The sequence below is a fragment of the Coprobacter tertius genome (assembly GCF_024330105.1).
In the GTDB taxonomy this organism is placed as follows: domain Bacteria; phylum Bacteroidota; class Bacteroidia; order Bacteroidales; family Coprobacteraceae; genus Coprobacter; species Coprobacter tertius.
In genome coordinates, this window is the sequence record NZ_JANDHW010000005.1 from 173,014 (window position 1) to 230,684 (window position 57,671).

General features: G+C 36.7%; 40 protein-coding genes (1 of these 40 running past the window's edge). 11 read left to right on the forward strand and 29 right to left on the reverse strand.

Annotated elements, in window-relative coordinates; all coding sequences use genetic code 11:
• Positions 1 to 46: 46 nt before the first annotated feature.
• Positions 47 to 835, forward strand: coding sequence for a nucleoside triphosphate pyrophosphohydrolase (gene mazG / locus NMU02_RS06775; RefSeq protein WP_255026812.1), 789 nt, complete (start codon positions 47 to 49; stop codon positions 833 to 835).
• Between the two features lie 76 nt (positions 836 to 911).
• Here the strand turns inward: mazG and glgP are convergent, their stop codons facing one another.
• Together glgP and NMU02_RS06785 are read right to left on the reverse strand one after the other, a co-directional pair.
• Positions 912 to 3,467 carry an alpha-glucan family phosphorylase gene (glgP, locus tag NMU02_RS06780; RefSeq protein ID WP_255026814.1) on the reverse strand — a complete coding sequence of 852 codons (2,556 nt, stop codon included), beginning with the start codon at positions 3,465 to 3,467 and terminating at the stop codon, positions 912 to 914.
• A gap of 41 nt (positions 3,468 to 3,508) precedes the next feature.
• Positions 3,509 to 5,149 carry a glycosyltransferase gene (locus NMU02_RS06785; protein ID WP_255026815.1) on the reverse strand — a complete coding sequence of 547 codons (1,641 nt, stop codon included), beginning with the start codon at positions 5,147 to 5,149 and terminating at the stop codon, positions 3,509 to 3,511.
• Between the two features lie 235 nt (positions 5,150 to 5,384).
• Between NMU02_RS06785 and NMU02_RS06790 the strand changes: the two genes are divergently transcribed.
• The 8 genes from NMU02_RS06790 (at position 5,385) to NMU02_RS06825 (ending at position 12,959) form a co-directional block, all read left to right on the forward strand.
• Positions 5,385 to 5,675: a hypothetical protein gene (locus tag NMU02_RS06790; RefSeq protein ID WP_255026816.1), complete on the forward strand. Its 291-nt coding sequence runs from the start codon at positions 5,385 to 5,387 to the stop codon at positions 5,673 to 5,675.
• A gap of 3 nt (positions 5,676 to 5,678) precedes the next feature.
• Positions 5,679 to 6,221, forward strand: coding sequence for a lysophospholipid acyltransferase family protein (locus tag NMU02_RS06795; protein ID WP_255026817.1), 543 nt, complete (start codon positions 5,679 to 5,681; stop codon positions 6,219 to 6,221).
• 63 nt (positions 6,222 to 6,284) lie between these two features.
• A complete protein-coding gene (locus NMU02_RS06800; RefSeq protein ID WP_255026818.1) occupies positions 6,285 to 7,070 on the forward strand; it encodes an amidohydrolase in 786 nt (261 codons plus the stop codon).
• Positions 7,071 to 7,177: 107 nt separating this feature from the next.
• Positions 7,178 to 7,981 (forward strand): META domain-containing protein, encoded by an 804-nt coding sequence (locus tag NMU02_RS06805; RefSeq protein WP_255026820.1) that lies wholly within the window; start codon positions 7,178 to 7,180, stop codon positions 7,979 to 7,981.
• A gap of 171 nt (positions 7,982 to 8,152) precedes the next feature.
• On the forward strand, positions 8,153 to 9,112 hold the full coding sequence (locus NMU02_RS06810) for a DUF4925 domain-containing protein (RefSeq protein ID WP_255026821.1): 960 nt from the start codon (positions 8,153 to 8,155) through the stop codon (positions 9,110 to 9,112).
• Positions 9,113 to 9,195: 83 nt separating this feature from the next.
• Positions 9,196 to 10,320: a PCMD domain-containing protein gene (locus NMU02_RS06815; protein ID WP_255026823.1), complete on the forward strand. Its 1,125-nt coding sequence runs from the start codon at positions 9,196 to 9,198 to the stop codon at positions 10,318 to 10,320.
• Positions 10,321 to 10,323: 3 nt separating this feature from the next.
• Positions 10,324 to 11,094 (forward strand): porin family protein, encoded by a 771-nt coding sequence (locus tag NMU02_RS06820; protein ID WP_255026824.1) that lies wholly within the window; start codon positions 10,324 to 10,326, stop codon positions 11,092 to 11,094.
• Positions 11,095 to 11,300: 206 nt separating this feature from the next.
• Positions 11,301 to 12,959 (forward strand): CotH kinase family protein, encoded by a 1,659-nt coding sequence (locus NMU02_RS06825; protein ID WP_255026828.1) that lies wholly within the window; start codon positions 11,301 to 11,303, stop codon positions 12,957 to 12,959.
• A gap of 62 nt (positions 12,960 to 13,021) precedes the next feature.
• On the opposite strand, the gene NMU02_RS06830 is transcribed toward NMU02_RS06825, so the two are convergent.
• From NMU02_RS06830 to NMU02_RS06850, 5 genes are all read right to left on the reverse strand, one after another.
• Positions 13,022 to 16,276 (reverse strand): glycosyl hydrolase, encoded by a 3,255-nt coding sequence (locus NMU02_RS06830; protein ID WP_255026829.1) that lies wholly within the window; start codon positions 16,274 to 16,276, stop codon positions 13,022 to 13,024.
• Between the two features lie 117 nt (positions 16,277 to 16,393).
• Positions 16,394 to 17,755 (reverse strand): MATE family efflux transporter, encoded by a 1,362-nt coding sequence (locus NMU02_RS06835; protein WP_255026831.1) that lies wholly within the window; start codon positions 17,753 to 17,755, stop codon positions 16,394 to 16,396.
• A 215-nt stretch (positions 17,756 to 17,970) separates the two neighbouring features.
• On the reverse strand, positions 17,971 to 18,915 hold the full coding sequence (gene miaA, locus NMU02_RS06840) for a tRNA (adenosine(37)-N6)-dimethylallyltransferase MiaA (protein ID WP_255026839.1): 945 nt from the start codon (positions 18,913 to 18,915) through the stop codon (positions 17,971 to 17,973).
• On the reverse strand, positions 18,912 to 20,045 hold the full coding sequence (locus NMU02_RS06845; RefSeq protein WP_255026840.1) for a hypothetical protein: 1,134 nt from the start codon (positions 20,043 to 20,045) through the stop codon (positions 18,912 to 18,914). The genes miaA and NMU02_RS06845 overlap by 4 nt, the downstream gene beginning before the upstream one ends.
• Positions 20,046 to 20,308: 263 nt before the next feature.
• A complete protein-coding gene (locus NMU02_RS06850; RefSeq protein WP_255026842.1) occupies positions 20,309 to 22,489 on the reverse strand; it encodes a S9 family peptidase in 2,181 nt (726 codons plus the stop codon).
• Between the two features lie 160 nt (positions 22,490 to 22,649).
• On the opposite strand from NMU02_RS06850, the gene NMU02_RS06855 reads away from it, so the two are divergent.
• The gene (locus tag NMU02_RS06855; protein ID WP_255026843.1) at positions 22,650 to 24,572 is read left to right on the forward strand and encodes an NAD(+) synthase; all 1,923 of its coding nucleotides are present in this window, start codon (positions 22,650 to 22,652) and stop codon (positions 24,570 to 24,572) included.
• 35 nt (positions 24,573 to 24,607) lie between these two features.
• Here the strand turns inward: NMU02_RS06855 and NMU02_RS06860 are convergent, their stop codons facing one another.
• The 19 genes from NMU02_RS06860 to NMU02_RS06950 all read right to left on the reverse strand — a co-directional run bounded on the left by NMU02_RS06860 (position 24,608) and on the right by NMU02_RS06950 (position 50,696).
• Positions 24,608 to 27,799, reverse strand: coding sequence for an efflux RND transporter permease subunit (locus tag NMU02_RS06860; protein ID WP_255026844.1), 3,192 nt, complete (start codon positions 27,797 to 27,799; stop codon positions 24,608 to 24,610).
• Positions 27,796 to 29,214 carry a TolC family protein gene (locus NMU02_RS06865; RefSeq protein WP_435522020.1) on the reverse strand — a complete coding sequence of 473 codons (1,419 nt, stop codon included), beginning with the start codon at positions 29,212 to 29,214 and terminating at the stop codon, positions 27,796 to 27,798. Before NMU02_RS06865 ends, NMU02_RS06860 begins: the two co-directional genes overlap by 4 nt.
• A 97-nt stretch (positions 29,215 to 29,311) precedes the next feature.
• Complete coding sequence (locus NMU02_RS06870; RefSeq protein WP_255026845.1) at positions 29,312 to 32,389, reverse strand: efflux RND transporter permease subunit; 3,078 nt, start codon at positions 32,387 to 32,389, stop codon at positions 29,312 to 29,314.
• Between the two features lie 18 nt (positions 32,390 to 32,407).
• Positions 32,408 to 33,475, reverse strand: coding sequence for an efflux RND transporter periplasmic adaptor subunit (locus tag NMU02_RS06875; RefSeq protein WP_255026846.1), 1,068 nt, complete (start codon positions 33,473 to 33,475; stop codon positions 32,408 to 32,410).
• Between the two features lie 83 nt (positions 33,476 to 33,558).
• Complete coding sequence (locus NMU02_RS06880) at positions 33,559 to 33,939, reverse strand: GtrA family protein (protein WP_255026848.1); 381 nt, start codon at positions 33,937 to 33,939, stop codon at positions 33,559 to 33,561.
• Positions 33,940 to 33,951: 12 nt separating this feature from the next.
• Positions 33,952 to 34,626: a signal peptidase I gene (gene lepB / locus NMU02_RS06885; RefSeq protein WP_255026849.1), complete on the reverse strand. Its 675-nt coding sequence runs from the start codon at positions 34,624 to 34,626 to the stop codon at positions 33,952 to 33,954.
• Entirely contained in the window at positions 34,616 to 36,121 is a 1,506-nt protein-coding gene (locus NMU02_RS06890) for a glycosyltransferase family protein (RefSeq protein ID WP_255026850.1), read from the reverse strand. The genes lepB and NMU02_RS06890 overlap by 11 nt, the downstream gene beginning before the upstream one ends.
• Positions 36,081 to 37,385, reverse strand: a complete 1,305-nt coding sequence (locus NMU02_RS06895; RefSeq protein WP_255026851.1) for a hypothetical protein — start codon at positions 37,383 to 37,385, stop codon at positions 36,081 to 36,083. The genes NMU02_RS06890 and NMU02_RS06895 overlap by 41 nt, the downstream gene beginning before the upstream one ends.
• 295 nt (positions 37,386 to 37,680) lie before the next feature.
• Positions 37,681 to 38,055, reverse strand: coding sequence for a RidA family protein (locus NMU02_RS06900; protein WP_255026852.1), 375 nt, complete (start codon positions 38,053 to 38,055; stop codon positions 37,681 to 37,683).
• A gap of 918 nt (positions 38,056 to 38,973) precedes the next feature.
• Positions 38,974 to 40,167 carry a threonine ammonia-lyase gene (gene ilvA, locus NMU02_RS06905; RefSeq protein WP_255026856.1) on the reverse strand — a complete coding sequence of 398 codons (1,194 nt, stop codon included), beginning with the start codon at positions 40,165 to 40,167 and terminating at the stop codon, positions 38,974 to 38,976.
• 157 nt (positions 40,168 to 40,324) lie between these two features.
• Positions 40,325 to 41,506, reverse strand: coding sequence for a dicarboxylate/amino acid:cation symporter (locus NMU02_RS06910; RefSeq protein WP_255026857.1), 1,182 nt, complete (start codon positions 41,504 to 41,506; stop codon positions 40,325 to 40,327).
• Positions 41,507 to 41,565: 59 nt separating this feature from the next.
• On the reverse strand, positions 41,566 to 42,378 hold the full coding sequence (locus NMU02_RS06915; protein ID WP_255026858.1) for a phosphate ABC transporter ATP-binding protein: 813 nt from the start codon (positions 42,376 to 42,378) through the stop codon (positions 41,566 to 41,568).
• 22 nt (positions 42,379 to 42,400) lie between these two features.
• Positions 42,401 to 43,252 (reverse strand): PstA family ABC transporter permease, encoded by an 852-nt coding sequence (locus NMU02_RS06920; RefSeq protein ID WP_255026860.1) that lies wholly within the window; start codon positions 43,250 to 43,252, stop codon positions 42,401 to 42,403.
• A gap of 8 nt (positions 43,253 to 43,260) precedes the next feature.
• The gene (gene pstC / locus NMU02_RS06925) at positions 43,261 to 44,175 is read right to left on the reverse strand and encodes a phosphate ABC transporter permease subunit PstC (protein WP_255026862.1); all 915 of its coding nucleotides are present in this window, start codon (positions 44,173 to 44,175) and stop codon (positions 43,261 to 43,263) included.
• A 7-nt stretch (positions 44,176 to 44,182) separates the two neighbouring features.
• A complete protein-coding gene (locus tag NMU02_RS06930; RefSeq protein ID WP_255026863.1) occupies positions 44,183 to 45,133 on the reverse strand; it encodes a PstS family phosphate ABC transporter substrate-binding protein in 951 nt (316 codons plus the stop codon).
• A 376-nt stretch (positions 45,134 to 45,509) separates the two neighbouring features.
• Complete coding sequence (locus NMU02_RS06935) at positions 45,510 to 45,869, reverse strand: carboxypeptidase-like regulatory domain-containing protein (protein WP_255026865.1); 360 nt, start codon at positions 45,867 to 45,869, stop codon at positions 45,510 to 45,512.
• An 83-nt stretch (positions 45,870 to 45,952) separates the two neighbouring features.
• Positions 45,953 to 46,423 (reverse strand): toxin-antitoxin system YwqK family antitoxin, encoded by a 471-nt coding sequence (locus NMU02_RS06940; RefSeq protein ID WP_255026866.1) that lies wholly within the window; start codon positions 46,421 to 46,423, stop codon positions 45,953 to 45,955.
• A 78-nt stretch (positions 46,424 to 46,501) separates the two neighbouring features.
• Positions 46,502 to 47,860 (reverse strand): beta-helix domain-containing protein, encoded by a 1,359-nt coding sequence (locus NMU02_RS06945; RefSeq protein ID WP_435522024.1) that lies wholly within the window; start codon positions 47,858 to 47,860, stop codon positions 46,502 to 46,504.
• A 58-nt stretch (positions 47,861 to 47,918) separates the two neighbouring features.
• Positions 47,919 to 50,696, reverse strand: a complete 2,778-nt coding sequence (locus NMU02_RS06950; protein WP_255026869.1) for a TonB-dependent receptor — start codon at positions 50,694 to 50,696, stop codon at positions 47,919 to 47,921.
• Positions 50,697 to 51,078: 382 nt separating this feature from the next.
• Between NMU02_RS06950 and NMU02_RS06955 the strand changes: the two genes are divergently transcribed.
• Positions 51,079 to 51,738, forward strand: coding sequence for a class I SAM-dependent methyltransferase (locus tag NMU02_RS06955; RefSeq protein ID WP_255026874.1), 660 nt, complete (start codon positions 51,079 to 51,081; stop codon positions 51,736 to 51,738).
• Positions 51,739 to 51,904: 166 nt separating this feature from the next.
• On the opposite strand, the gene glmS is transcribed toward NMU02_RS06955, so the two are convergent.
• The 3 genes from glmS to NMU02_RS06970 form a co-directional block, all read right to left on the reverse strand.
• Positions 51,905 to 53,752: a glutamine--fructose-6-phosphate transaminase (isomerizing) gene (gene glmS / locus NMU02_RS06960; protein ID WP_255026875.1), complete on the reverse strand. Its 1,848-nt coding sequence runs from the start codon at positions 53,750 to 53,752 to the stop codon at positions 51,905 to 51,907.
• A 25-nt stretch (positions 53,753 to 53,777) separates the two neighbouring features.
• Positions 53,778 to 55,667: an amidophosphoribosyltransferase gene (locus NMU02_RS06965; RefSeq protein WP_255026876.1), complete on the reverse strand. Its 1,890-nt coding sequence runs from the start codon at positions 55,665 to 55,667 to the stop codon at positions 53,778 to 53,780.
• A gap of 479 nt (positions 55,668 to 56,146) precedes the next feature.
• Positions 56,147 to 57,671 carry the 3' portion of a glutamine synthetase III family protein gene (locus tag NMU02_RS06970; protein ID WP_255026878.1) on the reverse strand. 665 nt of this gene lie beyond the right edge of the window, so 1,525 of the gene's 2,190 nt are visible here — the last part of the coding sequence; the start codon falls outside the window, past its right edge; it ends in the stop codon at positions 56,147 to 56,149.

Genomic DNA, 57,671 nt, shown 5'->3' on the forward strand with positions numbered 1-57,671 from the left:
GTAGATAAATATCTATCTTTGCATAAACAAATCTTGACTAAAAAAAATGGTACATAGTAAAAAAGAAAAAATGGAGGCATTCGGGCGTTTCCTCGACATCCTCGACGAATTGCGGGAAAAATGTCCGTGGGATAGAAAACAAACTAACGAAAGTTTACGGACCAATACGATTGAAGAAACATTCGAATTATGCGACGCCATCATAAGAAATAACGACAACGATATAAAAAAGGAACTGGGAGACGTATTGTTACATATCGCATTTTATGCTAAAATAGGAGAAGAAAAAGGCTCGTTCGATATAGCTGATGTATGCAATACTCTTTGTGAAAAACTTATTTTCAGACACCCGCATGTATTCGGAAACGACTCGGTTTCGGAGTCGAAACAGGTAGAACAAAATTGGGAAAAGCTGAAGTTACAGGAAAAAGGAGGTAACAAGACTGTACTCGAAGGCGTACCCGCTGCTTTACCGGCACTCGTAAAAGCACATCGTATACAGGATAAAGCCCGGAATGTAGGATTTGACTGGGAAAAACGCGAACAAGTATGGGATAAGGTATATGAAGAATTCGGAGAACTAAAGGCCGAGATCAACAAGCTGGATCAGGATAAAATGGAAAGCGAATTCGGAGATTTAATGTTCAGTCTCATCAATGCAGCCCGACTTTACAAAATAAACCCTGAAAATGCGCTCGAACGAACTAATCAAAAATTTATCAGACGATTCAACTACTTAGAAGAACACACTCTCAAAGCCGGAAAAGATCTTAAAAACATGTCTTTAGCCGAAATGGACAAAATATGGGATGAAGCAAAAGAAAAAGGATTATAAATATATATGTTCATCATAACAACGGGGCGGTCTTATAATAAGACCGCCCCGTTGTTATGATATAATAAGCATTTTATTAGAACCAACGTACATAAGCGAAATCCTGACGATGAGGCAGATCGGGATTTTTCGGGAACATTCTGAAAGAATATTTATAAACCCCGGAATTCTTCAACGAATAATCGAGATGGAATACGGTTTTAGAACCCTCCGTCTTCACAACTTGCAACTCCTGTACGATATAAGGCTTCATCTGCCCGTCTACAACAGGGGTAACGACCAATTCCACACCGATACAATTTCCGAGATCTTTACGGTCGATCGTCACTTCTACCGGATATACTTCCCCTACATGAGGATTATACAAGAGGTTTTCGGGTAGAGCTACCGAAGTAATCTCAATCTTATCCCATTTAGAAGCCACCTCTTGTTTCCAAGCGGCGATTTCCTTTGCCTTTGCATAGTTATCAGCAACCAGCAGTTTCGACCGTTTGGCTTCTTTGTTATAAAAACGATCGATATAATCATCGAGCATACGCTTCATTGTAAAGTCGGGAGCTATTTGAGCAATCGAGTTCTTAATATACTGTATCCATTCAGGAGAATATCCCTTGCTGTTTTTTGCAAAATACAAAGGAACGATTTTATTTTCGAGCATCGAATAAATAGTCGCCGCATCTAACTGGTCCTGGTGGCTCTGATCCTGGAAAGTACGTTTATCGGTAAGCGCCCAGCCGGCCCCTTCTTTGTATCCCTCGTACCACCATCCGTCGAGTACCGAGAAATTCAAGACACCATTCATCTCGGCCTTTTCACCGGAAGTACCCGAAGCTTCGAGAGGCCTTGTAGGCGTATTCAACCAGATATCTACTCCCGAAATCAGTCGTTTTGCAACCTTCATATCGTAATTTTCGAGGAAAATGATTTTTCCGAGAAATTCGGGACGTCTTGAAATCTCTACGATTTGCTTAATCAACCCCTGCCCGGCTCCGTCGGCAGGATGCGCTTTTCCGGAGAAAAGAAACTGTACGGGATAAAGTTGGTTATTCACAATCTTAGAAAGCCGGTCGAGATCGGTAAATAAAAGATGAGCCCGTTTATAGGTGGCAAAACGACGCGCAAATCCGATCAGAAGAGCATTCGGGTTGATACGTTCCAAAACCGAAACGATACGAGAAGGATCTCCTTGATTTTTTAACCAGTTTTCGCGGAATTCATCTTTTACGAAATTCACCAGTTTATTTTTCATGGTCTGACGCAGATTCCAGATTTCCTCATCATCGACATCATAAATTTTCTCCCATATTTTTTTGTCAGCCTGGTTTTGCATGACTTCCTTACCGAACTTCTTAATATAGAAATCTTTCCATTCGGTAGCAGCCCAGGTAGGCATATGTACCCCATTCGTTACGTAACTCACATGCAATTCATCTGCCGAATATCCTTTCCAGATCGGTTGGAACATTTGCTGTGAAACTTTGCCGTGCAGCCAACTAACCCCATTTACTTCCTGACAAGTATTGCAAGCGAAAACGCTCATCGAGAATTTTTCGTTCGTTCCGGGGTTTTCACGCCCCAAATCCATAAGATCCTGCCATGAAATACCCAATTTTTGCGGGAATTCTCCCATATATTTGCCAAACAAAGATTCGTCGAAACTGTCGTGTCCTGCAGGTACAGGAGTATGTACCGTATAAAGAGAAGAAGCACGAACGACTTCGAGAGCCTGTTCGAAAGTCAATTTTTCGTTCTGGACATAATCAACAAGACGCTGTACATTAATCAATGCGGCATGTCCTTCGTTACAATGATAAATATCTTTCTTAATTCCCAAACGATTCAGCATCATAATACCACCGATTCCCAGCATATATTCCTGTTTCATGCGATTTTCCCAATCGCCGCCATACAATTGATACGTGATAGGGCGGTCGAATTCGCTGTTCTGATCGAGATCGGTATCGAGTAAATACAAAAATATACGTCCTACATTTACTTTCCAGATATTGGCATAAATAATGCGACCGGGATAAGGAACTTCAAGAACCATAGGATGACCATTTTCATCCATAACCTGCTCTACCGGAAGCTGATTGAAGTTTTGAGGCTCATAATTCGCAAGTTGCTGCCCGTCCATCGATAAGGTTTGAGTAAAATAACCATAACGGTAAAGAAAACCCACACCGGTCATATCTACATTACAATCGCTGGCCTCTTTAAGATAATCTCCAGCCAATACACCCAACCCTCCTGAGTAAATCTTCAGTACATTCGCCAAGCCGTACTCCATACTGAAATATGCCACAGAAGGCACATCGGTACGCTTAGGAACATTCATATATTGTTTAAAATCATCATACACATCTTCGATCTTACGCATCATGGCTTTATCGGCTGCAATCTCTTCAAGACGTTCATAATTTACCAATTGAAGTACTGCAACAGGATTACCATTGGTAGATTTCCACAATTCAGGAGAAATGGAACGGAACAAATCGATCGCCTCGCTATGCCAAACCCAACTGATATTGCGGGCCATTATCTCGAGGCTCTTTAATTGTGCCGGAACCTGTGATTTTACTGTAATATCGCGCCAACAAGGAACGTTAGTATTACTTACCTGTACTTTCATATTATTTACTTTTAATGATAGTTCTTAATTTTATTTTTTATTCAAATTTTATTCAAAGCCATATCATAGGCTTCCAGATAATATTTTATAAAATGCGCCCAATGAGCTTTACGTGCCATTGCTAAAGCAGATTTAGCGATTTTTTGTTTCTCTTTTTCTGAAACTTCCGATAAGGATTTAACCGTAGATGCGAGGTTATCGGCTACTTCACCGAAATTAGAGTCGGTACGACGCAAAACAACGACTCCCGTATTTTCAATTCCTTTTTTCCCAGCAGAACAGGCCCATTGTCCAAAACCCGAAAGATCGGTCGTAATAGTAGGAATACCGAAGGCAATGCTTTCGAGCGGAGTATATCCCCAAGGTTCGTAATAAGACGGAAAAGCCGTCGCGTCGAAACCGATCAGGGTTTCATAATACGGTTTATTCACGACACCGTCATCACCCGTCAAATAAGACGGGATGAAAATAACCTTCACTTTATCACCGGGATTATTTTTAAAACCGGCGGCATGTAACTGATTCATAACACGATCTTCGTAATAGTTGTTCAATACATGCGTTATAAGCGGATTAGGTAAAGAAGTATTATAATTCTTTTTACTATTCAACCTTTCCGCAACATCCTGGCGGGGCTCTTTTACCCACGCAGGAACTAATATGAAAGCGATAAGTTCTTTTGTACTATCTCCACTATCCTTTAACCGGCGTAATGAGTCGATAAATAAATCGATACCTTTATTCTTATATTCATACCGTCCCGATGTCGCGATAAGAAATGCATCGTCGGAAGGTTTATAACCGATCAGAACTGAGGCAATTTTCAATAATCTCTCACGTGCCTCTCTACGCCCGTCTTGATAAGCTACGCCTTTAGGGACGAAATTATCTTCAAAACCGTTAGGCGTAACAATATCGGGATTCTTTGAAAGTAACTGTGCACATTCCCGAGCGGTAATGTCGCTAACCGTCGTAAAACAATCGGCATGACGTGCCGCCTGTTTCTCGAGAGAATGCTTTGCAACCATATTTAGTTCCCGTGCCATCTGATCTCCATTATAACCGGCCAAATAATCATATAAAGGTTTGTTATTGCCGGCAATAGATCTTCCGATAGAGGTAGCATGAGTTGTAAAAAGGGTTGCAATCTGAGGTAAGCGGTGTTTCACATATAACAATCCCATCCCCGTCGTCCATTCATCGAAATGAGCTACGATATTCAATTTTTCTCCGCCGAGATACTTATATAAACTTTCGATAACCAACGCAGCAGCATAGGAAAAAATACAAGATTCATCATAATCTCCATATGCATATAACGAATCTACATCATACCAATTCCACATTTTGGTAAATAATTCGTTGCGTACAGCATACATTTCATTAAAATCGACTAATACGACGATAGGCTTACCGGGAATATTCCAGCGTCCTACCCTGACTTTGAGATTTTCGGCTGTGGCTCGAGATCTCCATTCTTTAAGTAAAGTTCCCGATTCGGTAAAAAAAGGCGATTCGGTATCTTTCCAGATATCGGGACCAATAAATATATTGCGGTCTTTATTTAGTTTCTGTAATGTTTTCGCTTTTGTAGATAATACGGTATATATACCCCCCACCAGATTACAAACTTCCCAACTGGTTTCAAATATATAGTCCGGAATTTGCTGTTTATTTTCCATATATAACAATATCGCGATTAAATTAATCGGCAAATTTATAATATTTTTTCGATGTTGACACTACATAATCAACATTTTAAAAAATATTGGAGAATGATTCCCTACTTGTAATTTTATCATTCGTAAATCACAAAAAAACATAAGAAACTCATTATTTTCTAATTTATTTACCAAACATGACTATATCATAAAAAAACAGTATATTTGTAGAAATAACCATTAAATAATCGAACTCATGGCTAATAAAAGAAGTTTAAAAAAAGAAATCAATTTCATAACGGAAGAACTTATTTCCGAATGCCTCTATAACCAAATATTCACCAAAGGAGCCAATACAGAGGAAAACAATAAAATCCTGGAAGAAATTATCGATATACAGGAAGATTTTCTGCGACGCATTAATATTACCGACGGAAAATATAACCCTAAGATCGTAAAAAAATATTACCGTGCCCTTATTGCCGATTTCGATAAAAAAATAGATGCAATAATCGATAAACTGGCTATAACCGGGAAACAATCCTAAAATATGAAAAAAAAATTTGCACGTTTCCTTCTGAATCTCTTCGGATGGAAAACGGTTGTAAATGTACCGGATCTGGATAAATGTGTGATCTGCGTAGCTCCTCATACAAGTAACTGGGATTTTATTCTGGGTAAACTCGCATATATTTCTATTGGCAGACAAGCCGGTTTTATGATAAAAAAAGAGTGGTTCTTTTTCCCCCTCAACCTAATTTTCAGATCGATGGGAGGAATCCCTGTTTATAGAAAGAAAAAAACAGATCTTACAGATCAGGTCGTAGATCAATTCAATAAACGGGATAAATTTTGCATCGCCATTACACCCGAAGCGACCCGCAAGAGAAATGACAACTGGAAAAAAGGGTTTTATTATATCGCGCTAAAGGCAAACGTCCCTATTATACTGGCCTATATAGACTATAAGAGAAAAGAAATAGGACTGAAAAAAGTTTTTTACCCGACCGGGAACATCGAGCCGGATATGAAAATCATTAAAAATGCTTATGATGGAGTAACAGCATTACATCCTGAAAATTTTGCAAAATAAATTCCCCTGGATAGGTTCTGTACTCAGGATTTTTACCTTTGTATAATATAGATACTACCTCATATGAAAGATATTTTACGAGTTTCTTTGGTACAATGCGATATTGCATGGGAAAATATCGACAAAAATCTTCTCGAAAAAGAAAAGGTTATAAAAGAATTAGCCGGTAAAACCGATTTTGTCATATTCCCCGAAATGTTTACTACCGGATTTACAATGAACAGCCATTCTTTATACGAGAACAACGACGGAAAAACAATTACTCGCATAAAAAAATGGGCTAATGAATATCAGGTAGCCTTATCGGGGAGTTTTATAGCCGAAGAAAATAACCGGTACTATAATCGGGCCTTTTTTGCTAAACCCGACGGAGAAGTCTTTTTTTATGATAAACGTCATCTTTTCAGGATGGGAAATGAAAATAAATTTTTCACTTCGGGCGAAACTCCCGCCACCATCCATTACAACGGGTGGAATATTTCACTGGCAATTTGTTATGATTTACGATTCCCCGTTTGGTTGCGTAACCAAAATAATAATTATGATTTATTGGTCGTTGTTGCAAACTGGCCCGACTCGAGAATATCGGCATGGAAAACCCTGCTTTCAGCTCGCGCCATTGAAAACGGAGCGTACGTATGTGGCGTAAATCGGATAGGTGACGATGCGACCACCCTACATTATCCGGGAGAATCGATGATTTGTAATATGAAAGGAGAATCGTTAGCTTTTGGAGAGTGCGATCGGGAATGTATCGTAAGTGCAGAACTTTCTTTACAAAAACTTCAAAATTTCAGAAACAAATTTCCGATGTGGAAAGACAGCGACTCATTTAAAATCTTATCTTAAAAATTCAAATATAACAAGGGTATTAATGAACAAATTCGGTTAAATCAGCCTATTTAATAATTTATTTTATTATTTTTGTCCGTTCATTTAAATGATAAAAAAGGAAAATGAAAAAAACAATTTATTTTATTAGTGCTATTTGTGTAGGAAGCATTCTGCTTTCAGCATGTCATACACAAAAAAAAGCGGCATCAGCCACCGAAGATTTTTCTACCGAAATACTTAACGGTGAATGGGAAATTAAAAGTGTAGATAATAAACCAGTAACTGGCGGAGAACCTGCTGTACTTTCATTAAATTTAAATGAGAAAAAAATCAGCGGAAATAACAGTTGCAATATTATTAACGGAAGCATTATTCTAAACGAATCGAAACCAAATGAAATAAGTTTCGGGCGCATGATGTCTACAATGCGATTTTGTGCTGATGCTCAATCGGAAACAGCCATAATGAAAGCTTTGAATGAAACAAAATCATTTACGGTTTTAAATCAGGAAGAAAAAAATACTCAGATCGCATTTTGTAATGCAAAAAATAAAAAAATGATGGTATTACAAAAGAAAGACATGCCCATACTTAATGGAGAATGGAGTGTTGTCTCCTTAAATGGCGCTGCAGTCACCGGAGAACATACGCCTATAATGTCGATCGATCTCAACAATTTGAAATTAACCGGCTATGCAGGATGCAACCGTATGAACGGCGAAATTGTCATAAATACCGGAACAGCTAACTCTATTTCGTTTACAAGGCCTGCCACTACCCGCATGGCTTGCCCCGACAGTAACATCGAAAATATATTTCTTTCTACACTGATGGAAATAACCCAATACAAAGTATTGTCTTCTGGCAACGTAGCTTTATGTGATAAAGATGGCAATCAATTGATTATTATGAGTAAAAACAAATAAAAATCAAATAGGGACTTAAATCCATTCATTATTTTCTTACAATAATTATACAGATAGAATATGCAGATATTAAAAGATCATAAATATTGGAAAATCTCCGATCTTTATATCCTTTAATGCCGTTAATACCTTTTAAAACAAATAAGCATGTACAACAAAAACTCTATTTTTATGAAAAGGCTATTTTTTTATACTTTGATTTTATTTTCTTTTTTCCTGCTACCCTCTTGTAGCGACGATAAAAAAGATAATCCCACTCCAGATGAAACTACATTTAAAAATAATGATTTAGCCCTTACAGTAAGTAATTTTTCTCTTACTGGCAGAGAAGCTACATTAAAAGATAATGTGCTGACTTTTACGGAAGCCATGCCGGGTGAAACTCAAACAATATTTAATATTACTAAAAACGGAAATACGATAACGGGAGAAAATGCAAATTCGAACCGTACTTTGACTTTAACCGGAACGATCGAAGGATCGAAGTTAACAGCAAATATCGCTGTCGAAATGAAAACCTCTTTGGCTGGTAAATGGAAATTCGTTAATAACGGAACCACTTACCCTGTAAGCACAACTTTAGTAACCCCAAAAGATAAAATTATTTTCGGAGATGGAGAAATTACTCCGGCCGAATTTGAAGCTTTCATGGATCAAACTCTTGGTGCAACAATCTTACCGCAATATCTTGACGGTTTGACATTCGAGACAAACGGAAACCTCATCGCATCCTATACTGCGACTCCTGGAAGTGATTTTACAGACTCTCCTACCGGATCGGTATTATACAATGTAGTAAACAATCAGGTATTTTTAGCTGCAAATATTGCTGCAATGCTCCCAAAATCGGGAAGCAAAGCCGATAACAGCGGCGGTGGATTACTCGATATTTTACAAATGGTGGAAAAAGGATTACCTTTATATTTGAAATCCAATACAGACGGAACGGTTCAGATATATGTAGATCGTACTATGATGTTGCCATTCGCAAGTTTACTTACCGATTTAGCTCCCATGATTCCCGATGATGGTATAGGTGCAATGGTAAAACCATTACTTCCGCAAATAAGTACGATAATAGAAGAAAGTACCGAATTTACACTTGGTTTTAATTTACAACCGGCTGAATAAACTTAAACGTTAAATAAAATATTTACGGCTCCGTCTACCCAAAATAAATCGTGGATCGGAGCCGTAATACAATTTTAAACAAAATGAAACACTACATTAAGAATACAGCGATAGGGCTTTGTGCCGTCCTTTTTTCGGGATGTATAAGTGATGATCCGATGAATCCTGAAGCGGATATACTTTCATTCGATGTAAAAGAAGACGTAGGACAAATCATTCCTGATCTATCAGCTGTTCCAACTCAAATACTCGTGTACTATTCAAAAGGAGATATCACACATCTTACTCCGATAATGACTTTTACTAAAGGGGCAAGCGTATATCCCGATCCTACAGAACCGCAAGATTTCAGTCGTTCGGTAATATACACCGTCACCTCTCATAACGGTAAAAATACGAGAGTTCATAAAATTACTTTTACCAAAGTATCGTTGAGCGGATACGGATTTGATAATTGGGTGAGCGATTCCCGCAAGCATTTCGTAACTCCCATCGAATATGACGGAGAAAATGAAATTCCATTTTGGGATACGAGCAACCGTGGCGCCGCTATTTATGCGACTCATCAAAACTCTGACGAATATCCCGTACATTACACGACCCAACCCGGTGAAGTGATTAAAGGTGGAAAAGCGGCTGTTTTGGAAACTCAACAAGGCCCGGGTAATATTCTCGGTCAGCAATTTATACCGATTGTCGCAGGTTCTCTTTTTTCAGGAACTTTCGATCCTAAAGACGCGATGAAAGACCCTTTATTATGCACAAAATTCGGACAACCTTATACCGAAATTCCTCAACGCATGGTCGGTTATTATAAATATAAAGCCGGTGAAAACGGTTATACCGAACCTAACGGGAACATAAATCTCAACCGTAAAGATAAATGCGCCATATATGCGGTATTTTACAAAACCGATGAGAATCTTATGACACTCGACGGAACCAACATTCTAAATCATCAGAATATCGTATCTATCGCGATGATGCCTGATGATATGTTATACCAGTCGAAAGGAGACGGTATGGTATCTTTCGATATTCCGTTTGAATATCAAAACGGATATACTTCTGAAAAAATAGATTTCGAAACAAATAAATATAAACTGGCAGTGGTATTTTCATCGAGTTTCTATGGCGACCACTACGAAGGTTCTGTCGGCAGCCGCCTTGTTGTAGATGAAGTAAATATAATTAATGAAAACCGATAAAGTATGAACAATATATCAAAAAAAGTATTCATATCCATTTTGCTTATTACGTTAGGATATCAGATCACATACAGTCAGTCATTACTAAAAAAAGAACTTAAACACTGGGATTCTTATTTATATGTCGGTTATACGATAGGGGGAACCTCTCCTATTCCTCTGCCCCAAGAAATAAGAAAAATAAACTCTTATCGTCCCGGAACCAATCTTGTCGCCGGAATAGATTTTACCCGTTGGCTAAACATAAACTGGGGGATCACAACCGGACTATCGATAGGATCAAAAGGTATGACGATCAATGCCGATGTAAAGTATATGAATACCTATTTAATCGTGGGAGAAGGAGATAATACAGGAACTTTCAGCGGAACTTTCAGCGGAAAAAATAAAACTAAAGTAAATAACGGATACTTGAGAATTCCTCTTCTGGCTACTTGGCAGCCGATAGAGAAATGGATTTTTTATGGAGGCCCCTATGTCTCTTTCTTACTCGATCCGGAATTTAAAGGAAGCGCTTCAAACGGATACATCCGCAACGGCGGACCTACCGGCGAAAAAATTAATGTAGAACACGCAACTTTTGATTTCTCGGATAATCTACGAGCAATCGATTCGGGTGTAACTATAGGTGCAAGATGGAATTATAACCGTCATATTTCTGCCGTAGGTTATTTCGATTGGGGACTGGTTCCAGTATTTCCTTCTAACTTTAATGGAATCCCCTATAAAATGTATAATTTATATTTTACCCTCGGAATCGCCTATAAATTATAATTCGATTTCGGATATTATTTAATATTTATCCTATATAAAAAAATATTCTATATAATTTTATATATTTGTATCTATTATTAAAGTGCTCTATATACCGATTTATTCTGATTTTAGCAGTTATCCGATCTAATATTTTAATTCTGAAAGGTTCCTCCTAATATCATAATTTAAGTTCATCACATATCAAAAATTATAAAATACCACTCATGAAACACTTATTACTCACACTTTCTTTGTGTATCCCTTTACTGGTAAATGCACAAGAATCGGGGAACTATAAACCCGACAAAGACAAGAACGTAAAACTAACTCAAACCAACCTTCCTATTGTATTTATTAATACTCAAAAAGACGGTAACACTCAGATGATCATGAAAGAAGACCGTATTAATGTACGTATGAAGATTATTTATAACGGAGAAGGTAAACTCAACTATGGAGATACAATAGCTCATCCCGATCAAAAAGTCGATTACGACGGATATATAGGAATAAAATACCGGGGAAATTCTTCATTCAATATGGCTGCGAAAAAACCTTATGCCATACGCCCCCAAGATGCTAACGGGAAAAAGCAAAAAGTATCTATTCTGGGTATGGGAAAAGATAACGACTGGGCTCTCCTTGCCATGTATGCCGATAAAACATTAATCCGTGATATGTTAGCATTTACATTGGCTCGCCCTTATTTCGATTACGTTCCCAACGGTAAATTTTGCGAACTCATTCTCGACGGAATCTATTACGGTGTATTTACATTCTCAGAAAGAGTTAGAGAAGGGGAAAAACGAATAAATATCGGAGATCCCGGCGATTCAGGAGATGCTTTAACCGGGGGATATCACCTCGAGATAGACCGTCCTGACGAAGCTGTTTACCAGTCGAAATATCATCCGAAAGCAAATGGTAAAGAAATTACGAACAAATACATTTCATTCCAGTATAAATCTCCGGAAATCGATGATTTGACCGAAGCTCAAAAAAATTATATTCATGGACACATCGATGCATTCGAGAAAGCTTTGGCTTCGGACAATTTTAAAGACCCGGAAACGGGATACCGTAAATATATCGATGTCACTTCATTTATCGATTACATGCTTTCGACAGAGTTCTCTCATAATAACGACGGATATCGCCTAAGTACGAATTTGTATAAAAAACGCGACAGCGTAGATCCTCTCTTCAAAATGTCTCTTTGGGATATGAATCTCGGTTTCGGAAATGCAAACTATTATGGTGCCGAACGTTATGATACATGGATGTACGAATTTAATGAAACCAATAGCAATAACGACGATCAATTAGTACCCTTCTGGTGGGAAAAACTTATGAGAGACCCCGCCTATGTGAAAGAATTGAAAACCCGTTGGACGAAATACCGAAACGAAGTATATTCTGACGAGGGCATTGCCCATACCATCGATTCTCTTACTAATGTACTGAATCAAGAAGGTGCTGCCGACCGTAATTTCCAAGCATGGAATCTTTTAGGAAATCAGGTATGGCCCAACTATTTCGTAGGACAAACCTATGAAGAAGAAATAAACTACCTGAATGAATGGATCGACAATCGCGTGCAATTTATGGATAATGCCTGGTATGACGAGTCGCTCACTTCTATAGAGACTGAAAAGATCGATAATACGAAATATCCTGTGACAACAGAAAGCGGAGCAATTGTTGTTGGGAATTTGCCTAAAGGATCATCGATAAATCTTTATACAACATTGGGTTGTTTGGTTAGTATTACATCCGATTGTTCCGATCTTGTACGTATTCCCATAGAAAATAATGGAACATATATTCTAAAAATCTCTACCCCGCAGACTTCATATTCTACAAAAGTTCTGTATAAGAAATAAAATATATTTTCATAAAAAAAGCACCATTTTCTATGGTGCTTTTTTTATGAAAACGATCGAATTTACTTAATTCTGATATAGTCGAAATTCTCAATGACTACGGGACCTATTAAACCCGATTTTTGCAATTTCGAATCCGGTTTCCATGTATTAACCGGACAATATGTCTCCCTTTCATTTTCCGGTAAACCGCTATCACCTATTAAACGATTCACCCAGGTATTCACAACCTCTATTTTTACCTGATTTTCACCTTTATGCAAATATTCGGAAATATCGATACGATAAGGTGTTGTCCATACTCCACCGACATAACGGTCGTTTATCCATATTTTCGCCATTACAGCAACGTCCCCTAGATCGATATAAGTACGGCCATTTCGGGGAACGGCATCGATATTAAAAGCTGAAGTATAGGTTACTGTTCCCGAAAAATAACGAATGCTATCATTGGCAGAAAGAGATAAATCTTCCAAAGCGCGATATTCGATTATATCCGAAGGAGCTCGACGACCTTTTTCAAATGAAAGTTTCCAAGGTGAATTCATTTCAGCAATTATCTTTGGTTTCGGAAAATTTGCATTACCATCAGATAAAGAATTTTTTTTATGCTGTCTCTTATTAAATACGATAAAAGTACTCTCATAAGGTGCAAGTTTTAAAGGAACCAACGTTGTTCTTTCGGATCGGTTGAAAGATGGAAGTATCCGCATAGTTCCGCTAACAGCATCCCACAATTCGGGCTGCTTACCGACATTTCTGAAAGAAGCATCAAACTCGACGGCATTATTACTTTGGTTTGTCAAGAAATATATATCGGTATTTCCCAGTGTACGGTGACAATAATTCACAGGAATACCCGACGTAATTTTACAATCAGGAACACACCCGATCACCTCAAGAGCTTCAGTCATTTCCATTCCACACATTACCATTCCTTTCCCCACTTTTTTATACCGTTTTTCTTCCGAAATTCCATTCCATAACTCCTCGCCTATTTGTTGAATTTTCATATCTGCTTCGGGATAATTCTGAAGACTCGGAGAACGCTTTGGCTGAGGACCCAATATCACAGCTCCGTCATAAACCAACTGCCTTAACTTTTCTAACAATTCGGGACGCATGGTTTCTTGTTTAGGAAGTACCAATATGCGATAACTCACTCCGTGTGGAAGAGTAAGTAAACCGTCTTTTACTGTTAAACGATTTAATATAACTTCACTATTTATATAGTCGAACTGATATCCCTCAGGTAAAACCGGATCAGCAACGCCCGTCATTTTAGGAGCGTCTTCTCCGATAAAATAAGCGACATCGGCAACATTTACTCCCAGCTGCAGCATATAATTGGACCTCTTCAAATAATTTATAAACAAATCGATTTGAGAAAACCAAGTATTATTTCGGTTAAACTCCGTTCCAAACCAAGCATTCAAACCCGGTAAAGCCGTATCATCGGGCTGAGATATATAAACATGTAACAACGTATTATTTATACCTTCAGCAAAGAAACGATCGCCTCTTGGCTTTATTACAGAAGGATATCTCGCAAATGGAGATCCGGCACAAGTAAACGATTCGGCCGAAACCTGAGGCTTACCGTATATATGGGCACAAGACGAAGCTGCTCTGTTTTCGATATCACCTAAAGAGCCTTCACTCCAGAATTCGCCACTCACTTCATCAGACTGTCCTCCATATTGGAGAAATTCACCGGGAAATCCCCAATGCCCGTAATTTTCGAGCCAAAGTTTCAGACCATATTTATGGGCAATTTTTTTCATTGCACCAATATGTTCATAAGCAAGGTTATCGGCAACCATTCGCCTTAAATCCCATAAAAAACGATCGGAAATATCTCTGCTTTCCACCACCATACCTTCGAATACCGGGAAAAAAGGAAGCGGATCATAGCCATAACGTTTTATAAAATCTTCTATAAATGTATCGGTATAATTCTGGCCTCCCTTTTCATAACTATCCGAAACGGAAACTTTTAGCGATTTACGGTCTTCAGCCGGAATTTTTTGCATTATTTTTCCCAAAAAAGAATCGAAATGATGTTGTAAATATGCAGAAGACATTTTATCAACCTCCAATCCGGTCCCTTCTGGTGCTGCAGGACTATTTTCAACTCTTGTCGGTAACATTCCATATCTTACTATCTGCCATTCACCCGAAGGCGCCGTCCATGTCAATTCATTTCCATTAAGACAATCAGTAATATCGAGGATCATTTTAGGATCGATTATTCCCGAAGTCGAGTTCGGTTCACCCTGTCGTTCCCACATATACTCATGCCAGTAAGGTAATGGAGACTGAAACATTTTAGCTAAAGATTTCTCTGCATAGCGTTCGATCAAAGGACATGCCGACAATTCGATCTCGGAAATACCGCTTCCTCCGTCGATTTGTGAAAATATAAAGCGATACTTATCAGAATTCGTCTCAGGCAACGTAACGATAACCGGGGCATAAGGTTCGAACCCAACACACAATTCGGCATTCGTACGATCTACCCAGAACTCTTTTAAAGTTAGATATCTGTTATTTTCCCATGCCTGCAATGTTACTTTAACGCGAGTACGATGACTGGTATAAATACCACAACTTCTCACTGTAATATTTTTAGGAGCCCGAATATCTACGCTAAACGACTTGTCTTTAGGGAAAATAAGTTCGGTTTTGCGATCTTCATCGATCAGAGCTGCAATATTTTCCATCTGGCCCGATGATGAAATTATCTCAGAGTTTTTTATTGAAATAACTGAATCTGAAGATAAAGGATAAGGATAAGCAAGAACTTTCACATCCTGAAAATCTTTGCCAGGTTTTTGTAAATCTATTGTTATTTTTTTACCTCCTGTTACTCTTACTTTCGTAGATGATAAATAACGCATCGATTTATCGGGAGTAATCCACGGTCCTCCTGCCTGACTCCAGCCGGGACAATTAAACATACCGATTTCGATACTCAATTGAGTCGCTTTTTTTAAAGCTGCATGTGTTATCTTCCACCATTCATCACTGAACAGCTTTACTTTTCCCACAGGAGCCTCTGACGGAGTTAATCCTATATTTCCAATATAAGCCCGGTTTATACCGGCCTTTTTCATGGATTCTAAATCTTTAATTACTCCTTCTTCCGAAACATTACCGGATATCCAATACCAATAAACCGAAGTTTTTATCGAATCGGGAGGTATAACAAAACCAGATCGTAGCTTTTTATCAGAAGAATTACCAAAAGATAATGTGCATGAAAACAAAACCGATGCTATAAAAACAAAGGTTTTTAATTTTGATGTTTTTTTCATAGCTTTTAATTCAGACTGCAAGTTTACACTTTAATAATTTTATGTGATGACTTAATGAAAATATCATTTTCAATCATTAAAGTTAATCATTAAATCTGAACTAAAAACAAAAAATTATCAACTATTTCGAACCCCGAAACGATTTCTCCGAACCATAAACCGAAATCTCGTATAAAAAAGAATACCTGCGACAGTTAATCCTATAGGAAATCCCCACCATATACCGACCGGACCTGCTTGTAATATACAACCGAATAAATATCCGCAAGGAAGACAAATAATAAAATAACTTATAAATGCAATTACAGCCATCGGTTTCATATCTTCAATTCCACGTAATGCATTTGCATAAGCTACCTGTAATCCATCACCGAATTGATATACTATTGTCGGGATTACCAATAAAGCAACGATTTTATTCACTTCAACCGAATCGGTAAAAAGATATCCGATATGGTTACGTAATAAAAACATTAATGTGGCAATAGACAATGACATAACTGTAATAATATGAAAACCCGCTTTAGCAATATTATTTATTTCAGATTGCCGGCCGGCTCCATTTGCATTGCTTATCAGTATGGTAATCGCAGATCCGATTCCGTAATACAACATAAAACCGATTGTCGTAAAAGTTCCGACAGCCTGGTGCGCTGCCAGTGCAGCTGTACCAAACCACCCCATCATAATAACACTAAGGTTGAAAGCTCCTGTTTCCATCCCCATTTGTAACGCAATAGGAGTTCCTGATCTGAACAATAAAGACAAACTTCCTCCCGAAGATTTCACCCGATAAAATCCTATTCTAAAACGATTATATCTCGTAGTAAAGAAAAAAATATAAATAAAAAGCAATAAATTAAATATACGCGATATAAATGTAGATATTCCGGCTCCTAATAATCCCAACTCCGGCAATCCGAAATGGCCGTAAATAAGAGCATAATTGCCGATAATATTCAAAACATTTCCCGAAATAAGAATATACATCGAGAGTTTCGTATCCATTATACTATCAGCAAATTGTTTAAAAGAGTTGAATAGCATTACAAAAACAAGACCCGACAACTGTATCAAGAAATACGGTCTTATGAGAGGATACAACGATTCGGGTTGTCCCATTTTCTCAATATTAAAATAAACAGCTATCATAACTGCGATTAAAAAGGCTGATAAAAAGACATTCGCAATCAGACTAAATCTTAACATCTGTCCTGCTTTAAGAATCTGGCCTTTACCAACCAATGATCCAATCACAGGAACAAGCCCCAATGAAAAACCCAAACCGAATAATAGAGGAAGATTAAATAGATTATTTACAAAAGAGGCGGCAGCCAATTCCTCAGCAGTATGATGTCCAACCATAATATTGTCGGCAAATCCTACAACGATAATGCCCAACTGGCCTATCATGATAGGAAATCCCAATTTTAATAATGAGATATAATTTTTCTTGAAATTATTCAGGTATGGCGGCATAACTCGATACAGATTAAAAAAATCCGTGCAAATATACAATATATTCCTAGCATTCTCTTAAAACGTGTAATTCAAATTAAGACTTAATTAAAAGAGTTCGCTGAACAATAAACAATCGATAACGTTCTAATGAGATAATCATATTTACAGAATAGCAACCTATAATTGAAAAGGGTACAGAGATACATTCGATTCGATTGACTTTTCCAGTCTCTTTACTGACTTGCCCTCAGTGTCTCTGTACCTGTTTTCTCAATCAATTCCAATATTTTTTCAACCTTTTCTTCCTCAGGTAGAAATGCGTCGATCCAATGAATATCAAAACCTCTTCTTTCCATTCCCCGGAACCACGTCATCTGTCTTTTGGCAAACTGATGGATGGCAATTTCTAATTTCACGATCATCTCCTGATATGTCGAGATACCTATAATATATTCGGTAAGATATTTATATTCCAGTCCGTAATATATCAAATCTTCGGCAGGAATTCCATCAGCCAATAAAGCTTTTACTTCATCGATCATTCCTTCTTCGAGTCGGATACGTAATCTTTCCGATATTTTTTCACGGCGTTTATCCCTATCTATATTTACTCCGATAATGAGGCTTTCCAGCGGTTTATTGTTCATCTTTTCAGGAGGTTGCAACCGATAAAACTCTTCTATTTCAATAGCTCTTATAGCCCTTTTACAGGTATCTACATCAGTCTTATTATGAAGGGTTTTATATCCTCGTAAAATCGATTCGAGTTCTTCAAGCGATTTATTCTGTAACCGTTCACGAAGTTTCTTATTCTCCGGAACCTGAGGCATTGCATATCCTTTAAGAACAGTCTCTATATACAATCCCGTACCTCCACATAATACAGGTATCTTTCCCTTGCTCACGATCGAATAATAAGCCAACTTAAAATCCCGCTGATACTCGTACAGATTATATTTATACCCAGGTTCACATATATCTATCAAATGATAAGGTACATTTTTGCCATTATAAACATATTCCTTCAGATCTTTACCAGTACCGATATCCATACGTTTGTAAATCTGCCTCGAATCGGCACTGATAATCTCGGTATTCAGCCTCGAAGCTAAAGCTACAGCCAAAGAAGTCTTACCCGATGCCGTAGGGCCTAATATGGTTATTATTTCAGCTTTCATTTCGCAACCAATCCACGATTTTTATAACGCATGGCAAGTAAAATTGTATTTTTGATAAATTCGAATTCCTGTTCGAAACAAGGACTAAAAATATTCTGACCGAGATTTTGTTCAATTTGTCCTACCGACCAAAAACGCCCTTCAGAAATATTACTTGTAGTTATCTCTTTTTCATCTTCCAAATAAATAACATATAACATCACGAGACGTTTTATTTTTTGGGTATGATATACTGTCGTAATTAACTTATGCCGGGTAAATTTTCCCTTTATACGCTCATCGGTGAGACGCCTGATGCAGTTTTCCGAAGTTTCTTCATAAAATATATCTTCTGAAAAAGGAGTATCAACACCTCCATCTAACAAACCATCCGTATTCTTCGTTTGACAAAGATAAAAATTCTCATTATGCATTACGATTATACGCACATGAGGATGCATGAAAGTATCACCAGCACTAATGCTTTGATTGCGCTCGATACATCCGCTCACGCGCATCTTACTATCAATTACAGGAAGCCATATTTCATTTTTGAAACAAGTATTAAGCATTCTCATACGCACATATTCATACAAGAAAAATGCCCCTAATAATATCAAGTCGAGATAATAGTTAAGAAATGCGTATGTTTTAGGATATAGTTCACGACCGTCGGAATTAAAAACGATGAGTAATGCCACATAAAAACTTAAAATATATAATAATATTCCCGACATATAATAAAACTCATATGTTGTATGTTTCATCGTCTGCAACAACAATTTTTTCCTAAGTATAAATGAAAGGAACAAACTACGCAGATCTCTTACTATTATAAGATTTATAATCAACAATACACATATAGATACTGTATTAGATACCATAAACATGACATCGTAAAACAATATTTTTATTACAGCAAAGAGGAATAATGACAACATTCCGACCAAGCCCATATAATCGTGAATACGATGTACAGACCACCGGTACATTAAAACAAGTAATCCCAACACTCCAAATACCATCGAAAGCCTTACTACCTGCACTTCAGAAATAAAATTATTCAATAACATGATCAGTAAAACAGGGAATAGACCAATCGACTGTAAAGAGATAAAATCTCTACTATATATCTTCTTATCTTTCTTCATCTTATTATAATGCACTTATGATATCTAATAATAATGCATAATCCAGCAATTCATTTATTTAAAACCATTTCCATGCATCTTAAGTTCTGTAAAAAATATTCATTGGTATAGCACAGCTAATTTGCATTTATTTTACGGATAAAACAATAAATACTCTATTATTAACAGTTTTTTTATTTATTCCTAATTCCAGGCAACATAAGAAAGCACATCTTTTAAATAAAAGATGTGCCTATCTTTATAAAATTCTTTCGATAATATGCTTATTTCAAATGCATATTCAAAAAATCACAAACTTTAGTATATAAATGCATACGGGTATTACAACCATATATACTATGATTACGGTTAGTATATATCTGCATATCGAATTGTTTATTAGCCTGTACCATTGCCTCACTGAATTGTAATGTATTCAGATAATGCACATTATCGTCGGCTGTACCGGCTATGATCAACAAATTACCCGAAAAATCAGCAGCCTTCTCTACCGGAGATGATGCCAAATAACCCTCCATATTTTCTTTGGGAGTACGCATATAACGCTCGGTATAAATAGAATCATAATACCTCCAATCGGTCACTGGGGCAATAGCTACACCCGCTTTAAATACCCCCGACGACGATACCATCGACATAAGAGTATTATATCCTCCAAAACTCCAACCCCATATAGCAATATTATTACCATCTACATAATCTAACGACGCAAGATATTTAGCGGCAGAAACTTGATCCTGTGATTCGAGAATTCCCAATTTTAAATAAATCGATTTTGTAAATTCAGCACCCCTGCCACCGGTTCCACGCCCATCGACACAGGCAACAATATAACCGTTTGCCGTAAGATATTGCTCCCAGTCAAAAGACCAACTATCTGTAACCATCTGCGATGCAGGGCCACTATATTGTACCATCAATACCGGATATTTTTTCGATGGGTCGAAATTTACGGGTTTCATTATATACCCATTGAGACTAATACCGACTTCATTTTTAAATGTAAAGAACTCCTTATGCGAATATTGCAACGAAGACAATTTATCTTTTAAACTTTTGTTGTCTTGTAATACCCTTATTTCTTTTCCTTTTGCATCGTTTACCGTTACAAGTAATGGGGTTTCAACACTGCTGTAATTATTTACGAAATAAGTACAACCGGGATTGAATATCGCGTTATTCGTACCTTTTCGGGTAGAAAGTTTGGTCACTTTACCTTTGGTATCCACTTTGTAAATCGAACGATATAAAGGGCCCTCAGTTGCTGCCTGATAATAGAATGCCCCTTTTCCATCGTACCCCAGATATGCTGTTACATCCCAATCACCTTTTGTTAATTGTCTAATCAAATTTCCGGTAAGGGTGTATTGATAAAGATGACGATACCCATCTTTTTCAGATGCAAAAACAAAAAAATCAGGATAAAAAGTAATATAATCTTTATTATCAGGATCGATCCATGTTTTACTCTGATCCTGAATCAATAATTTGCTTACTCCCGATTTGGGATTTACTCCGAATATACGAAAATGATTCTGATGACGGTTAAATGTCATTACTGCTAACTGTTCGGCATTTTCGGTAAAACATATACGAGGGATATAACCTTCGCTTTCGAGAGGTACATTCAATTTTTTTACCTGACGTGTATCTACCGTATACGAATATACTCCTACTTCCGAGTTCTTTTCTCCCGCTACCGGATATTTATACCTGAACTCTCCAGGATACAGTGCATACTGCTTCAATGACGGACACATGCCTTCGAACATTTGCATTGAATATTCCGGAACCATACTTTCATCGAATTTCACAAAAGCCAACACCTCACTATCCGATGACCAGGTAAGCGTATTCGTCAACGCAAACTCTTCTTCATACACCCAGTCTGTCGCACCATTAATAATTTTATTTTTCACTCCGTCGGTTGTAACAGCCGACTCTGTATCATAATCGAGTTTTTTCAGATATATGTTATTGTCCCTTACGAAGGCAACCATACGACCATTGGGCGACATGGTCGCAATTTGTTGTTTTCCATTATCAGAAAGCGGTTTTACAAGATTTCGTTTTATTTCGAAAGTATAATAATTAGCCTTAAACGACCTACGATATATCGGTTCGACATCGGTATATAACATAATCTTTTTCTCATCTTTACTCAACGTATAACCATCGAATTTCTTAAAAGGACATTCTCTAGCCTTTTTCGCATTAAATAAAGTATCTACCGGTTTACCTGTTTTATACGCGTATTTAATAATCATAGCCCCATCTTTACTTTTCTGCAAATAATGTAGCCCGTCACTCAAGGGATAATAAGCCGGAACACCTTCGGTACGATATTCCCCATTCACAATTTCTTTTAAAGTGGGTGTTTTTGCATATACTTGGGCGCAAACGCATAAAAGCAATGATGCTACTACATAAGAAAACCGTTTCATCTGTTTTTCTGATTTTAAATTTTTTACAAAGGTAAATAATAGCCCGACTTCATAAAAATATTATATCACAAAAAACCGTATATTTTTCATATTTTCCTGTTATCGACAGTTACAAGCACGACAATTTTTATACTTTTGTATATGTAAAATACATACAATCATGAATCACGGATTTATTAAAGTTGCCGCAGCCATACCCGAAGTACAAGTTGCCGATTGTACTTTCAATGTTAAAAAGATACACCATATAATTGAAAAAGCGAACAATATGGGTATACAAATATTGGCTTTCCCAGAACTGTCGGTAACCGGATATACTTGCGGCGATCTTTTCGGACAATCTTTTCTTCTCAAAGAAGCAGAAAATGCTTTAAAAGAATTGATCGAGTCACAGAAAGACAATAAAATGCTATGCATCATAGGCATACCCGTCGCTCATGAAGACAAAATTTTTAATACTGCCGTTGCGTTTCAAAGCGGGAAAATATTAGGTTTAATCCCCAAAACTTACCTCCCCAATTACAAAGAATTTTACGAAAAACGGTGGTTTTCTTCTTCATTAGCTTCAAAATCAACTACAATATTTTTTTGTGGTCAGGAAGTCCCTTTCGGGAAAGATTTGCTATTTACATATAAAGAATTAAATATAGGCATTGAAATATGCGAAGATTTGTGGATGCCTGTTCCTCCGAGTTCACAACTCTGTATGCAAGGAGCAAATCTTATCATTAACCTTTCTGCTAGTAACGAACTTATCGGGAAACATGATTACCTCATATCTCTCATCAAACAACAATCTGCCCGGTGTATAACCAGCTATCTTTATGCTTCGGCAGGCTTCGGAGAATCTTCTACCGATATTGTTTTTTCAGGAAATGGAATTATCGCCGAAAATGGAAACATTTTGGCTCAAAGCGAACGCTTTTCATTAAAAGAACAGATTATTTACACTGAAATAGATATTGATAAATTATTACACGACAGAAAATTAAATGGAGACTTTACCCTTGGTACAGGAGATAATAATTTCTGTAAAAAAATACCATTCGAATTAAAAACAGTAGAATTAACACCCCTGAATCGAAAATTCTCTCGACAACCTTTTGTTCCTGAAAATGACAAATGCTTATACGAAAGATGTGAAGAAATACTGAACATGCAATCTTTCGCATTGGCAAAACGAATACAGCATACACACGCCGATACTGTCGTCGTGGGAATTTCAGGAGGGCTCGACTCGACTCTTGCCTTATTAGTATGCATTAAAACATTCGATATGCTATCAATCCCTCACAAACGTATCGTCGCTGTAACAATGCCGGGATTCGGTACTACAAACCGTACTTACCGTAACGCATTAAATCTCATGCAACAATTAGGGGTAACAATACGTGAGATTAATATCCAAAAAGCTTGTATACAACATTTTAAAGATATAGGCCATAATGTCGATATTCATGATATTACCTATGAAAATTCTCAAGCCCGGGAACGTACGCAAATACTTATGGATATCGCTAACCAAACAAACGGATTAGTTATAGGTACCGGTGATCTCTCGGAGTTGGCTCTCGGATGGGCGACTTATAATGGAGATCACATGTCGATGTACGGTGTTAACAGCAGCATTCCCAAAACGCTGGTTAAATATCTTGTAAAATGGGTAGCATTACAAGAGAAAGATACGAAAATAAAAGAGACATTACTGGATATTACAGAAACTCCTATAAGTCCCGAACTCTTACCAGCTGATAAGGAAGATAATATCATACAAAAAACAGAAGATCTTGTAGGACCGTACGAATTACATGATTTCTTTCTATATCATTTTTTACGTAATGGTTTCACTCCTTCCAAAATATTCTTTCTGGCACAAGAAGTTTTTTCCAAGGAATTTTCCGATGACACTATTCTTAAATGGATGAAAACTTTTTTCAGAAGATTTTTTAACCAACAATTCAAAAGATCTTGTTTAACAGACGGTCCTAAAGTAGGTTCGGTCAGCCTCTCCCCCAGAGGGGACTGGCGTATGCCCAGTGATGCCAGTTGTACACTTTGGTTAAAGGCCTGTGAAAGATTATAATATACTTAAAAACTATACAAAAGGGAAAAAGTACTTTAGCTTTTTCCCTTTGTATTTTTCCGTGCCACACCCATAAATAACGGCAGAAACAAAACTGTCGCTATGAATCCCATCATAAGCCCCCCAATAGTTCCTGCCGCCAAAGGAAACCAAAATGCCTCTTTCGATGTCCCTATCAAAAATGGGATAAATCCCAATACGGTAGATATTACAGTAAGACATATTGGCCTTATTTTATGATTAAAAGCCTTAATATATGCCTTTAACGGAATAATTCCCGGATACCTCGCTCGTATATTGTTATACTCATCTAATATATAAATATTGGCATTTATCGTAATACCCGATAAAAGAACGAATGAAGCGAAACCACCCTGATCGAAATTAAGCTGAAATAGATAAAAAGTTAGAAATACTCCGATATAGGCAATCGGGATTACAAAAAGAATATAAAAGGGCTGTTTTAAAGAATTAAATAAAATACTAGTACCAAAGTATATTATTACGAATATAATAAATAATAACCAGTATTGTCCCATTCCTTTTTCACCCCAGAGACTCCAATTTCTTTCTGAAACCGTATAGCCCATCGGTAACTGCTTCCTAAATTCTTTTATATTTTCTTCTAACATCCTATTTGCCTGATCATATGATCCGATATAATCAAAAGAAAGGTACAAATAATACTGTTGGTCTACTTTCGATACATTCTGTGGAGATTTTTCTTTGATGACAGTTGCCAATTCCGATAATTTATATTCTTTATCTTTTATACGCAAGGGAATATGGTACAAATCCCAAATATTATATTCATACGACTGACGAGGGTATAAAACTATATTTTCTATACCAGATTCGAGATATAAATGCCCGATATCTGTACCTCTGGCAAACGCCGTGTTCAGTGCATTAAACAATTCATAAGGTTCTATGCCCTCTTCTGCCATTCGGGATTTATCAAGATTAAATAAATATTCCTCATAATCATCTTTATAATAACTTCTTTCTGTATCTATAGTGACGTCTTTTATCCTTCGATAATCAAGAAGTTTTCTTTTAAATCGCTCAGCCCATAAATATAGTTCATCATAATTATAACCATAAAAATTCACTCCATATTGGCCAGAAGTTTCACGAACATCATTACTAAAGCCGTCTCCCACACCATATACTCCCCAACTTCCTCCTCCTATTTTAATGGATTTGCTAATTATCTCATTCTTTAAACGATAAGGAAACCCTGTATTCTGATATTCTTTTTTAAACAAAACATTAATATTCGCTCTTCTTGCACCATCGATCGATGTTTGAAATTGTTTTATTTCAGGATACTGGCTAATGTAATTTTCCATTCTTCTGATAATCGTATTCATCTGATCAATTGTTGCGCCATTCGGTAGAGTCGCTGTTATATAGAGAGACGTTTCTTTTCGATCGGAAAAATACGACCCGTTATATACATTTTGCATGAAAAGACGCAAAGTACCTCCCAAAACTTTATCGACAACAGGCTTAATCTTTTCGATATACTTTTGATTACCTAACGTTATATTATAAAATTCTACCCAATGATTTTTTTCTTTCTCGGTATATATCCTATCAGGCAATAAAAAAACAGGAAGACCAAATGCCAAAATAATTAATACAACAACAATCCCCCTCCATTTCCATATAAAACAGCAGAACAACTCATAGAAACGATTAAAAGCAAGCCTATACTTTAATAAAAATGTTCCAAAACGACGATATTTACATCTATTTTTTGAAGTAACGCCAATAGGTAATTTATCAAGAATTGCCGGGACAAGAAATAAAGCGATTAAAATCGAAATAATCAGATTAACAATGATGACTCCTGCAAAATCAATAAGATTTAATTTTAATTTTTCATCTAAAAAGAAAATTATAGATAATGAAGCGATTGTAGTCAAAGTAGCAGTAAAAATCGCCACGAAAGCTTTCATATTCCCACGCCTGATAATTTGATCGGACATAACGATCGTATTATCGATCATAAGAGTAAGGGAAATCGTAATACCGGCCAATGAATAAAGTTGTATTTCGAAACCTAAAAGATAATAAAATATAAAAGCAATCGATAAATTTATAAACAACGAAACCGAAATTAATAATGTATATTTTAAATTGCGATAAGCTAATAAAGTAAAAATTAATAAGATTAGCAATGTTAATCCCGTACGGAAATAAATTTTATTTAATTCATCTTTTAAATAATCGGTTGCATCATAACTCAAATGTATTTCATAACCGGAAGGTAATTCCGATTGAATGCTTACGATCAGCTCTTTTACTTTTTTACCCAATTCGAGCTGATTTGCATTTTCATCAGCTACAACAGATAAATATATTGAATTCAATCCATTGATACGATAATAACTATGGGGCTGTACTTCTACATGATTTACTTCTACCAATTCCCCCAACTTAATAAGTTTACCCGCTCTGTTAGCTATTAATATATTTTGAACATCCTCAATTTTCATTTCATCATTATCAGCCGCAAGAGCCAGCCTTATCCAATGATCCTTGCTACCTACATCTGAAAAAGAGACAGTTCCTAAAAATTCTTTTTTCATATAATTAGAAACTGCAGTCTGTATATCCGATACAGTAAGGCCTAAAGTCTCTAACTGTTTATAATCATATTCTAAGCGCCATTCCATAGGCGTAGCACCACTCACATCAACACGATAAACCCCTTCTAATTGCGCCAGTTTCGTTTTTATATTTTTTTCGGTATATTGTTGTATCAGAAAAGAATTTACCGGAGCATTAATCGTATAGCTTATAAACGGAAGATTTGCATTTTCATCCGAACGACTTAAAGATATTTGCGGATATGAAACATTTGCAGGTAATTGCCCCCAACTCTGCCGAATAATTGTCGAGGCTTCGAATCTCGCCACATCCATGTCAGTATGTTCGTCGAAACGTATCGTAATATTGCCCCAACCATTGCCGGAGACAGATGAAATACCCTGAATTCCTCTCATTCGGGCCATCATAGCCTCTAATTTCGAAGTCGCCTCCTTTTCTACGATACGAGAAGATGATCCATACATACTAAATCCGATGCTTAGCTGAGGATAAGATTGTGAAGGAGATAATTTTATAGCCAATTTTGGTATAAAAGCCACCCCAACCAATGTAAGACACACAAAAGCCAGTATAACAGAAAAAGACGATATTTTAAATGGATATTTCATCTATGAATGTTCATCATTTCGTCAAATGAATCGGAAAGCATACGCTGCTCTTCAAAATCGAACAATGTCATTTTTCTAATTTTATAATAGCTCAACCAATAATTCTGCAATGCAGAGATATAATTTTTTCGAGCTTCTTTTTGCCTCGAGAGAGCCATTGTGAGACTATTTATATCCGATTTTCCAATAATAAAACGTTCCCTCGTCGATTCATATGCAAGATTAGCTAATTCTAAAGCCTCCTCAGCACTTCCTATAAGGTCTTTTTGTATATTGAAATCATTCACAGTCATAATTACATCCTGTTCCATTTGCAAAATTTTCTGTTGTACAGAAATTTTAGTGACATTCAACGTATTTTTAGCCATATTAGCCCGACCTTTTCTAACACCCCAATCAATAATTGGAATGGTTAGACCTATACTTACGATGTCTTGTTGTAAAGGATGATGATAAGAACCGGTGAAATTACTTGCTACTTGATTGAATCCAACACTTGCATAAATACTAGCATCGAACGTTGAACTTTTACGAGTACGATCCACTTCCCTTTCAGCCTCGAGAATCTCTTGTTTATACGAAAGAAAATCAGGATTATTTTCTTTTGCATATCTCAATGCGTCGTCAGCATCGATATCGATATCACGTGGTCTATCCGGAAGTGTAAGTTTAACGATCGTCTCTTTATCCATATTCAGATAAGATACGAAATTAAACATGGCCCGTTTCAAGCTTATCTCTGTATTTTTTAATGTATTACGTGCATTTACAGCTTCCAACTTCAATGTCAGCAAATCAGCCCGTGAAATAGCCGCAATACCATGCCGGCTCTCACCGATTTTATACAGTGTATCGGAAGAAGCTACATTATCCAAGGCCATATCATACTCAACTTGAGCCATTGCCAGATTAAAGAAATAATTAATAACCGTTTCAGCAATTTCCTCCGAGTTATAAATATATTGACGTTTAGCTTTCTCATATTTTAATGGTTCTATTTTCCTCTCCCATTTAAAACTGTTAAAGCCGAATAATGATTGAGAATAACCGATACGAAAAGGCACAGTAGTGAACTGAGAATAAGTATTTTCACCAAAATTACGCATATACCCCAATTCTGAATCGATAAAAAAAGTACCTCCGGTAAAATCGAGATTTTGACTTATCGATAAATTCCCATAAGAGTACAATGATTGTTGTTTACGATAAACATCGATATTACTCTCATAATCGTAACGTTTTGTAAAATCACGATTATACTGTATCGGAGTTGTTTTCAATGTAAGCGAAGGCAAACGCCCTGCTTTATAAGAACGATATTCCCAATAACTCGAAAGATATAAATTCTGAGTACGGAATGCCTGTAACGAACTATCTTTTGCTAACATGATACTTTGTTGCAGATCCAGTTTCATTTGTGAATAAGTATTCACAAAAAAAAGGCTTAATGAAACCGATATAATAAAAAATCTTTTTATAACCACATCTCTCATTTTACAAAAAATACTATGTTCATTTATCATTCCTGAAGTTTTCTTTTTTCCGATATATCCACCAATAAACCAAAGGAACAACGAACAGACTGACTGGCGTTCCGATAACCATTCCTCCTATTGTTGCTAAAGCCAATGGCTTTTCAAGTTCAGAACCCATATCGTGACTGAATAATAAGGGAGCCATACACACGATTGAAGTAAGACTGGTCATTAATATAGCGTTAAGTCGCCGACGACCTGCCTCATGAATAGCATCCATCAATCTCATTCCACTCCGTCTCAACTGATTCATTATATCAACTTTCAGAATACTATCGTTAATAATTATACCACATGTCACAATAATACCGATAGCCGACATAAGATTAAGACTATGCCCCAAAATAATCAGTAATCCTAAAGCTGCTGCTATATCAATCGGAATCTCAAGTAACACGATAAGCGGTTGCATAAAACTCTCGAACTGTGCAGCCAAAATAAAATACATCAGTAAAATTGAGATAAATAAAATGATCATAAGTTCTCCCAACATTTTTCGGTTAGAAAAATAAGAACCAGAAAAATCGACATCCCACTGATCATCTGCCGTAACATTTTTCTTTACGGTACGCACAACCTCTTCGGGATCATTTACATCATAAAAATTAAAAGGAAGATATTCGCCATTACGACCTGCAACAATTGTTTTTACATCTTCCGACTGTGAAATACTGACAAAAGAACTCAACGGAACCTGATTACTACCATTCACCGATATCAATGTATTATTAATAACATCCTCGACCTTATTCTCATCTCCCCCCAACATAATAGGTAAATACTGCTGATAAGATCTCAATAGTGTAATTTCATTCCCCTTGAAAGATGACTTTAATATTTGATATATATTATTATAGGATATATTATATAATAACAATCGTTCTTTATCGATATGCAGATTCAATTGTTTCTGAAAAGATATTCCGTCCGGAATATATCCGGTTTCTTTAACCAGGTATTTCTTTATTGATCTTATATTTTCTGATGTCGGCACTTTATCGGTTTCACGTGTATAATACTCGATCGTTAAATCTGGCTCTCCCGTAACAAATATCCGTTCGAAAATCGTACCTACAGGAGAAAATGTTACGATAGCATCAGGATATTTATCATTAAAATATCGACGTGTAATTTTTTTCATTTCCTCGAGATTTTCAGGTAGAAGAACACGGAAATATATTTCAGATTCCGAAGAGGTTTGTTCTTTTTCCGAATTTAAAAGAAATTGTTGCTGACCGATCAGAGCAGAATTTTCTACAGTCTTGTCTTCTACAAATTTTAAAAAATTATTGGTACGCGCTATATTTTCATTTAAATGAATATTCTGGTTCCATTCAATTTTAGCTAATAATTCTGTCTGACTTATATCGGGCATTTTTTCTTTGGGGATAATCACAAAAAGTAATGCGCATACAGGAAAAACAATAATCATAATAAAAGCAGTCAGGGTTTTATGTCTGAATATCCAAGATATACAAATACTATATATTCTTTCATGTACAGGTACTGTACCGGACTTATCTTTTATTTTTTTGAAAAAGGGATTTTTAATACTCGAAAATATACGAGGTACTTTTATAGAATAAATCAATTTATACAGGACCGGCAACAAAACAATCCCCGTAGCATAAGAAACCAGCAAACCCACAGTTACCGAAAATGCCTGATCGAAAAATAAAGCACCGGCAATCCCACTCAGAAAAATGAGAGGTACAAAAACCGATATTGTAGTCAGAGAAGAACTCAACATGGGAGCAATCACCTCATTGGTTCCCATTATACATGCTTCATCCAGAGAATAATTTTTATTTTGATATTGTCTTATATTATCAGTTACGATAATTGAACTATCGATCATCATTCCTAATGCCAACACGAGTCCGGTAAGAGAAATTACATTAAATGTGACATGGAACAAATAAAAAAACAGCAAGCAGATAATTAGAGAAACAAACATACTCAGTCCGATAATTAATGGAGACCGTACATCATTCATAAATAAGGCAGAAACTAACCAGACGAATATAAAAGCCAAAATTAAATTTTGTTGAAGATTCGAAATCGTATAATCAAGTAATTGTGTCTGATTCTGAGAAATATTAAATTCAATATCCGGATAATTTTTTGATAAATTTTCTATGACCCCATTAAGTGCAGCTTGCATTTTTCCCATATTTTCAGACGTTTGCTTAATGATCGCCATAGTAACTGCCCGCTTCCCATTATAATAGGCTACTCCATTTTCTTTTTCCGGAACCATTTCGACACGGGCAATATCTTTTAACTGGTATATCTTTCCATTCTTACGAATATAAGTATTAGCAACATCTTCTACTGTGCGCATTACTGAAGAAAAATTAATAATGTATTCGTAATAGCCGTCTTTTATGACCATATTACCCGGATCGACATTATTATTTTTTAAAGCCGACTCAATATCGGAATGAGTTATTCCGGAAACTTTCATCGTATTTTCATCCGGAACAATCTGAATTTGTTTATTCATTAGTCCGGTCACATCTACCATAGCAACTTGAGGCAATTGCTCTATACGACGCTTTATTACCGACTCGGAAAATTCGCATAAATCGAGAAAAGCATTTATATCGTTTTCTCCCTTTTCTTTCAATGTAAGATTCAAATTGAAAACAGGGATATCGGTTGCACTTGCTTTTATTACCTTCGGTCTCGATATTTCTTTAGGTAAATAATTCATCGCAGCATCTATTTTTTCATTCACTTCAATAAATGCCAGATCTGTATTTACTCCATATTCAAAACTCAACTTAATAACAGCACTCCCATCCCGGGTCTCCGATCGTATATCCTTCAATTTCCCAATCTGTAACAACTGTCTGCGAATAGGTGAAACTGCAGAATTCTCGAGTTCCCTCGCAGATGAATTGTTCGATGTTACCTGTATCGTTATTTCTGGGATAGCAATATTGGGCAATAAAGATACCGGAATATTAAGATATGTAATAATTCCTAATATAAAAAATGCCGTAAAGGCCATTAAAACAGCAATAGGACGATGTATAAGAAACCTTATCATTTAAATTCTTTTATACTGTTATTTTATTAATTGTACAGGTGTCTCATGAGCCAAATTTATATTCCCTTCATAAATAACGCTATCCCCATCCTGTAATCCTCCTGTAATTACATAACCATCTGAATTTTCCATCCCGGTTTCTACATAATTCCACATCGCTCGCCCTCCTTTCAATGTAAAAACCACTTTCCGATTTGTTCTCAACACCAAAGCTTCTTTCGGAATTACTAATTGCCTATCTACCATTCTTTGAACCAATACTTTAGCATTCATACCATCGTATAAACTATTTTTACCTTTGTCTAAAATCTTTGCTTTAATCCTTACCATACCATTTGCATCTACTACCGGATTTATCTCGGATATCTGTCCATTGACAACATAATTATTGATCGAATATGGAGAAATTTTTACCTTATCCCCAACTTTTAACAATGCGATTTCACTTTCAAGTACATTAAAAACGATTTCCAGATCATTATTTCCAATTATGCTACAAAAAACATCTGATCCCGACAAATTATATTCTTTTTGGGTAAGATTGGCCACCACTCCATCAAAAGGAGCATAAAGAACCGAATTACGCAAGTTATATTCCGCCATCTCATATTGTATGAGGCTATTGTCATAATTACTTCTGAGTTTTGCCACTTTCATCACACCTTCTGGTATATGCATCGAATCCTTAAGAGAATAGCCCTGACTAATAAGAACATCCTGTAATTCTAAACGTACTTTTTCGAGATTATCTTTTGACTGCTTCAAACTATTCATCAGTTTAAACGGATCTAAAGATGCAATTTTCTGTCCTTTCACAACTTTGTCCCCATTCTTTACATAAATACGGGATATAATCTCAGATGTTTCGAAACGGATATCAGCTTTTCGGGCTGCTGTAATTATTCCATTTGCAACTAATTCATGATGAAAATCACTATAAGTAAGCTTCATCGCTTTCACTTTATCCTGAGTTTCTGGTAATAGAGTCGAAACATTCCTTTCTTTTTCGCTCTTAGTAGCTGTATCATGACAAGCACTTATAAAAATCAAAGACACAATACTTATGATGAGAAAAAACTTTTTCATATATGCTGAAATTCTTAAATACTCTTACTAAATAACTCGGTTTTATAAAAATATATCATATTTATCATTTTACAAAAAAAATTTTAGGAAAATGTAATATAATTATTACTAAAAAAATTCCATAAAAAAGTTATTCCTATTGCGATAAACTTTGCCCAATAAAATGATATATTAAATCTCGAATGTGCCAGATAAAGAATAAAATTATTTATAATTAATCCCATAACCGAAATAATAATAAATAACGACATTTCTTTCGCTATTGCCGGATCTTGGCTGTGAAACGTCCAAATTCGATTTAAATAATAATTAAAGCAAACAGCAAAAATAAACCCGAGACTGTTTGACAAATATTTATACCATTTCAGTTTTTCCTTACAAAGAAAAGTAATTCCGAAATCGATAATCATCCCCAGAAATCCTACAATCCCGAAACGAATAAATTTAAAAAATAATATCTCCATATTTACCGTTTATTATTCTATTTTATGCCAAAACCGATCTTTCCGTATTCCATTTTCCCCTATCGAAAAAAAAGTACGACTCATACGTCCTACAATAGAACTTTCAGGAATATAGCCGTATTCTCTACTATCTAAAGAATTAGACCGATTATCTCCTAAAACAAAATAAAAATTTTGCATTGGAGCATAAAATTTCAAGATTACTCCATTAATATAAATTTTGTCATTTTCCCGGTAAATTGTATTTCCATCTTTTTCAATTACTTTTTTCATAATATTATAATTCGATGAGTCTATTCTTACCGCTTCTCCACAAACTAATATTCCTTCTATACGCTTAACATATAATATTTCTTCATTTTCAGGATTGCGAAATACAACCACATCATCAACATCCGGTTTTCTAAAACCGGGAAAACGACGATATCCCCAGTCATTTCCCGCATCGGCATTTCTTAAAGCAGGTATCCATGTAAAAATATTTATTATAGGTATATCCGACCATCGCCGTGGAACAATCCCTCCATATGTCAATCGATCTATCCATAACCAGTCTCCAGTCATGATAGTAGGTTCCATACTTGGAGAATTAACCGAACACGGTTCTCCTATTGTCAGCCTTATAAATATGGCCAATAATAACGTACCGATAAAAACAAAAAATATTTTTATTACTTTACTTCTCATCTGATTCAGAATATAATATCAATAAAGCATCATCATAATATACTCTGTATAATGCATTCATCATTTCAATCCACCTCGGTATACTCTGATAGCGGACACTGTACCCTATTCTTTCACAATATTCTCTTTCGAAATAAAGCCCCTTAGGCAAAACATAAATTAAATCTTTATTTTTTAAAACTTTATTGTCACGAACGTGCGAAATATTTATTAAATCGATATTTTTATCGATATAAAAACGTGCCGTTAAACCTTTACCCCAACCTTCGCTAAAGGGTCCATTTGAAATTAAACAACACACCGTTACACCTTCGGGATAATGTTCCCTAATGTAACGGGCCATTTGCGCCTTCCCGTTTCCGGCCGGTTTAAAAGTCATCATAATAAGACCTATGCTATTTATAATCATAAGAGCCAATAAAAGAAAATGAGTTATTGTTTTTACCGATTGCCCTTTTAGTTTTGGAGAAATCGACTGATAGGCTAAAACTAAAATAAATGGTGTGAAATTTACAATCGGGAAAAGAAATCGAAGCTCTTTATGAGGAATAAACGATTGAATTACCAAAAAAGGAATTATTGTCCATAATATCAGATTTTTAGAATCTAATACAAGTACAATTATCAATGCACATAAAATGATAAATCCTATAATAAGCGTAGGCGCATTCAATATCCTTTCAAAATAATAATACCATGGTGATATACCGAATATGGAAGCTACATCCTGAACTATATTATATTCGAAATATTTATATGGTGTAAAAACAAATTCTCCATAATACCAGCTATCGAGTAGTGTACAAAACACAAGAACAAATAAACCTCCGATAAAAATACCTGCTAACTGACGAATATTTGATTTCCGCACAATAATCATCCACAATAAAACCCCTATTATTGCCAACGCCATTTGAAAACGGAATTCAAAACTCATCCCCATTAAAATTCCGATTCCGATATAACGGAAAAAAGTATCTTTCAGCCCAGACTTATAAACTAATGCGACAGATAGCATCAACGTTAAACCAGCCCAAGATTCGGAGGAAAACCTTACGTTGACAAAAGGCAAGAACCATAATAAAAATGATAATATTACATATGCTGTATGATACCTTTTATCTATTGCAGGTAAAAAACTCCTCACAAAAAAACATATAGAAAATAAAGCAAAAAAAGCAGTCAAGAAGCGTAAGCACATCGCCAGAATAAATGGGTCGGTTGTTCCTACAAAAGACATTAGCTCAATTACAACAAACGCAATCATCGGTTGCAAAACGGGACGTATCTGCGCATCGTATTCCCAAGCCATATCCACCCAATCATTCCATCCGGCTTTTAACCCTGCAAACTCGATAATCTGATAATGTTCGTCGGGATGATGATAACCATTACTGAAATAGGCTGTTAAAGCATAAATTACAGTAATAAATAAAAGCAAATATACACGTCTGTTATTCGTCATTTTTATCACCATATATTTCTTTATAGTCATTTCTTTCTTTCAACAGATCCCGTAATTCTTTCTTTAATGTATCCACATTATACCAAGTACGGGTACGTACGTTCGAATATACGCCCAAATACATCAGATAAATACAGAACAAGATTAATAAAACAACTTTTTTACCGACAGAAAGGACTTCATACAAACGATAAAAATAATAAGCGACGATAAATGCAATTCCGATCGATGAAACATAAGCATATCTATCGGCTACAACAGCAAAACGGGACAAAGATATAATATGCAGAGCTACAGCAATATGAATAATAAAAAATAACAATCCGAAAGCCAAAGGCCAGCGGGTGAGATGTTTCCACAATGTTAGTACTATTACAACTAATAATACCGGATATACAAGCAACCAAGTAGGTAACGGTTCTCCCGGCAAAGAAGGGAAAGGATACAAATATGATAATTTAAATGGGAATATACATTTAAAAAAATATTCGGTCAAAGAATAACACGCATATACAACACGCTGCCATAAAGGATATGATTCAGCATTAGAAAAAATAGTATTGCCATCAGGGGATTGCGATAACATGGTAATAATACCGAAAAAAAGAGAAAGCACAAAAAAGGGAATTACAGTAATCCAAACCTCTTTATTATTAAATTTATAATGAAGCAACCAATATACCAGTAACATCAATAATGGAAACGTAACAGCCTGCTCTTTCCCCAAAAAAGAAAACACGTAAAATATTAAAGTGAGCGCAAAATAGCGACCCTTTTTTCTTTCTAAAAAAATTAAAAAAGTATAAGTCGCCAATAAATAAAAAAATGCATATACCAAGACTTTAGAAGCACTCATCCAAGCGACTGATTCAACGTTAAAAGGATGAATGACAAATATTAAAGCTGTAAGAAATGAGATTATCGGTATCTTCTCTATCGATATACGATTACTCATAATAAGTAATTTTTTAAAGATATAAAATACCAAACATGCATTTGCTATATGTAATAACAGGCTGGCCAAATGGAATATAGTGGGATCATAACCCGCTATTGAATATAGAAAGAGATACAGATATTCATTAAAAGGGGCATATTGCCCATGATAAAATTCGGTTAGAATTGCCCATATATTGGCAAAATTAATTCCGCTCTCGGTATAATAATTCATAACCACCCATTGGTCGTCCCAATAATCGAGTAACTGATTCCCCAATATGGGATAATAAACTAAAAATCCGGCTACAATTAAAAAAAGGGGATACAGGTATTCCCGTAAAGAACAGCACTTCATAGTATTAGAAATAAAACGGTTTTACATATTATGATGAAATTCTTATTATATAAATATATTTAAGCAAATAACTATTTTTAATTGGTATAAATATATAAATATAATTTTAAAATAGAAAGAATTATTTCAGCTTTTCACTTAATTGCACTTTTTATATTCTATTTTATTGTATCTCTTTTTTTAGTATATATATTAAAAAATCCCCTGCAAGAAGAACTGCCCAAAAGTTTTACACAAACCTTTTGCGTGCAGTTCATTATTTGCCGGGGAGCAATTTAATACTATTTTATCCTTATTATATCTCTGCTATCAATTCTACTTCAACCAAAACATCTTTGGGTAGCTGTTTTACCGCAACACAAGAACGAGCCGGTTTACTCGTAAAATACTCGGCATAAATCGTATTAAAAGCTGCAAAGTCTTCCATATTTTTCAAAAAACAGGTAGTTTTTATAACTTTATCGAAAGATGTTCCGGATTCTTTCAATACTGCTTTTAAATTTTTCATTACTTGTATCGTTTGTCCGTTTATATCGGTAGCTTCCACATTTCCGGTTTCAGGATTTATCGGTATCTGGCCGGATGTAAATAACAAATTTTCACATACTATTGCTTGAGAATAAGGACCTATAGCTTCGGGAGCATTACTGGTGTATACTTTCTTCAACATATTATATAGATTTAAACATAAGCCTGTACATTACCTGCATTCATCCCGTTACAAGCCACTCCGGGTATGAATGATTAATTTAAAAGATACTGAATAAAAATGTAAAAAAAAGCAAAATATCGTTAGATAATTGCATGTAAGGCGTTTATGGTTAAAATCGGTTTCTTCGTGAGGACAGTTTAAGACATTAAAGAGACTATTAAAGCCCCGGAACATAACCGAATTTGTAACCTGTTAATCCGATATACGGATTGCCCGGTTTAGCAGCAAGAACACAATCTATGCGCTTTTTTACCTGTTTATTCCTCCCCAAAGATAGCACATTAGAACGATAGCGGCAAATACAGCGCAAACAAATAGAAACGGGAGTTTACTCTCAGTTTTCCGAGACGTAACCTGTATTCTGTAAAAAAATCCGGAAAATACCCTTGAAAATACTTGAAAAGTATAAAGGGCTTGCCTCCAAAGTCGGCGCTCGACAAATGCTTAAAGGCGTAGCATAGTGTGATAGTTTATTTCATTCGGATTCATTTTTGACTGCCCCCCCTGCAATAAACAAACTTCTCCCGGACATTCACGGGAGAGGTTCGCATATCTTGGTGAACGTCTTAAACTAAGGGATGAACACTTCGCGGAATCCGGAGTTGTTGTAAATCCAGCCTTGACGCTTACCGCCTTGAAGGCATGGTATATGTATAATCAGGTAAATAAACAAAAAACTCTGAATTAAAAGAATATTTTCTTTCGTAACCCAATCGTAGCGGGATATTAAACTAAGTCGTTTGTTCCGCATAAGGCCGTATAACAACTCTACACATCATTTCGCGATATAACCGCTTTTCAATCCGAATACAAACTACATTCTGATTTTAAATAACTTACTTTTATATTTCTGATTATTTACAAATATAAGACTTTCTACGATAAATTATACCCCGCATCGATTAGCGCTTTTTTTATTTGAGCAATATGTTCATAATTACGAGTTTCCATCACAATACGCAGATAACAACCGTTTATATCCGAACTTTCACTGGCTCTTTCATGATGTATAGAAACTACATTCCCTCCCATTTCGGCCAATATTTTCGATACACCCATCAACTGCCCGGGTTTATCGAGTAACTCAATGGTAAGAGCATAAGACCGACCGGCTTTTAATAAACCCCGTTTTATCACTCGAGAAAGTATCGTAACATCGATATTTCCTCCTGATATAAGACATACTACCTTTTTACCTTTTATTGGAATTTTATTAAATAATGCAGCTGCTACAGAAACGGCCCCTGCTCCTTCAGCAATTAATTTTTGCTGTTCGATCAATGCAAGAATTGCCGTAGAAATTTCATCATCGGTCACTGTTACGATTCCATCTACATAATGACTGCAAATATCAAAAGTATGAGTCCCGGGTTCTTTTACTGCTATCCCATCGGCAATCGTATAAACAGAATTCAGACATTCTATCTTTTCATGCGATATAGAATGAAGCATACTCGGAGCTCCACTGGCCTGCACACCATAAACTTTTATATTCGGATTCAGCGCCTTTATCGCATAAGCTACGCCCGAAATCAGTCCTCCACCCCCCACAGGAACAATCACAACGTCTACATCTGGAAGTTGATCGAGTAACTCGAGACCTATCGTACCTTGCCCAGCCATTACATACTCATCGTCAAAAGGATGTATAAAGGTATACCCCTTTTCTTCTTTGAGTTGCAAAGCCTTTTTATAAGCATCATCATAAACCCCTTCTACAAGACAAACTTCAGCGCCGAAGCTCTTAGTCGCTTCTACTTTCGATATAGGAGCCCCATCGGGCAAACAAATCAACGATCTGATTCCATTTTTTGTCGCTGCCAATGCCACGCCTTGCGCATGATTTCCAGCGGAACAAGCGATCACCCCCTTTTCTTTTTCAATATCGGTCAACTGAGAAATCTTATAATATGCTCCGCGTATTTTAAATGATCCCGTCAGCTGTAAATTCTCCGGTTTCAAATAAATTTCACATTCGGGATTAATTTTCGGGGCATATATCAGATCGGTTCTTCTGATTACATCTTTTAAGACATACGACGCGTGATAAATTTTATCTAATGTCAGCATTATTCTTCCTTTCCTTAAAAATATACCGCAAAAAGAATATTTACGGTTCTCATTTATAAAAACACTTGAAAACCCATTATAAAAACAGTATAAAGGTACAATCATTTTGTAAACCTACACAAACAATCTAAATACTTTTTTCTATTAAAAATGGTTTTTAAATTGTTTTTTTTCGACGTTCCGGCCCCATCACTTTATCAATGATAAGAGCAATCGCGCCATCTCCTGTCACATTACAAGCTGTACCAAAACTATCCATTGCAATATATAAGGCAATCATCAACGCCTGCTCCGACTCATCAAAACCAAGTATCGAACTAAGAATTCCCAGAGCTGCCATTATCGCTCCACCCGGTACACCGGGAGCAGCTACCATCGTAATACCTAACATAAAAATAAAGCCGGCAAAAAGCGGAAAATCATAAGGAATCCCTTGCATCATCATTAAAGCCAAGGCACAAGCAACAATTTTCATCGTACTCCCAGACAAATGTATCGTTGCACATAACGGTACCACAAAACCCGAAATCTCATCGGAAACCCCGTTTTTGCGGGTCTGTTCTAAAGTCACCGGAATAGTAGCCGCCGAAGATTGTGTCCCCAGTGCTGTAAAATAAGCCGGCATCATACGGAATAATAACTTAAACGGATTGCGTTTAACAAACATCGAAGCGATCACATATTGAAATATGAGTAAAAATATATGAAGAATAAAAATGACACCGATAATCTTAATAAATACAAGTAATATACTATAAACTTGACCGGCATGAGTCATATTCAAAAAAATTCCGAAAATATAAATAGGCAATAACGGCAATATAACAACGCTGATGGTTTTAGTAATTATTTTTTTAAAATCATTCATGGCATCTTTCAAGGTCGTCGTAGACAGATGTGCCAATCCGAGGCCCAACGTAAACGATAGTACCAATGCAGTCATTACACCCATAAGTGGAGGTATCGAAACAGAAAAGTATGGAGAAATCCCCTGAGCCTCACTTACCTGTTCTAACGGAACACCGACATCTATCAAATGAGGAAATACGATTACTCCTGTAAAATAAGATAAAAAACCCGAAAAAAGAGTCGCAAAATAAGCGACAAGGGCCGTAACAGCTAACATACGTCCGGCTCCTTTGCCGATATCAGCAATTGCTGGCGTAACCAACCCCAAAATAATAAGAGGTATTATAAAATTAAGGAATTCGCTAAAAATAGAATTAAAAGTTACGAAAATCCTTACCCAGGCACCCGATAAAACATTTCCAAACAATATACCTAATGCTATGGCAATAATAATTCTGGGCAATAACCCGAAACGAATTTTCTTTTTCATATTTCTATTTTTCCCTTTGAAGTATTCTTTATATAAAACAAATATAAATAGAAAAGGTCTTAACTAAAGGCTCCCGACAAATAATTTTTTGTGAGTTCGTTTTTCGGATTTTTAAAAACTTCACCGGCAGTTCCGGCCTCGATAATTTCTCCTAAATACATGAAAATTACATAATCGGCGATACGTAACGCCTGACGTAAAGTATGAGTCACTAATACTATGGCATAATCATTCTTTAGTTTTACAAACAATTCTTCTATCGTCTTACTCGAAATCGGATCCAGGGCACTCGTAGCCTCATCGGCCAGTATAAATTGCGGTTCTACCGCTAATCCCCGAGCCAAGCATAATCGTTGCTGTTGTCCTATCGACATACGCGAAGCAGGTGTATGCAAACGGTCTTTTACCTCATCCCACAAACCGGCCGCCTTTAAATAATATTCTACGATCGCATTTAATTTTCGTTTCGACGTAATTCCATGTATGCGACAGCCATATGCGATATTATCATATATCGACATGGGTAATGGACAAGGCCGTTGTGATAAAAGCCCCATTTTACGACGTATATCGATCAATTCGGCACTACGATCATAAATATCCTCTCCATCCACCAACACTTTTCCCTCTACATTTACATCTTCATTGATATCGAGCATCCGATTAAACGTCTTCAACAGTGTAGATTTTCCACATCCCGAAGGTCCTATAATACAAGTAATTTGTTTATTTGGAATTTCAACATTTATATTCCTTAAAATATGGTTATTCTGTATATATACATTCAGTCCTTCTACTTTTATATTGCTATCGGGACATACCGGAGCCGAAAATTTCTGATTTGGTAAAAAATCGGGTATTATATTATTCATATCAGAACTTTATTTACGTAACTTATACTTTATTTCTGGAAAATCGATTCATTATAAAACGCCCCAAAACGCTTAATACAAAAACAATTATTGTGAGCAGCAATGCTGCCGCATATGCACGATCCTGGACCTCCTCCACCGGACTGTTCATCTGAAAAAATACAGCCAATGGCAATGTTGCAGCCGGCTGGCTCAGCGAAGTCGGAATACTGTCGGTATAACCTGCCGTAAACATTACACCGGCAGCATCACCAATAGCCCGGCCTATCGATAATAACGTAGCTGTCGCAATACCGGGAGCGATTTGCCGTAAAATTACTTTAATAGATTCCCATCGTGTAGCACCTAAAGAATAGGTTGCTTCAACGATTTCTCGAGGCATTTGCCGGGCCACTTCATCCATAGAGCGAATAAATATAGGTATAATCAATAATGTTACTACGATAATCCCACCGAGCAGAGAAGTTTTTAAACCGAAATATATCATAATCGTAAAACCGAAAGCTCCATATACGATCGATGGCACTCCGAAAAGTACATCGCATGCCAACCGGGCGATATATGCCAGTTTCGATTTTTTGGGTAAATAAACATTTAAATAAAAAACAACCGGAATGCTGATAAGTAACCCCAATATCGTAGAAGCTCCTACAATATATACAGAACCAACGATCGCATTAAGCAGACCGCCTTCTTTACCGATGTAAAAGCCTCCACCGGGCAAATCGGTTATCATATCCCAGTTCATCGCTTTCCATCCGCGAGAAACAATCGCATAAAAAATACTTCCGATCGCAAGAAACACACAAAGCGTTGCAATAATCATCAACACCCTGAATATTTTTTCCTCTATAAATTTTAGTCTTATTTTCATTTTATATTTTATTGAAAACGCTTCTCGATATGCCTCAAAATAATACGTGAAACGAGATTAAACAATAAAACGACAAAGAATAATATAAAAGCAGCCAACATCAATGCCGACTCGTACATGGGTAAAGAAAGCATCTCACCATAATTATTCGCTATCAAAGCCGGTAAAGGATAACAACCATCGAAAATAGAATCGGGAATTTTTGTAATATTTCCGCATACCATCAATACGGCGATCGTCTCTCCGAATGCTCTCGACATAGCTAACATAACAGCCGCAAGAATTCCGGGAGCCGTTTTGCGCAATAATACAGATTTTGTCGTTTGCCATTTTGTCGCCCCTAATGCGGTAGAAGCATCTCGCAACTCATCGGGAACCGCTGAAAATATTTCTATAAACATACTTACCAACAACGGCAATATCATCACTCCCAAAACAATACCTCCTGCCAATACAGAATATCCGGTCGAATATTCTACAAAATGAGGAGCCAGTTTATCGGATATCCACGGAATTATAATAAGAATACCCCATACACCATAAACGACCGACGGTATTCCGGCTAAAATATCGAGAGTGGGAAAAACTACTTTTTTTACCCATTTACGGGCGTATTCATTCAAAAAAATCGCAGAAAGCAAAGCAATAGGCAACGCCAACACTAAGGCTACAGCAGTAACCCACAAGGTACCCATTATAAAAGGAAGAAAACCGAACTCTCCTTTCAACGGTTTCCATCGAGCGGAAGTCAGTAACTCTACCAACGAACGTTCTTCGAAGATCGGGATCGATTTCATATATAGTCCCATCGCAATCACGATTACCAGCAAAATCATAAACAAGGTAAGCATGAGCATTATACTGCCTGCCAACTTATCTTTAAAAATACGCCACCGACTTAATGTTAACGTAAAACTTCCCATGTACTCGTTATTGTAAACGTTTTAATTCTTCTTTACACTCCTTTTCCGACAATCTGACATATCCTGTTTCGGCTGCCCATTTCTGTCCATCGGTAAGTACATACTTCAGAAACTCTATCAATACTCTTTTTGTCGGTTTTCCTCCCGTTACTAAAAAAAGATTTCGGGCCGGAGGAGAAGGATATTTTCCGTTGGCAATCGCATCCATTAGTTCATCTACAGTATCATAAAAATACTCTCCAGGATCGATTTTTCCATTATTATTTGTATCGATAGGCATCACTGCCAGACTTTTAAAAGGTTTTTTACTCTTTTGGTCATAAACATAGGCTATATTATTAAATCCTATACCTACCTTATCTCTTTGGATTGCCGAAGAAACTCCCGGATCACCGAAAACAGCTGTTCCCTCAAGATCTTCCTGTTTCATTCCAAACCAGGCAGCCCATGTTTCTGCAGCTCCACAAGCATCTGAACGAGTATACACATGCACGGGGATACGGTTATTCGTACCTAATATCTCTCCCCAATATTTTATTTTGTCGGACCAGAGACGATTTGCTACAGATTTTTTAATACCGGTTCTTTTTATTTGCTCGTATAAAGGATTATTTAAATTAACAGTCGGTATCACAGCGTCTTTAACAACAGCAATAGGAAACGCTCCTTTTTTAAATTCCACATCATAAATCTCCCGCGAAACCATACCAATATCCACTATCCCCGATAATGCGTCTGTCATTCCTTTTCCTGCACCTCCGGCCGAAATATCAATTTTAACACCAGGGTGTAATTTACGAAATTCTTCTGCCCACCTTACTGCCATTGGATAAAGAGCAAAAGCTCCCGATAACTGTATTTCTCCTTTCAAGGTACTTTTAACGGAACCTTTTTTTTGGGCAAATACAAAAACGGGTAAAAGCATTATAAAGATTAGGAAGAAAATTTTCCTCTGCATAATATTATTTATTTTTCTATTACTCAAATTCAGATAACAGCACTATAAAAAACAAGGAAAAAAGAAAAATATATGACTTATTTTTATAACAAAAAAACAATTTAATTTCATCTGTTTTTGCAAATATATTAAAAATAATTTCACAAAAATGTAGACATACTGTTTTTATAGGTATTTTTTTTAAGTTTATAAACCCGGTTTATTACTTTATTCAGATCTTCCCATAGTGCTTTACATTACTGATAAAATAAAAAATACACAGAATATAATAATAAAAAGCATCGCTATCTCCCGACAACGATACTTCGATTGTAACAGATTTTCAAATTTAACATTACATCTACGTAATGTCTCTCGGAGATTTCTTTTTCCCGGGTTATTGCTGTAAATTTATTTTCAGGCCTGAAGCATCACGAACTGGGACCTTTAATACCAATGGTTTATAAGAAATCATACTCACTTTTATTTCACACTCTGTTCCGGTTACTTCCGGTATAGAAAAGTTTCCATCCATATCCGTAAAAACCTTTTTCCCATTTACCGAAACCGTTACTCCGGTAAGAGATTCTCCGGCAACCATATCATATACATTACCACTTACCGTACAACTTGAAACTTGAGTTGCAGTGACACGGGTTTCATTTTTCGAAGCATTATTTTCAGTATTTTTATCGGCTGCAAAACCGTTTATTCCCCAAAAGGTAACCAATACTATCCATATTAATACAGTTCTCATAGTCATATGTTTATAAATACATTATTTGTTACAACAAAGAAAGCCGGTATTTATTACATAACAATTACACCGACAAGTCAATCCTATGAATATTTCTTTTCAGAAATTAATTTACCTTTTTCATCCCAAATATACCATATCCCCGATTTCTTGCCCTGAGTATAATGCATTTCGTATCTCATAATTCCATTTTCATCCCAAATACGCCACACACCATGTTTTCTGCCTTTCAGATAACCCGCTTCCGCTATTAATACTCCGTTTTCATCATATGTACGCCATACGCCATCAAATTTTCCGGCATAATACGACCGTACTTCTTCAATTTTCCCGTTCTCGAAATAGACAATATATATACCTTCCGGTAAACCGTCTTTAATGAACATCTCCATTTTAACCGCACCACTCGGAAAATATTCGGTATAAGGTCCGGTATATAAAACTCTCTGCGTATCATCGGTATAATAATTACCATTATGCAATACAAGTTTCTGAGCTGATACCGTAATGACCGTAAAAACCAGTAATATAACAAACAGAATTTTTCTTGTCATATTTAAAAATATTAAAGATACCTCCGTCCCTTCCTGGGACGAAGGTACCTGTTATAAGCAAGTTCTTTCAGTATATTCTTAATATTCAGTGTTTTGGGGATCAAAATTAGTCCAAGTCTCTGTCCAGTCATTTGTACCGTCAAACGCACCTTTATAAGCAACTCTATCGAAACCGGTAGATAAATCTGCATCATCGAATGATGCTCCGGAAATTTTCGTAGCATCTACTGTGAGGAATTTCGCATTCTCTTTTATTATATCGTTCGAAGAAGAAAATACCTGATTTCCGAGAACTGCCGTCTCGAAATAACTTTTACTTAGATCGTCTTTAAAATCATTCCACATACCCGCAAAAATTACATTTTTTACCGTAGCTCCCGAATTAGCATTTTGCAGATACAAGCCGTAAGGCCAACCGGTAAATATCGAATTATACACCTTTAATGAAGAATTTCTGCGTATGTGCATAGCTGCCTGAAACTGGCCTCCTTTTGCACCACTTGCAGCATCGGCTGTCGTATATAATATATCCGATTCTGATTTTCCGGAAGAAACGCCGTAAAAAGGACCGATCAATGTTACATTCGAAAATACAGGAGCCGTCAAAGGAGTGTTTCCCGATCCGTCTGCATCATTATCCGATTCGAATCCGTTCGATTTAGAGGTATCGGCAACTTTCGGATCCCTTACTCCCAGTAAGAACTGTAATTTTCCGCTAAATCCGTTATCGGTATCGAATTCGTCATCCCATCCTTTGTAAGCAATAAGATGTTTACAATTTACATTACCGCCAAACCATTCGTAAGAATCATCACCACAATACGATACTTGAACATATTCGACCTGAGTGTTACGACCTACACCACCAAAAGTAAGGCCGTTGATTTCCTGATTAGGACGGAAAGGATAGCCCGGGAATTCGATTCGAACATATTTCAGAATACCCGAATTATCATCAACATTGTCTCCCCCATATATAGTTCTGGGGCCACCCTCTATCTGTGGGCGATTAGAGTTTACAGGAGCTTTACCACAAATAATCAAACCACCCCAATCTCCGTAGCTACGTTTGCCCACAGGCTGATCCGATGTAAATACTATAGGTTTATCAACAGTTCCCTGAGCAATAATTTTAGAACCGGGTTCGATAATCAGAGAACCTTTGGTAGCTTTTTCACCTTTAATTACGGTTCCCGGCTCAATCGTCAATACCGAAGATTCTGTATTACTACCGGTATATACATATACAAATCCCCTTAAAAGATATACCTTATCGGCCGACAAAGTTTTATTCCCGGTAATCTCTCCTTCGAGAATCTCATCATAGCGTGTAGATTCACCACCGGGAATGAATTCATCACCATTCTTATCATCACTACACGAAATCATGACCAAAGAAACTAATGCAAAAAATGATGTCATAATACGATAATACATTCTTTTCATAAAAATAATTTGGTTAAGTTAATACTAATGATCATTATCTATTTAATATTTATATTTTCACACTTATACCGAGATTTATCTGCATTCCGGGACGATAAGATTTTACTAATTGCTCGACTACTCGTTTAGAATTACCCTCATTCAGATGCAGAAATTGTTTAAAAACCACTTTACTATTGAGAATATCACTAATACCGCCTTTTATCTCAACTCGTTTTCCTATTTTTTTCGAGAGAGTAAGATCGAGTAAATTACGGGGTAACTCATATACGTCCGGAATATCATCATTCGGATTCTCTTTTGCTATGCCTACGGTTTCTATACGTTTACCGATCACATTGTACAGTAACGATGCCGACCACCCCGATTTGTCATGCTGATAAAACAACCCTGTATTGATGAGAAAAGGAGATTGCCCCTGCATAGGGCGGTCCCTCTCATAAGCCCCTTTTTCGAAAAATATTTTGCTATATATCCATGCCCCGTTGAAAACGAAATTGAGATCGGGTAATCCCATAAATGAGAGATTTTTCTTTATATCGAGTTCGGCCCCGTAACAAACTGCTCTATCGGCATTATGATAAGTGTACTGAACCCCCGACCCGGCTTCATAATAAGTTTGTTCGATAGGATTTCTAAATTTTTTGTAAAACACACCTACCGAAAAGGTTTCTCCCGGTGCCGGGTAAAATTCATATCGCAAATCGACATTATGTATATATGCGTCTTTCAAATCGGTATTTCCCGAAATATTAGCAAATACATCGAAATTATAATATACATAGGGAACTATTTCCCGAAATTCAGGTCGATTGATCGACCGCCCGTATGCCACTCTAAAAACATTTTTATCATTTAAGTTATAAGCAATATTCAGCGAAGGGAAAAAATCGGTTTTATTCTGATCGATATTTACCGGTTTTAGTCCATCGGCAGAATAACCACTCAGCGTCAGATGATAATATTCAGCCCGTACTCCAGCATTAGCCGTCAGTTTATCAGAATAATTCAAAGTGGCAGAAACATAAGCCGCACTTAATAAATTATTTGAAGTATAAGAGTCGCACTTTTCTGTTTTATCTGATAAATATATCTTATCAGCCGCTATATTGCTATCAGAAAACAAGGTTCCGTATTCCCAGTCGGTATAACGGGAATAGCCGCTCCCGAGAAGATTATACTGGTATTGTTGAGCATCGAACGACCTATCTTTGTACTCACTATATATACCGGCCTTTAGTACAGGTGTAAAATTCGAGTTTACATTCAGTTTATGTTCATAGGCAGTCGATGCCGAGAAAGAATTATCATGTAGCTTTTGATAATAACGTTTTACATCATCTACATAATATTTATTTTCGGTTCGCGATTCATCGAGTTTCGAATTCACGACTCTCCGATCAGGTTCATTATATCCGGCATAAGCATACCCGACAGTCCAATCTATCTTATTTACATTCTCTTTCAATGTATGTATTCCGCTTAACTGAGAAGTATAAGTAGTACGACCCGTATATAGCGATTCCCAATAACGTACTGCGATATCCGAATAATAATCATGACCTTCTCTTTGAGTAAGAGAGTTACTTCCCCGCTGATTAAAGAAATTACGGAATTCGAGTTTTGTATTGCCAAACAAAAACGACCAATTAAATAACGCTCCCAATTTTGTCGTATTTCTGAATACCTCGTCGAGATATTTATTATCATATTGCGACTGACCGTCACGATATGACTGATACCGGTTATTCTGCATTTTATAATGATTATATCCCGTACTGTAGTTTACTGCAGAGATATTTCCCATTTTCCAATTCCCAAAATCGAATTTGCGTTGCAAGGTAAAACTCAATTTCTGATCGGGAATTGCAGTAAAAGATCTTACTCCCCAGCGATTATTCAGTTTTTTGGTAAATTCCACAGCCTCATCTATGCTACCTTGTTTCAGATTGGGAATACTCGATAATTGTCTTTTCCCAGCTCCAAAACCAATATAATCAGCTGCATACCCGTCGCTCAACCTCATATTTTTAAACGTAGTACCTACAGTAAAAGCGGTATTGTATTGTAATGTTATTTCATTTTCGATAGGGGTATTTTTAGTCGATACCTGTATAAATCCTCCCGTAAAATCAGCTGGCAATTCGGGAGATATCGATTTATAAACCATAATATTATCAATCAGTGAGGAAGGTAACACATCAAAAGAAAAAGCCCTACTGTCCGATTCACTCGATGGTGTAGAAGCTTTATTCAGCCAAACTCCGTTATATCTCTGCGCTAAACCTCGAACCACTACAAAGCGGTTATTTACAACCGTTATTCCAGGGATACGCTTTAATACTTCCGAGGCGTCGTTATCCTGTGTTTTAGAGATCTGCTGAGAGGAAATACCGCTCATAACCGGTAAAGAAGACTTAACCGTATTCAACACCGACAAATCGGTATTCCAACGTCTCTGTGTCATAACGACCACCCCCTTCAGATCGAGCGAAACATCTTCCATTTCTAAATCGAGTGTATATATCTTATCTCTTTCTATTTTTACATTTTCAATTTCAATAGTTTTGTATGAAATATATCTTATTTCTATCGTATAAATACCTATTCCTATATTCTTAAAAATATATTTTCCATCTATATCCGTCGCTGTCGTATGTTCTGTTCCCCGAATAAAAACCGTGGCACCAATTAATGGTTCCTTCGTTTTTTTATCGATTACAATACCTTCTAATGTTCCTTTCCCTACTGGCGAAGCTGAAATCCCGGGAACAAACGATAAACAGAACAAAAAATAAACTAAAATTATACGTATCTGCAGTTTCATATTCCTTAATCTGGTTCTTCAATTTTATAACGTTGCAAAGATGAATCATAAAGATTTCAGCAGAGATACAAACTTTATACGTTTCACATACATTTATATGACAAAGCAATGACAGTGCAAATCCTTTTTATTGATAACCGACAGAAAAACAAAATAAAATATTTGTATAATTAAAATGTAAATCTTATTTTTGAAATATATATAGAATAGGTCAGGTGTCTAAGAAACAATATTAATATTATACTTAATAACGTAATTATTGTCTCGTTTCAATAATAGGTATATCTCTTGATTTTCTCTAGCCTGTATCAGATTATAATACACAAATTCTTTTCATAGCTTCAGTAATTAACATCAACAGAACCGAATAACAAAGGCAATCATGAAAGACACTCCTTACAGGGAGTTCGGGTGGAACACCTCCGGCCCTCTATTTTATCATAAAATTATTTGTCCCCAAATAGAACGGCTTCTTCCCGAAGACGGCTCACCCATTTTGGATATCGGATGTGGAAACGGATATTTCGCTAATTATTTACTTGACAAAGGATATTCTGTATATGGGATCGACGCCTCACAACAAGGCATAGAAATAGCCAACCGATCACATCCGGGACATTTTTTCACAAATGATGTTTCCCTTACCGAATTACCTCATGAATTACAAAATATACCTTTTAAAACAGTAATTTCCATGGAGGTTATCGAACATTTATACGATCCCCGGGAATTTATTTTTTTCATAAAAAAAATTCTGAACAAACACAATGGCGGATTTGCCATAATCACAACTCCCTATCACGGATATTTAAAAAATATTTTTATCGCTTTATCAGGTAAAACAGATTTTCATTTCAGTGCACTTTGGGTAGGCGGTCATATCAAATTCTGGTCGAAAAAAACGATATTTACGTTGTTACGTGAAGCAGGCTTCGAAAACATGAAATTTAAAGGGGCCGGACGCTTTCCTTATTTATGGAAACATATGATCGTCACAGCCGAGACATACCCCGATACGACAATAAAAACAATTTCTGAGTAACAAGCCCGAAAAGAGATAAATAGTTGGTAAAACCGATATTTCCTCTTGTTCCTTATATACTCAGAAACTGTTCTTATTTTTTAATCGATAATAAAAATACAATCGACTATAAACATTCTTTTAATTACTTATTCCCATCTTTTTACCGAAATTATATCCATAATCGTTACTCTACCGTTACGGATTTAGCCAAATTACGGGGCTGATCTACATCCCGGCATTTATTTACCGCAATAAAATAGGCCAATAACTGTAAAGGCACAGAGGTTACAATCGGAGCATATTCCTCTACGGTTTCGGGTACTTCGATACAATAATCGGCAATATTACAAACCAACGTATCACCTTCGGTAACGATAGCAATTACCTTACCTTTACGCGCTTTTATTTCCTGTATATTACTAATTGTCTTCTCATAAATACGATCGGTAGTCGCTATCGCTACCACAGGCATCTCATTATCTATAAGAGCAATAGGTCCGTGCTTCATCTCTGCCGCCGGATAACCTTCAGCATGAATATATGAAATTTCCTTTAATTTAAGAGCTCCTTCCAAAGCTGCCGGATAATTATATCCACGACCGAGATAAATAAAATTATGAGCATAAGTAAAGATTTTCGACAGTTCTTTTATATCATCGGTTTTTTCAAGTACTTTTTTCAGTTTCTCTGGTAATTCCTGTAAATGTTTTACCATCGATTCGAACTTCTCTTTTGTAATTGTACCTTTTTCCCGGGCTATCGTAAGTGCGAGCATCGACAAAACCGTCACTTGCCCTGTAAACGCTTTTGTAGAAGCTACCCCGATTTCAGGACCTACATGAATGTACGAACCCGAATCGGTTGCCCGAGCAATAGAAGAACCCACCGCATTACAGATACCATATATAAAAGCCCCTTTAGATTTAGCAAGTTCCACAGCAGCCAATGTATCGGCTGTCTCTCCCGACTGAGAAATAGCAATTACAATATCGGTATCGGTAATCACCGGATCTCGATAACGAAACTCCGATGCATATTCCACCTCTACCGGAATACGACAAAACTCTTCGATAAGATGCTCACCAATAAGACCGGCGTGCCACGAAGTACCACAGGCGACGATAATAATACGGGATGCATTTATAAATTTCCCCTTATTGTCGATCACGCCAGAAAGTACGACATTATTTCCCTCTACATTTATACGTCCCCTTATGCAATCCATAATAGTTTTCGGCTGCTCATAAATCTCTTTCAACATAAAATGAGGATATCCTCCTTTTTCGAGTTGACTCAAATTCATAGCCAGTTTTTTTATTTCGGGCGTTACCGTTACATTATTTAAATTAACTACTTTCAAAGGCTCATTCCTATTTATTACAGCAATCTCCTCATCATTCAAATACACAACCTCATCGGTATATTCTACAATAGGAGTTGCATCGGATGCCAGAAAAAACTCATTTTTACCGATACCAATCACCAAAGGACTACTTTTTCGGGCAGCAATAATCGTATCGGAATTTCCCTTTTCAATCACAGCCAGCGCATAAGCTCCTACAACCTGATGCAAAGCCAATTGCACAGCCGTACATAAATCTACCCGATTAGTCTTTTGAACATATTCGATAAGATATACGATAACTTCGGTATCGGTAGAACTTCTGAAAACATAACCTTTACTCTCGAGTTCGGCACGGATAACCGAATAATTTTCAATAATTCCATTATGTATCAAAGCTAGATTTTCCGTCTGAGAATAATGCGGATGCGCATTTGCATCATTAGGTTCTCCATGGGTCGCCCAGCGAGTATGGGCAATTCCGATTGTCCCGGATATATCTTTCGACTGAGAAAACCGCTCGAGATCCGAAACTTTTCCCTTAGTTTTATACACATTCAATTTTTTTCCTCCATCCGTGATCAATGCCAACCCGGCACTATCATACCCTCGATACTCCAACCGGTGAAGACCTTTGATCAGGATCGGATAAGCCTCCTGATTACCAATATAACCTACAATTCCACACATATATAACTAAATATAATCTCTCTTTTCACAATCGTTTCTGGTATGCACCTTCCATGTAATTGATAAAAGCATTATTTACCAATCTATTCCCTCCCGGAGTCGGATAATCACCCGAGAAATACCAATCTCCCGGATAACCGGGAATTGCTTCATGCAACCCCTCAAGTGTCTGGTAAACAATTTTTACTTCAGCCTGAGTTCCTTCCGGTGTAAGCATACGTGCTATCTTTTCCGATATTTCCCCTTGAGTAAAAGGGGCATACAGTTCTTTTACGTAATTTATAATTTTTTCTTTAGGTAGCTCCTGTTGTGCTTTCGACTTCCGATAAACATCCTCGAGTAAACCTTCCATATTTCGTTCTTTTATCAGTTCGACCGTTGCCCTGAACGCAATAAACTCACTCATACGCGACATGTCTATACCATAACAATCGGGATATCTGACTTGCGGCGAAGACGAAACGATTACTATCTTTTGGGGATGCAGTCTGTCCAATATTTTAATGATGCTTTGTTTCAATGTCGTACCCCGTACAATACTATCATCTATAACAACCAAATTATCTTCACCGGGGATCACGGTTCCGTAAGTCACATCATATACATGAGCTGCAAGGTCGTCCCGTGTATCGCCTTCGGCAATAAACGTACGTAACTTTATATCTTTTATAGCTACCTTTTCAGATCGTACCCGCAACGATAATAATTTTTTAAGCTCTTCTTCACTCATCTGCGTACCATACTTACCGATCTGCTCACGTTTATATTCATTAAGCCGTTCTTCCAAACCTTCGAGCATACCGTAAAAAGCGACTTCCGCCGTATTGGGTATAAAAGAAAATACAGTATGTTCTATATCCTTCTCTACACTTTTCAATATGGGTTCTACCAAACGATGTCCCAACCGTTTCCGCTCCCGATATATATCGGCATCACTCCCCCTCGAAAAATAAATTCTTTCAAACGAACAGGCACTATAGTTTTTAGCCGGTACAATTTGTTTTACCGATACTTCTCCATTTTTAGTTACGATAATACTTTCTCCGGGAAATAATTCTTTTACCTGACCAATATCGATATTCATCGCTGTTTGTATTACAGGGCGTTCCGAAGCAACCACGACAATTTCGTCATCAGAATAATAAAAGGCAGGACGGATACCTCTCGGATCACGGAATGAAAACAGATCTCCACTACCGGTCAAACCACATATCACATATCCCCCATCCCATATCTGCGACGATTTTTTAAGAATAGCGGCAATATCAATATGGTCTTCTATTTTTCGGGTCAGTTCAATTCCCCGGTAACCTTCAGACTTAAATTTATCATAAAGTCGCTGATTCTCCATATCGAGTTCATGTCCAATTTGCTCGAGAATTATAAATGTGTCGGCATAATTCCTCGGATGCTGGCCTTCGGAAACAATCTTCTCGAATATCTCATCGACATTCGTCATATTAAAATTTCCGCAAAGAGTAAGATTACGAGATCGCCAATTGTTACGGCGTAAAAAAGGATGCACATAAGAAAGGCCTGATTTCCCTGTAGTGCTGTATCGCAAATGCCCCATATAAAGTTCACCTGCAAAAGGAAGATGTTGTGACGCCCATTCAGCGTCGGTCTGATGGTGAGAAACAGATGCGATTTTAGCATGTATATTTGAAAAAATTTCCTGAATAGCGCCTGTTCCCAATGCTCTTTCCCTGAAAATATATTCTTCTGCAGGACGGGCATCCAATTTTACACAGGCTAATCCGGCTCCTTCCTGTCCACGGTTATGCTGTTTCTCCATCAGCAGATAAAGCTTGTTCAACCCATACAAGTAAGAACCGTATTTCTCCTGAAAATAAGATAACGGTTTCAACAACCTTACCATAGCTATTCCGCACTCGTGTTTAATAACTTCTGTCATCTTTCATAACTTTGTTTATAAAACGAAACGTGCAACTTTTTGCTCAGCAAAGAGAGTGTTTTTTGTCATTTTATAAAAGTTTTTATACATGTTTTTTGTGGGTCCGAACACTTTTTAACGATAAAAACACCTTTTAATAACGCATTATAACTATTCAGTTTACAAGGCTATTATCACAATATAATTTATTATATACAATCGGATTGTCCCTTTTTACCGATTAAGACGAACTATTCTTCTTATAACTCTATACATCCAAACATAAGAAATGTTTCACTTAAAAAATAACCCATACTACAAGCAAATAAGCTTATAACCAGATTATATAACTATTTTCACAAAAAGTTTTCTTCGTTGCATATCGCATTAAAAAAACGGTTACGGAAACCGGACAGGTACCATCAGAAATTGTGAAAACGTGAAACGAGAAACATGAACTAAAACTATATCCCGCCTTTGTTCCGTAACCGATCTGATCATCATCTGATAAACAATAATTCTCTGTACTTCGGCAACGGCCACATTTCGTTATCCACCACCAGTTCGAGTTTATCGATATGGTAGCGTATTTCGTCGAGAAACGGAGCTACCGTATCATGATAAGCAATTGCTTTCTCCCGCTTGCCATCTATTTTATTTGCGACTTTTCGCGCTTCGACCATTTTATGAACCTTTTCTTTAATAATCAGAAGATGACCGGCAATCTTTTCGATCACCTCCATATCCTGCTCGGCAATAAGATCTACTTTCTCAGCCGGGAAAAGACTTTTAATTTTAAACACATTATCGAGTAATAGCGACTGATATCGGGTAGCTACCGGAACGATATGATTGATGGCCAGATCTCCCAGTACGCGAGCCTCTATCTGTATTTTTTTAGCATATATTTCCCATTTCACCTCATTGCGTGCATATAATTCTACTTTACTCAGCACTCGAGTATCAGTAAACATTTTTACACTTTCGGGAGAAAGATAACTATCGTAAATAAGGGGAACACTGGTTTTGCAATCGAGTCCCCTGCGAGCGGCTTCGGCTTTCCACTCTTCACTATATCCGTTCCCATCGAAAAGGATGTTTTTCGACTCGTTAATGTATTCCCGCACAATTGAAAGGATGGCATGTTCTTTCTTCTCTCCTTTTACAATCAAATCATCTACTTTTCTTTTAAATTCCTGCAACTGATAAGCAACAGCAGCATTCAGCGCAATCATTGCTGATGCACAGTTTGCCAACGATCCCACAGCTCTGAATTCAAACCGGTTTCCTGTAAATGCAAACGGAGAGGTCCGGTTACGATCGGTATTATCTCTCAACAATTGGGGTATTTGAGCAACTCCGAGGCTAAAACCTTCTTTACCGGAAAATTTTACGACGTCATCACCGGTCGTGGTAACCAGTTTATCGAGTATTTCGCTCACTTGCTTACCCATAAAGATAGAAATAATCGCAGGAGGAGCTTCATTCGCCCCGAGCCGATGAGCATTCGTAGCAGAAGCTATACTGGCTTTTAATAATCCGTTATGTCGATAAACGGCTGTCATTACATTCACGATAAATGTAATAAACTGCAGATTTTCCGACGGAGTTTTTCCGGGAGCAAATAATAAAACCCCAGTATCGGTTCCTAATGACCAGTTATTATGTTTACCCGAACCATTTACACCTTTAAAAGGCTTTTCATGAAGCAATACCCTGAAATTATGCCGTCGGGCCACTTTCCTCATTACACTCATCAGTAATAGATTGTGATCGTTTGCAAGGTTTACTTCTTCGAATATGGGAGCAAGTTCAAATTGATTGGGTGCCACCTCATTATGCCGGGTTTTAGTAGGTATACCTAATTTTTGACATTCGATTTCGAGCTCACGCATAAAAGCTGTCACACGACTGGGAATAGCACCGAAATAATGATCTTCGAGCTGTTGGTTTTTCGCACTGTCGTGTCCCATCAATGTACGATCGGTAAGAACGAGATCGGGGCGTGCGGCATATAAAGATTCA

What these genes read in the sequence shown, in the direction of transcription:
- NMU02_RS06945 (WP_435522024.1), bottom strand. Translation starts at nt 47,860, where the DNA reads ATGTATTATCGTATTATGACATCATTTTTTGCATTAGTTTCTTTGGTC.
- NMU02_RS06795 (WP_255026817.1), top strand. Translation starts at nt 5,679, where the DNA reads ATGAAAAAAAAATTTGCACGTTTCCTTCTGAATCTCTTCGGATGGAAA.
- NMU02_RS06800 (WP_255026818.1), top strand. Translation starts at nt 6,285, where the DNA reads ATGAAAGATATTTTACGAGTTTCTTTGGTACAATGCGATATTGCATGG.
- NMU02_RS06860 (WP_255026844.1), bottom strand. Translation starts at nt 27,799, where the DNA reads ATGAAATATCCATTTAAAATATCGTCTTTTTCTGTTATACTGGCTTTT.
- NMU02_RS06790 (WP_255026816.1), top strand. Translation starts at nt 5,385, where the DNA reads ATGGCTAATAAAAGAAGTTTAAAAAAAGAAATCAATTTCATAACGGAA.
- NMU02_RS06835 (WP_255026831.1), bottom strand. Translation starts at nt 17,755, where the DNA reads ATGCCGCCATACCTGAATAATTTCAAGAAAAATTATATCTCATTATTA.
- NMU02_RS06890 (WP_255026850.1), bottom strand. Translation starts at nt 36,121, where the DNA reads ATGACTATAAAGAAATATATGGTGATAAAAATGACGAATAACAGACGT.
- miaA (WP_255026839.1), bottom strand. Translation starts at nt 18,915, where the DNA reads ATGAAAGCTGAAATAATAACCATATTAGGCCCTACGGCATCGGGTAAG.
- NMU02_RS06880 (WP_255026848.1), bottom strand. Translation starts at nt 33,939, where the DNA reads ATGGAGATATTATTTTTTAAATTTATTCGTTTCGGGATTGTAGGATTT.
- glmS (WP_255026875.1), bottom strand. Translation starts at nt 53,752, where the DNA reads ATGTGTGGAATTGTAGGTTATATTGGTAATCAGGAGGCTTATCCGATC.
- NMU02_RS06805 (WP_255026820.1), top strand. Translation starts at nt 7,178, where the DNA reads ATGAAAAAAACAATTTATTTTATTAGTGCTATTTGTGTAGGAAGCATT.
- mazG (WP_255026812.1), top strand. Translation starts at nt 47, where the DNA reads ATGGTACATAGTAAAAAAGAAAAAATGGAGGCATTCGGGCGTTTCCTC.
- NMU02_RS06845 (WP_255026840.1), bottom strand. Translation starts at nt 20,045, where the DNA reads ATGAAGAAAGATAAGAAGATATATAGTAGAGATTTTATCTCTTTACAG.
- lepB (WP_255026849.1), bottom strand. Translation starts at nt 34,626, where the DNA reads ATGAGAAGTAAAGTAATAAAAATATTTTTTGTTTTTATCGGTACGTTA.
- NMU02_RS06910 (WP_255026857.1), bottom strand. Translation starts at nt 41,506, where the DNA reads ATGAAAAAGAAAATTCGTTTCGGGTTATTGCCCAGAATTATTATTGCC.
- ilvA (WP_255026856.1), bottom strand. Translation starts at nt 40,167, where the DNA reads ATGCTGACATTAGATAAAATTTATCACGCGTCGTATGTCTTAAAAGAT.
- NMU02_RS06915 (WP_255026858.1), bottom strand. Translation starts at nt 42,378, where the DNA reads ATGAATAATATAATACCCGATTTTTTACCAAATCAGAAATTTTCGGCT.
- NMU02_RS06920 (WP_255026860.1), bottom strand. Translation starts at nt 43,252, where the DNA reads ATGAAAATAAGACTAAAATTTATAGAGGAAAAAATATTCAGGGTGTTG.
- NMU02_RS06865 (WP_435522020.1), bottom strand. Translation starts at nt 29,214, where the DNA reads ATGAAACTGGATCTGCAACAAAGTATCATGTTAGCAAAAGATAGTTCG.
- NMU02_RS06855 (WP_255026843.1), top strand. Translation starts at nt 22,650, where the DNA reads ATGAATCACGGATTTATTAAAGTTGCCGCAGCCATACCCGAAGTACAA.
- NMU02_RS06870 (WP_255026845.1), bottom strand. Translation starts at nt 32,389, where the DNA reads ATGATAAGGTTTCTTATACATCGTCCTATTGCTGTTTTAATGGCCTTT.
- NMU02_RS06830 (WP_255026829.1), bottom strand. Translation starts at nt 16,276, where the DNA reads ATGAAAAAAACATCAAAATTAAAAACCTTTGTTTTTATAGCATCGGTT.
- NMU02_RS06810 (WP_255026821.1), top strand. Translation starts at nt 8,153, where the DNA reads ATGAAAAGGCTATTTTTTTATACTTTGATTTTATTTTCTTTTTTCCTG.
- NMU02_RS06815 (WP_255026823.1), top strand. Translation starts at nt 9,196, where the DNA reads ATGAAACACTACATTAAGAATACAGCGATAGGGCTTTGTGCCGTCCTT.
- NMU02_RS06940 (WP_255026866.1), bottom strand. Translation starts at nt 46,423, where the DNA reads ATGACAAGAAAAATTCTGTTTGTTATATTACTGGTTTTTACGGTCATT.
- NMU02_RS06820 (WP_255026824.1), top strand. Translation starts at nt 10,324, where the DNA reads ATGAACAATATATCAAAAAAAGTATTCATATCCATTTTGCTTATTACG.
- NMU02_RS06950 (WP_255026869.1), bottom strand. Translation starts at nt 50,696, where the DNA reads ATGAAACTGCAGATACGTATAATTTTAGTTTATTTTTTGTTCTGTTTA.
- NMU02_RS06850 (WP_255026842.1), bottom strand. Translation starts at nt 22,489, where the DNA reads ATGAAACGGTTTTCTTATGTAGTAGCATCATTGCTTTTATGCGTTTGC.
- NMU02_RS06930 (WP_255026863.1), bottom strand. Translation starts at nt 45,133, where the DNA reads ATGCAGAGGAAAATTTTCTTCCTAATCTTTATAATGCTTTTACCCGTT.
- glgP (WP_255026814.1), bottom strand. Translation starts at nt 3,467, where the DNA reads ATGAAAGTACAGGTAAGTAATACTAACGTTCCTTGTTGGCGCGATATT.
- NMU02_RS06875 (WP_255026846.1), bottom strand. Translation starts at nt 33,475, where the DNA reads ATGAAAAAGTTTTTTCTCATCATAAGTATTGTGTCTTTGATTTTTATA.
- NMU02_RS06785 (WP_255026815.1), bottom strand. Translation starts at nt 5,149, where the DNA reads ATGGAAAATAAACAGCAAATTCCGGACTATATATTTGAAACCAGTTGG.
- NMU02_RS06895 (WP_255026851.1), bottom strand. Translation starts at nt 37,385, where the DNA reads ATGAAGTGCTGTTCTTTACGGGAATACCTGTATCCCCTTTTTTTAATT.
- NMU02_RS06900 (WP_255026852.1), bottom strand. Translation starts at nt 38,055, where the DNA reads ATGTTGAAGAAAGTATACACCAGTAATGCTCCCGAAGCTATAGGTCCT.
- NMU02_RS06825 (WP_255026828.1), top strand. Translation starts at nt 11,301, where the DNA reads ATGAAACACTTATTACTCACACTTTCTTTGTGTATCCCTTTACTGGTA.
- NMU02_RS06965 (WP_255026876.1), bottom strand. Translation starts at nt 55,667, where the DNA reads ATGACAGAAGTTATTAAACACGAGTGCGGAATAGCTATGGTAAGGTTG.
- pstC (WP_255026862.1), bottom strand. Translation starts at nt 44,175, where the DNA reads ATGGGAAGTTTTACGTTAACATTAAGTCGGTGGCGTATTTTTAAAGAT.
- NMU02_RS06935 (WP_255026865.1), bottom strand. Translation starts at nt 45,869, where the DNA reads ATGAGAACTGTATTAATATGGATAGTATTGGTTACCTTTTGGGGAATA.
- NMU02_RS06955 (WP_255026874.1), top strand. Translation starts at nt 51,079, where the DNA reads ATGAAAGACACTCCTTACAGGGAGTTCGGGTGGAACACCTCCGGCCCT.